Source organism: Mycobacterium sp. 852002-30065_SCH5024008 (genome assembly GCF_001665645.1).
Lineage (GTDB): Bacteria > Actinomycetota > Actinomycetes > Mycobacteriales > Mycobacteriaceae > Mycobacterium > Mycobacterium paraffinicum.
Genome location: NZ_LZSZ01000034.1, coordinates 1 through 47,782, shown reverse-complemented (window position 1 = coordinate 47,782; position 47,782 = coordinate 1). Strand labels below are relative to the sequence as shown.

The following is a 47,782-nucleotide window of genomic DNA, read 5'->3' as shown; positions in this document are numbered from 1 at the left end:
CCGAGATCTACACTTATGCGATCGTCGGCAGCGTCAGATGTGTATAAGAGACAGCGGTGGCACAGGATCCGCCACGGCGAGACCGGCGCCCAACCCGAGCGCGACCGCGCCGAGGGACGCAAGAAGAGCCGATCCGGCGATCACCTTACGGAGTTCCATCACCCGCGGACGTTCCCCTCCCCCTTTGCGGCTGGATTCGCACCACCAGATCGTCGCAGTCGACACCCTGCGCAGCCAACTGGCGCTTGAGCACCTTGAAGGTCACCGTGCGCGGAAGTTCGGCGCTGACCCGGACGTAGGACGGCCACTGCTTGGGCCCCAGGTCGGGCTGCTCGGCCAGGAAGGCGCGAAACTTCTCGGCATCGAACTCGGCCCCGGATGCCAGCACCAAAGCGGCCATCACCTGGTCACCGACCACCGGATCCGGCACAGCGTAGACGGCCACCTCCGTCACGTCCGGGTGGCGTAGCAGCACCCGTTCGATCGGGGCGGCGCCGAGGTTTTCACCGTCGACGCGCATCCAATCGCCCAGCCGTCCCGCAAAGTACGCGTAGCCGGCGTCGTCGCGGTAGGCGAGGTCGCCGGTGTGGTAGACCCCGCCCGCCATCCGCTCGGCCTCGGCGGCCTCGTCGTTGTAGTAACCCTCGAACCGGCCCGCTCCGGCGGTGTTCACCAGCTCGCCGACCACGCCCGCCGGGCAGGGTGCACCGGTGTCGGGGTCGACGATGTCGACGCCCTCGGGCAGCGGGCCCAAGGCACCATCCGGGGTGTCCGGGGTGCGCGCGATCGCCACCCCGCCTTCGGTGGAACCGAACCCGTCCTGGACCACGCAGCCGAATCGACGCGCGAAGCGTTCGACATCGCGGGGCACGCCCTCGTTGCCGTACACCGCCCGCAGGGGATTGTCCGCGTCGTCGGGCTGCTCGGGCGTTGCCAGCACGTACGACAGGGGCTTGCCGACGTAGTTGGCGTAGGTGGCGCCGAAGCGGCGGACATCGACCAGGAAGTTGGACGCGGAGAACTTGCGCCGCAACGCCAGTGAGCCCTGGCAGGCCACCGCCACCGCCCAGCCGACCAGCACCGCGTTGGAATGGAACAGCGGCATCGACACGTAGCAGACGTCGTCGTGGCCGAGGCCGAATCGCTGTGTCATCGTCACGCCAGCGATCGCGACCTTGCCGTGGCTGCACTTGACCGCCTTCGGCTCGCCGCTGGTACCCGAGGTGAAGATCAGCATGAAAAGGTCCGCGGCCGTCGCCGATTGGAAGTGCGGCTCGGCATCGCGATGTGTGGCCACTTCGTCGGCCCACTCGGCGGAGTCGACGTTGACGTAGTCGATGCCGGCAAGCGACTCAGCCGAATTCGAGTCGGCCAGCACCACCTGACAGTCGGCATGGGCGATGTCGCGCGCCAGCGCGTCGCCGCGGCGCACCGGGTTGAGGCCCACCGGCACGATCCCGGACATGCCGGCCGCCGTCAGCATCGCCGAGAAGAACGGGGTGTTCTCCAGCAGCAGGCCGACGTGCGGCGGCCGCGAAGGGTCGAGGCGGTCACGCAGGGCCGCCGCGATCGCGGCGCCGTGGCGCAGGTGATCGCGCCAGCAGACGTACGAGTCTTCGAAATAGACGCCGCGGTCCTCGATCTCGGCCAGCGGTACCAGCAGCCTGGTGACCGTGGGGTCGGGAGGAAGCACGAAATTAGGCAGGGGTTTCCGCCAGCTCGCGGCCGATCCGGCGCAGCTGGCCGGTGGCCCCGCCCAACGCGAACTCGGCCTCCTTGGCGGCCAAGAAGTAGCGGTGTACCGGGTGGTCGGTATCGACGCCGACGCCGCCGTGCACGTGCACGATGGTGTGCGCCACGCGGTGCCCGGCGTCGGCGGCCCAGAACGCGGCGCTGGCCACGTCGATGTCGGCGGGAACGTCCTCGGAGACCTTCCACGCCGCCTGAGTGAGCGTGAGCCGCAAGCCTTTGACGTCGATGTAGCCGTCGGCCAGCCGTTGTGACACCGCCTGGAAACTACCGATCGGACGATCGAATTGCTCCCGCTCACGGGCGTATTCGGCGGTGAGCTGCAGTCCGCGTTCCAGCACTCCGAGTTGGAAGGCGCTGCGCCCCAGGGCCGCAAGTGTGTCGAGCCAGACGACGACCTCGGCGCCGCCGACCATTCTGGCACCGTCCACCTCGGTCCCGTCCAGCGCCAGGTGCCCGACGCTGCCCAGGCCGGTGGTCTCCAACGCGGTCACCGAAACGCCGGGATCGCCGGTGGCAACCACGAAAACGGCCGTGCCGGAGTCGGTCTCGGCCGGGACGAGGAGGGCGTCGGCCGCCGGCCCGAAGCCGACCTGTGTGCGGGTACCGGTGAGGCGATAGCCGTCGCCGGCGCGGGTGGCCTGCACCGGACCCTCACCCATCTCGCCCAGCAGCGCGACGGCGAGGATCTTCTCGCCGCTGACCGCCGGGGCGCCCCAATCCTGTTGCAGCTCCTCGGTTCCGAAGCGGGCCAATGCACCGGCGCCGAGCATCACCGACTCCAGGTAAGGCACGGCCGCCAACTGGTGACCCAACGCCACCAGGATGGCGACCTGCTCGAGCACCCCGAATCCATCGCCGCCTACCGAGGTGGCCGAAGCGCTGGTGAGGATTCCGGCGTCGACGAGCTTGCCCCACAGCTCACGGTCGAACCGTTGGTCTAGCTTGTCGAGCTCACGCTGGTGCTCCGGTGTGCATACCGAGTTCACGATCGTGTCGACCAAGCCGCCGAGATCGTTCGCCGCTTCGGTTGTCGAAAAATCCATCGATGTTCGTCCTTAGGAAGAGGGGGCTCAGCGGTTTCGGGGCAGGCCCAGCGCGACCATGCCGATGATGTCGCGCTGCACCTCGTTGGTGCCGCCGCCGAAGGTCAGGATCAAGCACGCGCGGTGCATCCGCTCGACCCGGCCGCGCAGCAGCGCACCCGGCGAATCCTGGCGCACCGTCGCCGCGGTCCCCAGCACCTCCATCAGCAGCCGGTAGGCCTCGGTGGCCAGTTCGGTGCCGTACACCTTGGCCGCCGATGCGTCGGCCGGCGACAACGACTCGCTGTTCGACGACGCCAGTTCCCAGTTGATCAGCTTGAGCACCTCGGCCTTGGCATGCACCCGGGCCAGGTTGATCTGCACCCACTCCGAGTCGATCAGCCGGGCCCCGCCGGCGTCCTTGGTGTTCTGCGCCCACTCGCGAACCTCGCGGAGGGCCAGGAAGATCGGTTGCGGCGACACCAGAGCGACGCGTTCGTGGTTGAGCTGGTTGGTCACCAGCTTCCAGCCGCCGTTCTCCTCGCCGACCAGGTTGGTCACCGGGACTCGCACGTCGGAGTAATAGGTGGCGCTGGTGTCCACACCGGCCATGGTGTGCACGGGCGTCCAGGAGAACCCCTCCGCGGTCGTCGGCACGACCAGCATCGAAATGCCGCGGTGCTTCTTGGCTTCCGGGTTGGTGCGGACAGCCAGCCAGACCCAGTCGGCGTAGGCGATCAGGCTGGTCCACATCTTCTGGCCGTTGATGACGTAGTCATCGCCGTCGCGGACGGCGGTGGTACGCAGGTTCGCCAGGTCCGTGCCGGCGCCCGGCTCGGAGTAGCCGATGGAGAAGTGCAACTCCCCGGCCGCGATCTTGGGTAGGAAGAACTTCTTGTGTTCCTCGGTTCCGAAAGCCATGATGGTCGGCGCCACACTGTTGATCGTCAGGAAAGGCACCGGCACCCCGGCGATCGCGGCCTCATCGGTGAAGATGAGCGAGTCCATCGGGGAGCGGTCCTGGCCGCCATACTCCTTGGGCCAGTTCAGGGTCAGCCACCCGTCCTTGCCCATCTGCGCGACGGTGTCGCGGTAGGCGGTGCCGGTTCCCACCTCGCCCTGCGTCGAGTGCAGCGCCTCCCGACGCTCGGGGGTCATAAGCGTGGTGAAGTACGACCGCAGCTCGCGACGCAGCTCCTCCTGTTCGGGGGTGTAACTGATGCGCATTCCAGCCGTCCTTTGTTAACGTGACACGCCTCGACTAGCCGACGTTACTCGGCCGACGACTACCCGTTCGTCTTCCCGGTTGTAACACGTTCTAGTCTGAGATTCCAGCGGCCGTTTCCCCAGCGGTATCGGGGCCCTATGGTGGTCCTACATACTGATGGGGCGCGTCCTCGGGTGAAGGCCAGGTGCAAGGAGGTTGCTGTGCGGGTGATCGTCGACCGTGACCGGTGTGAAGGTAACGCTGTGTGCTTGGGAATCGCGCCGGATATCTTCGACCTGGACGACGACGACTACGCCGTCGTGAAGCTCGACCCGATTCCCGCCGACCAGGAGCAGTTGGCCGAGCAGGCGATCGCCGAGTGTCCGCGAGCCGCGCTGTTGCGCGAAGACTGAAGTGCGCCCCCAGAAACTAGAGGTATTCATAAATTGACTAGCAGCACGAACGCGACCGATCTCTCCGGAAAGGTTGCGGTGGTGACCGGTGCGGCCGCGGGACTGGGCCGGGCCGAAGCTCTTGGCCTGGCCCGAGCGGGCGCCACCGTCGTCGTCAACGACATCGCCGCCGCCCTCGATGCCTCCGACGTCATCGACGAGATCAACACCGCCGGCTCCAAGGCGGTCGCTGTGGCCGGCGACATCAGCGAGCGGGCAACCGCCGACGAACTGGTCGTCCAGGCCGATGGTCTGGGTGGACTGGACATTGTGGTCAATAACGCGGGGATCACCCGCGACCGGATGCTGTTCAACATGTCCGACGAGGAATGGGACCTGGTGATCGCGGTACACCTGCGCGGCCACTTCCTGCTCACCCGCAACGCGGCCACTTACTGGCGCTCCAAGGCAAAGGACGCCGGGGGAACCGTCTTCGGTCGGCTGGTCAACACGGCGTCGGAGGCGGGGCTGGTCGGCCCGGTGGGTCAGGCCAACTACGGCGCCGCCAAGGCCGGCATCATCTCGCTCACCCTGACGGCCGCGCGGGCGCTGGGTCGCTACGGGGTGTGCGCCAACGCGATTTGTCCGCGCGCCCGCACCGCCATGACGGCCGACGTCTTCGGTGCCGCACCGGAAGTCGAGGCGGGCGGGATCGACCCGCTATCACCTGAGCATGTGGTCAGCCTGGTCAAGTTCTTGTCATCGCCGGCGGCCGCGGAAGTCAACGGTCAGGTGTTCATCGTCTACGGGCCTCGGGTGACACTGGTTGCGGCGCCGACCGCTGAGCATCAATTCAGCGCCGCGGGTGAGGCTTGGGAGCCTGCGCAATTGAGCGCGACGCTGCAAGAGTACTTTGCTGGGCGGGATCCGGAGCGGAACTTTTCCGCGGTCGGGCTGATGGAGCAATAGCTGTGTGACGTTACTTCGTGGGGGGGAATCAGCAGTAAGAACGTGTGTCAGTTTGGAATGACGTAAGCGCATCTGACCTGGCAAGTTAACGTTTCGGACAAGGAAATGCTGTTCATTGACACCGTTAACTTGTTCTGAGTTAATATGATCCGGCTCACACCGAGCCGCATGCGACGAGAGACACCGCTAAGGCGACGCATAGACTTCGCCGCGAGCAGCTGAGGGGGGTAGGCAAGTTGATGCAGCAGCTTGCGGTTCCCGCCCGTGCCGTCGGCGGGTTCTTCGAAATGATGATCGACACCGGCCGGCAGTCATTCCGCCGGCCGTTCCAATTGGGCGAGTTCTTGGAACAGACGTGGATGATCGCGCGCGTCTCGCTTGTCCCGACGCTGCTGGTATCGATCCCATTCACTGTACTGGTGGCATTCACGCTCAATATCCTGCTGCGTGAAATCGGCGCCGCCGACTTGTCCGGCGCCGGAACGGCCTTCGGCACCATCACCCAGCTGGGTCCGGTGGTGACCGTGCTCGTCGTCGCGGGTGCCGGCGCCACCGCGATCTGCGCCGACCTCGGTGCGCGCACCATCCGCGAGGAGATCGACGCGATGCGGGTTCTCGGCATCGACCCGATCCATCGACTCGTGGTACCCCGCGTGCTGGCCTCCACTGTCGTTGCGCTCCTGCTCAACGGCTTGGTGTGCGCCATCGGGTTGTCCGGTGGTTATGTGTTCTCAGTCTTCCTGCAGGGCGTCAACCCGGGCGCCTTCATCAACGGACTGACCGTGCTGACCGGCCTGCGCGAGCTGGTTCTCGCCGAGGTCAAGGCGCTGCTGTTCGGTGTGATGGCGGGCCTGGTCGGCTGCTATCGCGGCCTGACCGTCAAGGGCGGCCCCAAGGGTGTCGGCAACGCGGTCAACGAAACCGTGGTCTACGCGTTCATCTGTCTGTTCGTCATCAACGTGGTGATGACTGCCATCGGCGTGCGAATCTCGGCGAAGTGAGTACTCGATGAGCTACGACGTCACCTACCGGCTGCGCAACCTCGCCTTCCGGCTGCAGGAGCCGATCGACGACTTCGGTGAGCAGGCGTTGTTCTACGGCCAAACCGTTCGATACGTCCCGAATGCTCTCACCCGCTACCGCAAAGAGACGGTCCGGCTGATCGCCGAGATGACAATGGGCGCAGGGGCGCTCGTCATGATCGGCGGCACGGTGGGCGTCGCGGCCTTCCTGACCCTGGCCTCCGGCGGGGTCATCGCCGTGCAGGGGTATTCGTCGTTGGGCAACATCGGCATCGAGGCGCTGACCGGCTTCCTGTCGGCTTTTCTCAACGTCCGCGTCGTCGCGCCGGTGATCGCCGGCATCGCGCTGGCGGCCACCATTGGCGCCGGTGCCACCGCGCAATTGGGCGCCATGCGGGTGTCCGAGGAGATTGACGCGGTCGAATGCATGGCGGTGCACTCGGTGTCCTACTTGGTGTCCACCCGGCTGATCGCCGGACTCATCGCGATCATCCCGCTGTATTCGCTGTCGGTACTGGCGGCGTTCTTCGCCGCCCGCTTCACCACGGTGTACATCAACGGACAGTCCAAGGGTCTCTACGACCACTACTTCAATACGTTCCTCATCCCGTCGGACCTGCTGTGGTCGTTCCTCCAGGCGATCGTGATGTCCATCGCGGTGATGCTCGTCCATACCTATTACGGCTACAACGCCAGCGGCGGCCCGGTCGGCGTCGGCATCGCGGTCGGCCAGGCCGTGCGCACCTCGCTGATCGTCGTCGTCGTCATCACACTGTTCATCTCACTCGCTGTTTACGGCGCGTCCGGTAACTTCAACCTCTCCGGGTAAGAGGACCGCTTAAAGGAACATGGCAAACACAGGAATGCGACGTAGCTCCGTCCGGTTGGCAGCAGCGGTGCTGGCCAGCCTGATATTGGCGTTCGCCCTCGTGACTTACCTTTCCTACACAGCGGCTTTCGCCTCGATCGATAAGGTCACGGTCTCGGCTCCGCGTGCCGGGCTGGTATTGGAGAAGGGCGCCAAGGTCAAATACCGGGGCATCCAGATCGGCAAGGTCGAGGCCATCGACTACGCCGATGACCAGGCTCGGCTGACGCTGGGCATCAACAGCGACGACATGCACTTCATTCCCTCCAATTCGCCGGTGCATATCGCGGGCAACACCATATTCGGCGCCAAGTCGGTCGAATTCCTTCCGCCGCAGAACCCTTCGCCGACCTCGCTACGTCCGAACGCGCACGTTGCGGCCTCTGCGGTGCAGCTGGAAGTCAACACCCTGTTCCAGTCGCTGATGGACCTGCTGCACAAGATCGACCCCGTCGAGCTCAACGGGACGCTGAGCGCGTTGTCCGAAGGTCTGCGTGGGCACGGCGACGACTTCGGCGGCATCTTGTCGGGCCTGAACACATTGACGCGCCAGGCAAACCCGAAGCTGCCTGCGCTGCAGGAGGATTTCCGTAAGGCCGCGGTCGTCACCAACATCTACGCCGACGCCGCTCCGGACCTGAACACCATCTTCGACAACCTGCCGACGATCAACAAAACCGTTGTCGACCAGCAGAACAACCTCAACGACACCTTGCTGGCCACGATCGGCCTGGCCAACAACGCCTATGAGACGTTGGCTCCGGCCGAACAGGACTTTATCGACGCCATCAACCGGCTGCGGGCTCCCCTGAAGGTGGCCGCCGATTACTCACCCGAATTCGGCTGCCTGTTCGCCGGCATCGAGCGCGGTATCAAGGAATTCGCTCCGCTGCTCGGTGTCCGCAAGGCGGGCCTGTTCACGTCGTCGAGCTTCGTGCTCGGCGCGCCGTCGTACACGTTCCCCGAATCCCTGCCGATCGTCAACGCCTCCGGTGGACCGAACTGCCGCGGGCTGCCGGACATTCCGACGAAACAGACCGGCGGGTCGTTCTTCCGGTCGCCGTTCCTGGTCACCGACAACGCGAACATTCCGTACGAGCCGTTCACCGAACTGCAGTTCGACGCGCCCTCGACGCTGCAGTTCTTGTTCCACGGCGCCTTCGCGGAACGGGACGACTTCTGATGGCCGCGGGGGAGATGCCGACACACCGCTCGATGATGATCAAGGTCAGCATCTTCGCGGTGGCCATGCTGCTCGTATCCGCGGGACTGGTGGTGGTCTTCGGCGACTTCCGGTTCGGTCCCGAAAGCACTTACCACGCAACGTTTACCAACGTGTCACGGTTGAAGGCGGGCCAGAAGGTGCGCATCGCCGGTGTGCCGGTCGGTGCGGTGTCCGGCGTGAAGCTCAACCCGGACAACACCATCGACGTGTCGTTCGGACTCGACAAGCGCTACACGCTCTACTCCTCGACACGCGCGGTGATCCGCTACGAAAACCTGGTCGGTGACCGGTATTTGGAGATCACCTCGGGACCGGGGGAGCTGCGGAAGCTGCCGCCGGGCGGGACGATCAACGCCCAGCACACCCAGCCCGCACTGGACCTCGATGCGCTGCTGGGTGGGCTTCGTCCGGTGCTCAAAGGCCTGGACGCGGACAAGGTCAACACGATCAGCAGCGCTGTTATCGAGTTGTTGCAGGGCCAGGGCGGTGCGTTGTCCAACGTGCTGGCCGACACCAGCGCGTTCTCGTCGGCGTTGGGCCAACGCGACCAACTCATCGGTGACGTGATCAACAACCTCAACACCGTGCTCAAGACCGTCGATCAGCGCAGCACCCAGTTCTCGACCAGCGTCGACCAGTTGCAGCAATTGATCAGCGGGCTGGCCAAGAACAAGGACGACATCGCGGGCGCCATCCCGCCGCTGGCCTCGACGACGACGGATCTGACCGAGCTGCTGCAGAATTCGCGCCGGCCGCTGCAGGGCATTCTGGAGAACACCCGGCCGCTGGCGACCGAACTGGACGACCGCAAGGCCGAGGTCAACAACGACGTCGAGCAGCTCGGCGAGGATTATCTGCGGCTGGCTGCGCTGGGCGCCTACGGCTCGTTCTTCAACATTTATTTCTGCTCGGTGACGATCAAGATCAATGGACCGGCGGGCAGCGACATCCTGCTGCCCCTCGGTGGCCAGGTGGATCCAAGCAAGGGGAGGTGCTCTTTTGCCAAGTAACGCAAAGCGTGAGCGCGATCCGCTGCGCACCGGCATCTTCGGGGTGGTGCTGGTGGTGTGCGTTGTGCTCATCGCATTCGGCTACGCGGCATTGCCGTTCTGGCCGCAGGGAAAGATCTACGACGCCTATTTCTCTGACGCCGGCGGCATCAATCCCGGTAACGCGGTGTACGTCTCGGGCTTCAAGGTCGGCAAGGTGACGTCGGTCGGCCTGGCTGGAGACAGCGCCAAGATCAGCTTCAGCGTGGATCGCCATGTCGCCGTGGGGGATCAGTCACTTGCCGCGATCCGCACCGACACCATTCTCGGTGAGCGGTCCATCGCGGTGAGCCCGGCCGGCAGCGGCAGGTCGACCACGATCCCGCTCAGCCGCACGACCACGCCGTACACCCTCGCCGGCGCACTGGAGGACCTGGGTCAAAACGCCAACAACCTGAACAAGCCTCAGTTCGAGCAGGCATTGAATGTGTTGACCGACACGCTGCACGACGCCACCCCCGAGCTGCGCGGTGCGCTCGACGGTGTGACGACGCTGTCGCGAACGCTGAACCGGCGCGACGAGGCTTTGCAAAGCCTTCTGGCGCATGCGAAGTCGGTCACCGGCGTGCTGTCCCAGCGCGCCGACCAGGTCAACAAACTCGTCGACGACGGTAACGAGTTGTTCGCTGCGCTCGACGAGCGGCGAGCCGCCCTGGGGCGGCTGATCTCGGGGATCCAGGGCCTCTCGGCGCAGATCTCCGGGTTCGTCGCCGACAACCGCAAGGAGTTCGGGCCGGCGCTGAGCAAGCTCAACGACGTGCTGAGCAATCTCAACGAGCGCCGCGACTACATCACCGAGGCCCTCAAGCGGCTGCCGACCTACGCGACCGAGCTGGGCGAGGTCGTGGGGTCCGGACCGGGATTCAACGTCAACGTCTACGGTGTGATCCCCGCGCCGCTGCTCGCGACGATGTTCGACTTCTTCTACCAGCCCGGCAAGATGCCGGCTAGCTTGGCCGACTACCTCCGAGGGCTGATCCAGGAGCGCTGGATCATTAGGCCGAAGTCGCCATGATGCGGCGGATCGCCGGCAGCCGGGGGCTGCGCTACACCACCGCCATCGCGCTCATCGCGGTGTTGGTGGGTGGCGTATATGTGCTGTCGTCGACCGGCAATACGCGCAGCATCGTCGGTTACTTCGCGTCCGCAGTCGGGCTCTACCCCGGCGACCAGGTGCGCGTCCTCGGCGTTCCGGTGGGTCAGATCGACACCATCGAGCCGCGCCCCTCCGACGTCAAGATCACCATGTCGGTGTCCAAGGACGTGAAGATCCCGAAAGACGCCAAGGCCATCATCATGTCGCCGAACCTGGTGGCAGCGCGGTTCATTCAGCTGACGCCGGCGTACACCGGTGGCGCGGTGCTGCCCGCCGGTGGGAGCATCGCCCTGGAACGTACCGGGGTTCCGGTGGAGTGGGACGAGGTCAAAGAGTCGCTGACGCAACTGGCCGTGCAGCTCGGTCCCACCACGGGGTCGATGCAGGGGCCTTTGGGGCGGGCGATCAATCAGGCCGCGGACACGTTCAACGGCAACGGTGAGTCGTTCCACAACGCGTTGCGCGAACTCTCCCAAGCCGCCGGGCGGCTGGGGGATTCACGCAGTGACATCTTCGGCACGGTCAAGAACCTTCAAGTTCTGGTCAACGCGCTGTCGGCCAGCAACGAACAGATCGTGCAGTTCGCCGGGAACGTCGCCTCGGTCTCCCAGGTGCTCGCCGACAGCTCGCGTCACCTCGACAACACCCTGGGCACGCTCAACAAGGCGCTCTCCGACATCCGGGGATTCCTGCACGAGAACAACTCGACCATCATCGATACGGTCAACAACCTCAACGACTTCGCCAAGACGCTGAGCGACCAGAGCGAGAACATCGAGCAGGTGCTGCACGTGGCGGGACCCGGCATCGCAAACTTCTACAACATTTACGACCCGGCGCAGGGCACGCTCAACGGCCTGTTGTCGATTCCGGAATTCGCCAACCCCGTGCAGTTCATCTGCGGTGGGTCCTTCGAAACGGCGGCCGGGCCACGCGCGCCCGACTACTTCCGGCGCGCCGAGCTGTGCCGTGAGCGGCTGGGACCGGTGCTGCGCCGGCTCACGGTGAACTATCCGCCGATCATGTTCCACCCGCTCAACACGATCACGGCCTACAAGGGTCAGATCATCTACGACACCCCGGAAACCCAGGCCAAGTCGGCGACCCCGGTTCCCGATCTCACCTGGATCCCGGCCAACGGTGCCAAAACGCCGCCCGCCGCCCAAAACCCGGCGGACCTGCAGGCATTGCTGGTCCCGCCGGCCCCGCAGACCGGCCCCGCCCCCGGCCCGGCGCCGGCCTTGGGTAATGCCGGTCCGGCCCCCGGCCCCAACCCGGGGAGCGCTTTCGGGCCGCTCCCGGGCCCCGCGCCGGGCCAGGCGCCGGCGCCGCCGGCCGACCAAGGGGGCGGCTAAGTGAACCGAATGTGGTTGCGCGGTGGCGCTTTAGCGGTGGGCAGCGCGCTGCTGGCCGGCTGCCAATTCAACGGTCTGAACTCGCTGGCGATGCCCGGCACGGCGGGCCATGGCGGCGGCGCCTACTCGATCACCGTCGACCTGCCCGACGTGGCGACCCTTCCGCAGAACTCTCCGGTCATGGTTGACGACGTCACCGTCGGCAGCGTCTCCGGCATCCAAGCCATGCAGCGGTCCGACGGATCGTTCTACGCGGCAGTGAAATTGTCGTTGGAAAAGCATGTCGCGCTGCCCGCCAACGCGACAGCGACCGTCGCCCAGACGTCGCTGCTGGGTTCGATGCACATCGACCTGGCCCGCCCCAAGGGCAAGCCGGCCGTGGGCAAACTGACCGACGGGTCCAAAATCTCCGAGTCCAACACCGGCCGCTATCCCACCACCGAGGAGGTGCTGTCGGCCCTCGGCGTCGTGGTGAACAAGGGCAACGTCGGTGCCCTCGAAGAGATCACCGACGAGACCTATCAGGCCGTCGCCGGCCGGCAGGACCAGTTCGTCGACCTGGTACCCCGGCTGGCGGAACTGACCGCCGGACTCAACCGGCAGGTCAACGACATCATCGATGCGGTCGACGGCTTGAACCGATTTTCGGCGAGCCTGGCCCGCGACAAGGACAACCTGGGCCGGGCGCTGGACACACTGCCCGACGCAATCCGGGTGCTCAACAAGAACCGCGACCATATCGTCGAGGCGTTCTCCGCGCTCAAGAAGCTGGCTACGGTGACCTCGCATGTACTGGCAAAAACCAAGGTGGACTTCGCCGCCGACCTCAAGGATCTGTACGCCGCCTCCAAGGCGCTCGCCGACAACCGGAAGAATTTCGTCACGTCGTTGCAGCTCTTGCTGACGTTCCCCTTCCCCAACTTCGGTATCAAGAATGCGGTGCGCGGTGACTACCTCAACGTGTTCACCACCTTCGATCTCACGCTGCGCCGGCTCGGTGAAACCTTCTTCACCACGGCGTATTTCGACCCGAACATGGCCCATATGAACGAGATCCTCAATCCGCCTGACTTTTTGGTCGGCGAAATGGCCAACCTGTCCGGACAGGCGGCCGATCCGTTCAAGATTCCGCCCGGCACGGCTTCGGGACAATAGGGGGCGGGCGCAGATGCACGACAGACTGACCAGGATCCAGTTGTGGATATTCGCGGTGATCACCGCCGTCACATTGACCGTGATGGCGATCTTCTACCTGCGGCTGCCCTCGACGTTCGGGCTCGGAACCTACGCCGGGACGGCCGATTTCGTGGCCGGCGGCGGCTTGTACAAGAACGCCAACGTCACCTACCGCGGCGTCGCCGTCGGCCGGGTGGAATCGGTGGGGCTCAATCCCAATGGCGTCACCGCCGGGATGCGGCTGAACAGCGGCACCGCCATCCCGTCGAACGTCACCGCCACCGTCAAGAGCGTGTCGGCCGTCGGTGAGCAATACATCGACCTGGTGCCACCGAGCGCACCGGCGGGGACCAAGCTGCGCAACGGGTTTCGGATCGAGCAGCAGAACACCCGGATCGGTCAGGACGTCGCCGACCTGTTGAAACGCGCGGAGGCGCTGACCAACAGCCTGGGCGACACCCGCTTGCGCGAGGTGTTGCATGAGACGTTCATCGCGGCCAACGGGTCGGGACCCGAGCTGGCCCGGCTGTTCGAGTCCGCCCGCCTGCTGGTGGACGAGGCCAACGCCAACTATCCGGAAGTCTCCCAGTTGATCGACCAGGCGGGCCCGTTCCTGCAGTCGCAGATTCGCGCCGGCGCCGACATCAAGTCGCTGTCCGACGGGCTGGCGCGATTCACCTCCGAGGTGCGCCAGGCCGACCCGCAGCTGCGCTCTACGCTGGCCACCGCGCCGGGCGCGACCGACGAGGCCAGCACCGCGTTCTCCGGCATCCGCCCGTCCTTCCCGACGCTGGCCGCCAGCCTGGCCAACCTGGGTCGGGTGGGCGTGATCTACCACAAGTCGATAGAGCAGCTGCTGGTCGTGCTGCCGGCGCTGTTCGCCGCGATCACCACGGCGGCCGGCGGTGCACCGCAGGACGAAGGCGCCAAGCTGGACTTCAAGCTGGACCTGAACGACCCGCCGCCGTGCGCCGTCGGCTTCCTGCCCCCGCCGTTGATGCGCACGCCGGCCGACGAGACGGTGCGCGAGCTGCCGAGGGACATGTACTGCAAGGTGGCCCAGAACGATCCGAGCACCGTGCGGGGCGCGCGCAACTATCCGTGCCAGGAATTCCCCGGCAAACGGGCGCCGACGGTTCAGCTCTGCCGTGACCCGAAGGGCTACGTTCCCATTGGCCGCAACCCGTGGCGGGGTCCGCCCGTGCCGTACGACACCCCGGTGACCAACGGGCTGAACGTGTTGCCGCCCAACAAGTTCCCCTACATCCCGCCTGGTGCGGAACCCGATCCGGGCACCCCGATCGTCGGACCACCCCCGCCCGGGGTGGTGCCGGGGCCGGGCCCGCTGCCGAACAAGCAGCCGGCATACGATCCGCCACCGCCCAACGACAACGGGCCGCCACCGCCGTTCACGTCGTGGCAGCCGCCCGGGGTTCCGCCCGTGCCGCCGCAGCTGCCGTATCCCAAGTGGCTGCCGCCGCCGGCGCCGCCGGAAGGGATCAATCCCCCACCCGCGGGCCCGGGACCGGAGAAGCCGTGGGGTCCGCCACCTGGCCCGCAGCCGCAGGCCAGCGGCCCCGCGTACGCCACCTATGACGAGAAGACCGGCGCATTTAGGGACCCGGCCGGTGGCACTGGTATTTTCGCGGCCGGTGCTAGCGGCGTGTCCAGCGCCGAGAATTGGGTGGACCTGATGCTCGATCCGAGGCCGATGTAGTGGCAGAGGAGCCAACGAACAATCCGCGCGCCCGTCGTCGGGCCTCCCGCGCGGCCGGCCCCGCGAACGGCGAAGCGAACGAAGCCGCCACGGTGCAGGTCGAAGCCGCGCCGACGCAGCCGGCCAAGCCCGTCAAGGCGCTCAAGTCCCTCAAGCCGCCACCGCGGCGGCGACCGCACCGTGCCCTGGTGGCATGGATTTCCTTCGCGGCCGCGGTGTTGGCCATCGGCGCGCTGGCCGGTTGCCTGGCCGTTCTCGTCGTCCAGCAGCGGCACGCCAACGCCCAGCAAGCGCGCGACCAGCGTTTCGTCGACACCGCCACGCAGACGGTGGTCAACATGTTCAGCTACAAGCAGGACAACATCGACGAGAGCGTGAACCGCTTCTTCAACGGCACCAGCGGACCGCTGCGCGGCATGCTCGGCGCCAACAACAACATCGAGAACCTCAAGGGCATCTTCCGTTCCACCAACGCCACGTCGGAAGCGGTCATCAACGGCGCCGCGCTCGAGGGCATCGACACGGTCACCGACAACGCGTCCGTGCTTGTTTCGGTGCGGGTCACGGTCGCCGACATCGACGGCGTGAACAAACCCTCCATGCCCTATCGTCTGCGAGTGATCGTGCACGAGGACGAGCAGGGGCGGATGACGGGCTACGACCTGAAGTATCCCAACGGGGGTAATTGATGCGGTGGCGGCGCCGGCTGCTCGTCGTCGCGGGCTACCTCCTGATTCTGGTGTTCGTCGGGTTGTCCGCGGCGGCCGGCTGGTTCTACTGGGGGCGGGTGCAGACGCGTGGCGAGGAAGCGGCGCGGGCGGTGCTACCTGCGTTGGCTACCAAGGAGATTCCCCAGGTCTTCGCCTATGACTATCAGACGGTGGAACGCAGCCTCAGCGACGCGTACCCGCTGTTGACCCCCGACTATCGCCAGGAATTCCGGAAAAGCGCCAACACGCAGATCATTCCGGAGGCCAAGAAGCGCGAGGTTGTCGTCCAGGCCAGCGTCGTGGGCGTGGGAGTCATGTCCGCCAAGCGTGATTCGGCATCGCTGATGGTCTATATGAACCGCACCGTGACCGACAAAACACGCCAGCCGCTCTATGACGGCAGCCGGTTGCGGGTCGACTTCAAAAAGATCGGCAAGCAATGGCTGATCGCCTACATCACGCCGATCTAGGCGCAGGTCTTAATAGCACATCGCAATGCCGTTGCAGTACAACGGATAACGTTCGATCGGGCTGGGCGGCGGCCCGGTCATCTGCAGCGAGAACGGTTGCTTCTTCATTTCCGGCTGCATCCCGCAGACGGCGCCGTGCAGACTGGTGTGGGTGCCGCTCATGTTCTCGTCGCTGAACGCGTAGGTCTCGGTGGACGGTGCGGTGCCGCCGCCCGGACACGAGACGCCGTCCGGTTTCTCGACTTTGAACGTCCACAGCATGCTGGACATTCGGGCCCTGCCGCTGAAGTTCTGCAATTTGTCCGCGGGGGTGATCCGTTCGGCCGTCGAACTCACGATGTTCAGGGCGCAGTTCATCGCGAAGACGATCGGGTCGGAGTAGTCATTCATGTTCCGGGTTCCGGACGGCTGGTCGCACAACGCCGAGATCGTCCAGGTCACCCCGGAGACCCCCGCCTCGTTGAAGTTGTAGTTGCCATCCGGTGGCGGTCCGATCGCGTGCGCGGGATCACCGGAGTCCAGCGCGATTCCGATGGCGACCGCCGAGAAGATGCCTGCGCCAGCGGCCAACCCGCGACGGAGCTTCACAGTGCCCTCCCTTCCGGAGCTTCCCCTGCACCGATCCACCGAGTATCACAGCGTTTGCGCGGCAGCACCATGGGTTCGGGCGGCCTACTTGGCGTCCTGCGCCTGCGGTTCCGCCAACGCGTCCAGGAATGACCGCGCCCAGCGGTCGACGTCGTGGGCGAGGACCTGGCGCCGCATCGACCGCATCCGGCGCCGGCCCTCCTCGACGGGTTGGCTCAGCGCCGCTTCGATCGCGTCCTTGACGCCCTCGAGATCGTGCGGGTTGACCAGATAGGCCTGCCGGAGTTCGGCGGCAGCGCCGGTGAATTCGGACAGCACCAGCGCACCGCCGAGGTCGCTGCGGCAGGCGACGTACTCCTTGGCGACCAGGTTCATGCCGTCACGCAGGGGGGTGACCAGCATGACGTCGGCGGCCACGAAGAACGCGATCAATTCGTTGCGGGGGACCGGACGGTGCAAGTAGTGCACCACCGGATGGCCGACCTCCGCGTATTCGCCGTTGATGTGTCCCACCTCGCGCTCGATGTCATTGCGCAGAATCTGGTAGCTCTCCACACGTTCGCGGCTCGGCGTCGCGAGCTGCACCAAAACGGTGTCGTCGCGTTTTGCGCGTCCCTCCGCGAGCAGTTCCGAGAAGGCCTTCAGCCGCACATCGATGCCCTTGGTGTAGTCCAGCCGGTCGACGCCGAGCAGCACCTTGCGGGGGTTGCCCAGCTCGGTCCGGATCTCCCGGGCGCGCCGCCTGATGTCGCGGTCGCGGGCGGCCTGGTCGAGTGAGCCCGAATCGATGGAGATGGGGAAGGCGCCGACCCGGACGACGCGCGACCCGAGATCGACCTCGCCGTACCGCGCGCGCACCCCGACCGACCCGCGGGACGTGTTCACGCCGATCAATCGCCGTGCCAGGAACAGGAAGTTCTGGGCGCCCCCGGTCAGGTGGAAGCCAACCAGGTCGGCGCCGAGCAGGCCCTCGATGATCTCGGTGCGCCACGGCAGCTGCATGAACAGTTCCACCGGCGGGAAGGGGATGTGCAGAAAAAAGCCGATGGTCAGGTCGGGCCGCAGTTCCCGCAGCATCGCCGGCACGAGTTGCAGCTGGTAGTCCTGCACCCACACGGTCGCGCCCTGGGCGGCGGCGCGGGAGGTGGCCACGGCGAAGCGCCGGTTGACCTCGACGTAGCGGTCCCACCATTGGCGGTGGTAGATCGGCTTGACGATGACGTCGTGGTAGAGCGGCCACAGCGTGGCGTTCGAGAATCCCTCGTAGTACTGGGCGATGTCGTCGGCGCTCAGCCGCACCGGGCGCAGCTCCAAGTCCTCCTGGACGATGGGCTCGTCATCGAAATCGGTCTCTTCCTCGGCGACGCCCGCCCAGCCGACCCATGCGCCCCGCCGGCGGCGCAGCAGCGGCTCCAGGGCCGTCACCAGGCCGCCGGGGCTGCGCTTCCACGCCGTGGTGCCGTCGGGAAGCCGTTCCTGGTCTACCGGCAGCCGGTTGGCGACCACCACAAAGTCGGAATTCCCGAAGGTCGGTGTCTTCGAGTCGTGCCCGTCCCCGGGTGTCATTTACGCGTCGAGTTTTGCGGGCCCAATACCGAGCATGGACAGGAAGACGCGGCACTCGTCGGCGTCGTTCGCATAGGCCGCGACGACTCGCCTGGCCTGGCTCGCGGTGCTGTCGGCAACCGGTTCGACGTCGTCGATCTCGCCAGGGTCAGATTTCGTAGCCATGACATAACTGTAGGTGATGCAGGATGAGCAGGTGGGTGAGGACTTGATGTTCGAGTTCCTCGACGTGGTGGTAGAGCGGCAAGGCGTGCGGGCGCTGGACGGCCTGACGGCAGCCATCCCGGGTCGGGGTGTGACGGCGGTGTTCGGCCCGTCGGGCTCGGGCAAATCCACCCTGCTTCGGCTGTGCAACCGGCTCGAGGTGCCGACGAGCGGCACGGTGTCGTTCTGCGGCGAGGACGTCGCCGGCATCGATCCCCTGTGGTTGCGGCGCCGGGTCGGCATGTGTTTCCAGCGTCCGTCGCCGTTTCCGGGGACGGTCGCCGACAACCTGCGGGCAGCCGCCCCAGAAGCATCCGACGAACGGATGCGGGACACGCTGTCCCGGGTCGGTTTGACCGGATCCTGGCTGGACCGCGACGCCACGGCCTTGTCCGGCGGGGAGGCGCAGCGGATGTGCCTGGCCCGCACGCTGATGGCCCAACCGCAGGTCTTGCTCCTCGACGAACCCACATCCGCCGTCGACGCCGAAGCCGCCAGGGTGATCGAGCGTGCCGTGCGAGACCTGGCGGCCGACGGGATTCCCGCTCTGTGGGTCACCCACGATTCGGCGCAGGTGGAACGCGCCGCGGACCGGGTCCTGCACATCGAGCGGGGTCGAAGCCTGGGGCTCGGCCCGGTCGGGTCGGTGGCGTGATGAACGGCCAGGTTGGCTGGATGGGCCTGGCGGCGTCGCTGATTCTGGTGGCGTTCGCGGCGGTGATTTCGCTGTGGCAGCGGTTGGGACTGCAGGGGCAGCTCGCCTGGGCGGCGGCGCGCGCCTTGGCGCAGTTGCTGCTCGTCGGTGGCGCGCTGACGTTGCTGTTCGAGCCCGGCCGTTCCCTGTGGTGGTCATGGGCGTGGGTGGCGGGCATGGTGGCCTACGCCGGGGATCTCGCCCGGCGTCGGGCGCCTGAGGTGCCGCGACTCGCGCCGCTGACGATCGCGGCGTTCGCCGCCGCGGCCGTCATCACCCTCGGGGTGATTTTCGGGCTGCGGGTGTTCCCCCTGCAGGCGCGGACTTTGGTGCCGGTCGCCGGGATGATGATCGGCAACTCGATGACGGCCACGGTGTTGGTGGCGCGGCGGTTGGTCGACGAGCTCCGCGACAAGCGCGACGAGGTCGAAGCCAGGCTCGCCCTCGGGCAACCCTCCCGCCAGGCCGCCTCCCCGTACCTGCGGACCGCGTTGCGGTCGGCGATATCGCCGCAGATCGAAACCACCAAAGCCACCGGGCTGGTGTTCCTCCCGGGTGCCATGACGGGACTCATCCTCGCCGGCGTGCATCCGGTGCAGGCCGTGCTGGTCCAGGCTGTCGTAATGTTCTTGATCCTGGGCTCGGTGGCGGCCACCACCGTCGTCGTCGCACTCGGACTGGTCCGCCTGGCGTTCACCCGTGACCACCGCCTGCTGCCGCTCGGCGTGCGGCCGGACGGCTCACCCACCCACCGGTGACCCACTTACACACTGGCCGTAATGTGTAAAGACGTCGGACCTGACAACAAGTGAGGTGGGCCGCATGACACTCTCCGAGCAAACCGGTGCTCAGACGGGCGACGCCAACGCCGAAGAGTTGGTGAGCTACGAAACCCTCGACGAGGGCCGCATCGCGCGGATATGGCTCAACCGGCCGGACGCCCACAACGCGCAAAGCCGCGGCCTGCTGGTGCAACTCGACGAGGCGTTTCTGCGCGCCGAGGCCGACGACACCGTGCGCGTGGTGATCTTGGCGGCGCGCGGCCGAAACTTCTCCGCGGGCCACGACCTGGGCTCAGAGCTGGCGATCGCCGAGCGCAGCCAGCTTCCGAGCTTCCGCATCAACGGCGGGACCCGCGATCCGATCGCGGAGAAGATCTACCTGCAGGAGTGGCACTACTTCTTCCAAAACACCTGCCGCTGGCGGGATTTACGCAAAATCACCATTGCCCAGGTGCAGGGTAACGCGATCTCCGCTGGCCTGATGCTGATCTGGGCATGCGATCTCATCGTGGCCGCCGACAATGCCAAGTTCAGCGATGTCGTCGCGGTGCGCCTGGGGATGCCGGGCGTCGAATATTACGCCCACCCTTGGGAATTCGGTCCCCGCAAGGCCAAAGAGCTGCTACTGACCGGAGATTCGCTCGACGCCGACGAGGCCTATCGGCTTGGCATGGTGTCCAAGGTGTTCCCCGTCGACGAGCTGGCCGAGAAGACACTGGAATTCGCCCGGCGCATCGCCGACCGGCCCACGATGGCGGCGCTGCTCGTCAAGGACTCGGTCAACGCCGCTTCCGACGCGATGGGATTCACCGAGGCCCTGCGGCACGCGTTCCACATCCACGAGTTGGGGCATGCGCACTGGGCGGCCCACAACGAGAACAGGTACGCGGTCGGACTGCCGCCCGACGTCGAGGACTGGCGCAACGCGAAGCCGACGCAGGTGGCCCGCCGCGATACGCCGTAGCGCTCGCCGGCCGCACGCGGCCACCCGTTGCCGCGGCGAGTTCTCCGCGTGGTTCGATATCTGGAACCTGTTTCAGTTTGAGAGGGCGTCGCGTGCAGCTTTCTTTTGAGAACCGGACATATCTGGTCACCGGTGGTGGCAGCGGGATCGGCAAGGGCGTGGCCGCCGGGCTGGTCGCGGCGGGCGCCTCGGTCATGATCGTCGGCCGCAACCCCGACCGGCTGGCGGGGGCCGTCAGCGAGATCGAAGCACTTCCAGGTGACGGCTCCATTCGCTACGAGCCGACCGACGTCACCAACGAAGAGGAGGCCGCCCGCGCGGTGGACGCCGCGACGGCCTGGCACGGTCAACTCCACGGGGTGGTGCATTGCGCGGGTGGCTCTGAGACCATCGGGCCGATCACCCAGATCGACTCGGACGGCTGGCGGCGCACCGTCGATCTCAACGTCAACGGCACCATGTACGTGCTCAAGCACGCCGCGCGGGAACTGGTCCGCGGTGGCGGCGGCTCGTTCGTGGGCATCTCATCGATCGCGGCCAGCAACACCCACCGATGGTTCGGCGCCTATGGCGTCAGCAAGTCGGCCGTCGACCACATGATGCAGCTGGCCGCCGACGAGCTCGGCCCATCCTGGGTGCGCGTCAACAGCATCCGGCCGGGCCTGATCCGCACGGATCTGGTCGCCCCGGTCTTCGCGTTGCCGGAGGTGAGCGACGACTACCGCGAGTGCACGCCGCTGCCAAGGCCCGGCGAGGTCGAGGACGTCGCCAACCTGGCGATGTTCTTGCTCAGCGACGCCGCTTGCTACATCACCGGGCAGATCATCAACGTCGACGGTGGGCTCATGCTGCGACGCGGCCCGGACTACTCCGCGATGCTGGAACCCGCGTTCGGTGCCGACGGGCTACGCGGAGTCGTCTGATCCCAGGCCGGCGTCTCGATCGGCGAGCGTGGCGAGCGCCGACCAGTCCAGGTGCCCGCCGCCCGTGGCCACCAAGGTGAGGAAGCGGTCACGCAGCAGGCTTGCCAGCGGCAGTGGCACCTGCAACTGCTCCGCGGCGGCGAGCGCCAGGCGAACATCTTTGAGGCCCAGCTGGGCGGCGAAGCCGGCCGGCTCGAATTCCCGCCGGGCGATGAGCCCGCCGTACGTTTGATAGACGGGGGCCGCGAACAACGTCGAAGTGAGGATGTCGACGTACTGCTGCCTGTCGACCCCCGCCTTGGCGACGAGCGCGACGGCCTCACTGACGCTCTCGATCACCGAAGCGATCAGGAAGTTGCCGCTCAGCTTCACCAGGTTGGCGCTGTGCGGCTGCTCGGACACCACAAAGGTCCGCTGGCCGATCGCGTCGAACAGCGGTGACAGCGGTTGCAACACCTGCGGCTCGCCCGCCGCGACGACGAAAAGCTTTGCGGCGGCTGCCGCTTCGGGCCGACCGAATACCGGCGCCGCGGCGTACCGCTGACCCGCTTCGGCATGCGCGGTGGCCAGGCGCTCCGAGAGGGCAACGCTGATGGTGCTCGACGAGACGTGCGTGGCGCCCGCGGCCAGTGCCGCCAGAATCCCGTGTTCGCCGAACGCAACGGCCTCGACGGCGTGGTCGTCGGCCAGCATGGTGAACACAACGTCGCCGGTGCACGCCTCGGCGACCGTTGAGGCGGCGGTGGCGCCCCGCTCGACCAGGCCCTCCGCCTTGCCGGGGGAGCGGTTGTAGACGGTGACCTGGTGGCCCGCCCCGATCAGGTTGGCGGCCATGCCCCGGCCCATGTTGCCCAAGCCGATAAATCCGATGTCCATGCATCCACTCTGCCTTGTCGGGGGCCGTCCTTTGCGATGATGAGCGCCTAGTGACGCGACGAGCACGGGAGCAGCAATGAATCGACTCGAGGGCAAGCGAATTCTGGTGACGGGCGCCGCGTCGGGGATCGGGCAGGCGACCGCGCTGCGGCTCCTCGACGAAGGCGCCACCGTGGTCGCCTCCGACGTCGCCGAGGCCGGCCTGGACGCCACCCGGGGCCGCGCGGACGAGGCCGCGACCGCCGGCCGCCTCACCACCGTGCCGATGGACGTGGGCAACGAGGACTCGGTGATCGACGGTGTGCGCCGGGCCGTCGAAAAGCTCGGCGGCCTGGACTCATTGGTCAATGCCGCCGGCATCCTGCGCGCTGCGCACACCCACCAGACCAGCCTGGAACTGTGGAACCAGATCGTCGGCGTCAACCTGACCGGGACGTTCCTCGTTGTGCGCGAAGCGCTTCCGATGCTATTGGCGAATCCGCGCAGCGCGATCGTCAACTTCAGTTCAACCTCGGCGTCGTTCGCCCACCCGTATATGGCGGCATACGCGGCAAGCAAAGGCGGAATCCAGGCCTTCACCCATTCACTGGCGCTCGAATACGCGCGTGACGGCCTGCGCGCGGTCTGCGTGGCACCCGGCAGCATCAAGTCCGGAATCACCGACGCGACCGGGGGATATATCCCGAAAGACGCTGACTGGTCGTTGTTTTCGAGGTTGATGCCGATCCTGCCGACCACGGTGGAGTCCAGCGGCACCGGGATGGCGGACCCGTCGGCGGTCGCCGGGGTGATCGCCATGCTGGTCTCCGATGACGGTGCGTTCATCACCGGGACCGAGATCCGCATCGACGGCGGGACGCACGCTTAGCGCGCTTGCGATCGCCGCTAGTTAACGCAGGGCACGCCGCCGCCGCCGATCGGTTTCCCCTGATCCGGCGTCGGATAGGTCGTGGTGGTGCCGTTGTAGGAATACGTCTTGGCCTTGGTCGACGTTGTGGTGCTCGCGGTTTCGTCCGAAGTGCCGTCGTCAACCATCGACACCGAGAAATTGGTATCAACGGTCACCCTGATGTGTCCTGGCTGGACGCTGGGATCGGGCTGGCTGGGCGCGTCGAGGCCGAGCAGTTTGGCCACGTTACGCGCGTCGGTTTCCGCCCCGGCGCCATACGCGACGGTGCTCGCCGAGGGCTCACCCGAATTGCGGTCCCGGGTCTGCCCCGTGGTGTAGCCGTGGTTCTGCAGGGCGTGGGACACCTCGGTCGCGAGTCCGCTCATGCTGCCGGCATTGATGACGTCGACGATGGTCGACGGACTCGGTTTGGCGGCCGTGGTGGCGGGCGTCGTGGTCGGGGGCGAGGCGCCGATCGCCGTGGCCACCTCCGCCTTGATCGCGGCCGGGTCGATGATGTTGACGTCCTGGCCGTCGATGTTGTCGTAGCGCACCACCGGCAGCGTCCGGAACTCGACGTGGCCGCCGGATGCCAGCGAACCCAGCCGCTGGATCATCTCCTCGTCCCAACCGGAAGACAACACCACATCCTTGCGCGCCACCGCCATGAGGCCTTTGAGCTTGTCCAGGTTGGTGAAGGTTCCCGCGGCCTGCAACTCCTGCATGACCGACGAAATGAACGCCTGCTGCCGGTGGGTCCGGTCCAGGTCACCGTTTTCCAGCCCGTGGCGCTGCCGGACGAAGGACAACGCCTGGGAGGCGTCCAGCGTCTGTCGCCCTGCCGGGAAGTCGGCGCCGGAATACGAGTCGTAGACGGGATGGTTGAGGCAGACCTCCACCCCGCCCAGGGTCTGTGCCAGGTCGAAGAACCCGGCCAGATTGACCTCGGCGAAATAGTCGATCGGAACGCCGGTCAGGCTGCGCACCGCGCGCAGGGTCGCCGCCCGGCCGGCTTCGCGACCCTTGGTCTCGAGTTCTTTCTGGCTGCTGGTGCCCTGGTTGGCAAGCTTGTTCGCGACGTACTGCTTGGTGAGGCCGTACGCCTCCTTGATCTTGATGTGGTTGTATCCGGGGACCCCGGTGAAGGGCACCCAGTCGTCGCGCGGGATTGAGAAGGCGACAACTTTGTTGTCGGCGCTGACGTGCACCAGGATCAGCGTGTTGGTGTTGTAGCCGCCGTCGTCGGAATCGCCGGCGTGCAGATGCTTCAGGATCGACCAGGGCAGGTCGTTGCCGTCCTGGTCTTTGCGCGAGTCCAGCCCGATCAGCAGGATGTTCATGTCGTCGCCGCTGGACCGCGGATCGTCGGGCTGCAGGGCGTTCGAGACGGTGATGCCGCCCAGCGCGCCATGAGCCACGTAGTATCCCGCCCCGGTCAGCCCCACCGCCGCCACCGAGATCAGCGCGCCCAAGGTGCGCGTCAGCCCTCTACGGAAACGTGAGGGTTGGCGGACGGCTCGATGGCGGCGATGAGCACCGCCCGAGCGGGCCATCACAAACCTCTGCCCACACCCAGCGCATCACCAGGCACCGCAACGGCGGTCTGCGGCGATGTCGCTTCAAGCATGGTGTCAAGTATGCGTTAGCTTGCTGTGAAGCCCCCAATCGAGAACGCTTCCCAGGTCGGCCCCCTGCGGCGGCCCGCGCGAGCGTTAGCGGCGGCAATCCGGGTCTGACCAGCGCGTTCCGGCTCGAGCGTCGCACCGTGATTTCGACAAGGTCACACTGCCGACGGGACCGACTCGAACTTGTTATCGAGCCGAGACGGCGGCTACCGGGCTGGGACGAGGTCCTCGCCCGACTCGTAGAAAACGGTGATGTTCGAGCCGGTCACGATCTCGGCGAGGTAGACACCGAGCGGCTCGACCTCGTAGTAGTAATGAACATTGCCCTGGGGGTCCACCGCCGTCGCGCAGGACAAGCCCGGCGCCCCGCATCGTTGCTTGACGGGGATGGCGAGAATGGCGAGCGCCACCACCACGGCAATCCCGACCATGAGCGGGACCCTGGTGATTGCCTGCCTTGTCGTGGGCGCCGGATGCATCACCGTTGGAGTGTAAGCGGGATGCCCGCCCGGTTCGGCGCGGCGCAGTAGGGTTTTTCAGCTATGACCACCATCAACCCGGACGGCGCGCCGTCGCCGCAGACCCGGGTCGAGGTACTGGGCAACATCGGACCCAACTGGTTCGCCTCGGTGATGGGCACCGGGATCGTGGCCATCGCCGGCGCCACCCTGCCCGTGCACGTGGCGGGATTGCGCGCGTTCGCCCAAGTGGTCTGGGTGATGGCCGCCGTCCTGCTTGTGGTGCTGATCGTCCTGGTGGGGGGGCACTGGTTGCGCCACCCCACCGTCGCGCGCACGCACGCGCGCAATCCACAGATGGCCCACTTCTACGGCGCCGCCCCGATGGCGTTGATGACGGTCGGCGGCGGAGCGGTGTTGGTCGGCAGGGATCTGCTGGGCGAACGCATCGCCGTCGACCTGGACTGGGTGCTGTGGACCGCGGGCACGCTGGGCGGGCTGTTCACCGCGGTGAGCATTCCGTTCTTGATGTTCACCCAGCACAACGTCGAGCCCGACGCGGCATTCGGTGGCTGGCTCATGCCCGTGGTTCCGCCCATGGTGACCGCGGCAACCGGTGCGCTGCTGCTGCCGCACATATCGGCGGGCACCGGGCGCGAAACCATGCTGTACGGCTGCTACGCGATGTTCGGGCTGTCGTTGCTGGCTTCCCTGAACATCATCGCCATGATCTGGGCGCGCCTGACCCTCTATGGCACCTCGGGTTCCGCGCGGGTGCCAACGCTGTGGATCGTCCTGGGTCCCCTCGGCCAATCCATCACCGCCGCAGGACTTTTGGGTGCCAGCGCCGGGCTGGCCGTTGGCCCCGAAGTGGCCGAGGACATGAATGCCTTCGCTATCCTGTACGGAGTTCCGGTGTGGGGCTTCGCGGTGTTGTGGATCGCGCTGGCCACCGCGCTTACCGTGCGCACCCTGCGGCGCGGCATGCCGTTCGCCCTGACGTGGTGGAGTCTGACCTTCCCGGTCGGAACCTTTGTCACGGGTACCTCCCAGCTCGCCGGCCACACGCACCTGCCCGCGTTCCGGGTGGCCGCGGTCATCGCGTACGCCGGCCTGTTGTTCACCTGGCTGCTGGTTGCCGCGCGCACCGCGCGGGGCAGCCTCCACGGCAACCTGCTCAAGCTGCCGCCGAGCACCACGCCGGTGAAGGCCAGCAAGGAACCGGTGTCCTGACCGGGCGTCGGTGTGGGAGAGGCCGTAGGCGTTTCGATCCCCGGGGTTGGCGGGTAGGCAACTCTGAGCCGATCGGAGGGCTGAATGACGGACTCAAGCGAGCCGCCGGAGCGGGGTACTCCGAGCGAGACACCCGAGCGGCCGGCGCCGACGGAAACACCTGAACGGCTCGCACCGGCAGATCCGCCGGAGCGTTTGACGCCGTCGGAACCGTCCGAGCGTTAGGCGCGGACACAAGCAGCTTGATGAGGACCGGAGGTTGAGGATGCGCGCTGAAGAAGGCGACGAAACGGTCGAGGACTACGCCGCGGAGGGCAAACAGGCCCTCGGCAGGATCAACGCTTCGCAACGAGCCGGGTATCGGCTTGGCGACGTGGCCCGGCGGTTCGCCAGGTTGTGGCGGGGCGATCACGCGCCGGGGGACCAGCCCGGGTCCCCGAGTTAGTCACGCGGGCGCCGGATACCGGTGCGCCCAGGGGCCGGCTTCTTCGAGCTGGGCTGCCAGCTGGAGTAGATCACCGTCGGCGCCCAGGCGCCCCACCAACTGCACACCGAGCGGAAGCCCGGCCGCTGTCCAATGCAGGGGCACGCTGATCGCGGGGCGCCCGGTGATGTTGGCGAGTTGCGTGTAGGGCACCCAGCCCAGGCTTTCCTGGATCAGTTGGTCGAGAATTCCGCTGTGTGCCATCACTTTTCCCGCCCGGAGCTTACTGGCGAGGCGTGCCACCTGTTGCAGTGGGCGCGGCGTCGCCGTGGCCCCGACGCGAAGGGGCGGCGTCGCCAGGGTCGGCGTCAACAAGCAATCGAAGGTCTCGTGGAACGTCGACAGGGATCGGATGTGATTGTTTCTGTTCTCCAACGCAAGAATGGGCGCCAGAACGCCGGTGGCGCGGGCGAGTTCACTCACGGCCAAGGTGTCGGCCTCGAAATCGCGGTCGCGGGCGCCGTTGCGTTGTCTGGCGTCGGCAACGTGCTGATAGAGCTGCGCGAACCAGATGGTGAGAAAGTCCCGCGCCAGGGCGGCGTCGTCGTAGGGGGGTGGAACCTCCTCGACCCGGTGCCCCAGGTCGCTGAGGAGCGCCACCGCCCGTTCCACCGCGGCGACGGCTTCCCGGTCGGGATGGGGGTTGATCGCCGAGGACCACGAGTATCCGATGCGCAGCTCGCCTGGCCGGCGCTTGATGTGGTCGGCGAAAGTGCCTCGCGGAAGGGCAACTTCGTAGGCGGCGTGCGGATCGCGGCCGACGATTGCGTCACACAGTGCGGCGCTGTCGCGCACGGTGCGTGATACGACCCCCTGGGTCACCATCCCAAACATCGGCTCGCCGGTCTGCGGGCCGTAGGGCGACAGCCCCCGGCTGAACTTGAGTCCGACCAGCCCGTTGCAGGCGGCGGGAATGCGGATCGATCCACCGCCGTCGTTGGCCCCGGCCGCCGGGACGATCCCGGCCGCGACCGCTGCGCCGGATCCACCCGACGAACCGCCGGGAGTGTGCTCGGTGTTCCACGGGTTGCGGGCCGGGCCCCAGTAATCCGATTCCGTCACGCCCTTGGCCCCGAACTCCGGGGTGTTGGTCATTGCGAAGATCACCAATCCCGCGTCCAGGAACCGCTGAGTCACCAGGGCGTGTTGGTCGGCCACGTCGTTGGCCAGCGAACGCGAACCGCTCGAGGTCGGAAAGCCGCGGTACTCCTGAGCAAGGTCTTTGATCACGAAGGGCACACCGGCAAACGGTCCGCGCAGGCCCGGGTCGGCGGCCTGCCGGTCCGCCACATCGCCGAGGCGGCGGACGATCGCGTTCAACCGCGGATTCACTGCGTCCGCTCGCTGACGCGCCAACGCGAGGAGTTCGGCCGGCGTGACCTGCTTGCGGTCGACCAGTTCGGCCAACGCGGTCGCGTCCAAGGACATGTACTCGGCAAGCTGCATCGGTTTCTCCTCTGGACGCCCCGCTGCATCGTATTGGAGCCGCTTCGACACCGGGTCGGCGCCGAAGCGGCTTAGTATCACCTGATGCCCATGGCAGTGGAACCGTTTTCGATCCAGGGACCCGGCGGCGTACGCATCGTCGCCGACCGCCTGGGCGATCCTCGAGCGCGCGCCGTGGTGTTCCTGCACGGCGGCGGGCAGACCCGTCGCTCCTGGGGCAAGGCTGCCGCAGCCGTCGCACAGCGTGGCTGGCAATCCGTCACCGTCGACCTGCGCGGCCACGGCGAATCCGACTGGTCCGACGAAGGCGACTACCGCGTCGTCAGCTTCGCCGGCGACGTCCAGGAGGTGCTGGGCACGCTGCCACCGCAGCCGGTACTGGTCGGTGCCTCTCTGGGCGGGTTCACCTCGATGCTGCTCGCGGGTGAGATTTCCCCGGGCATCGCCAGCGCGGTTGTGTTGGTCGACATCGTGCCGAACATGGACCAGTCCGGAGCCAATCGGATACACGCCTTCATGTCCGATCGGGTGGAATCGGGCTTCGCCTCACTTGACGAAGTCGCTGACGCGATCGCCCAATACAACCCACACCGCCCGCGCCCAACCGACTTAGACGGACTGACCACGAATCTGCGCCGCCGTGGCGATCGCTGGTACTGGCACTGGGATCCCCAGTTCATCAGCGGCACCGCCGCGTATCCCCCATTCGAGGTCACCGACCCCGACCGCATGCATGCGGCCGTCGACACCATCTTGGGCAGCGGCGTGCCGATGCTATTGATTCGGGGTCAGATGAGCGACCTCGTCAGCCAGGAACGCGCGGACGAATTCCTGGCGCGCTTTCCGCAGGTCGAATTCACCGACGTACGCGGTGCCGGACACATGGTCGCCGGCGATCGCAACGACATCTTCGCCGACGCCGTCCTGGGGTTCCTCGCCCGGCATCTGGGCGACTGATCAGTCCGTCGGCCTAGGGTTAAAGTCGTTGTCCGACAGGGTATTCGCTAAAAGTTTTGTCGCTCATGTCAATTCGGTCTAGGTCAGGTGTGCGCCCGCACTTGGCGCCCAGGCAGCCGAAACCCGCTCGCGCTGTTAGCATGCTGCCGACACATCAAGAGAGGCGGCGTGGCATTGCGGTGGTTGCGAGGTTTGGGCTTGGTCGGTGCTGTGCTCGTCGCCGCGACGGCGCTGGCGAACCCGGCGCAGGCCGATGCGCACGTCACGCCGGGCATCAAGGTCGAAGACGAAAACAGCTCGTGCACATCGGGTTTCGCGGCGCAGGGCAATGACGGCAGCTACTATCTGATGACCAGCGGCCACTGCGACGCCCACGACGGCTCGCAGTGGACATACGGCAATGACGTACCGCTCGGAAAAATCACCGCCAGCGAGAAAGAGGGCGACACGAGGGACGCCGCCATCATCCTCCTCGGCCCGAGCGTGGGAGCGCCCCTCGGAGATGTCGGCGGACGGTACACTGTCCGGGATGTGTTGAGCGCTAACCAAATTCGCGAAGGCATGCCTTTCTGCAAATTTGGCGCGGTCACCGGTGAGACCTGTGGTTCCGTCACACACGTAGACGGTGACGTTGTCGAAGCCAGCGTGTTCAGCCTCAATGGCGACAGCGGCAGTCCGGGTTTCGTGAAGAACCCGGACGGCACCGTGAGTGCCGTGGGTCTGTTGATGTCCTCACCCGACGGCGACGACTACACGACCTACTTCACGCTCATCGACCCGCTGCTGGGCAGGTGGGGGTTACGCGTTCTCCCTTGACAGTCAACCGCGTCTGCCCTCCTTTAACACAGCGTTTGTAACTTGCGGCTAACGGGTATCCGCGCGCCGCGGCACTGGCCGGGGCTCGCTAGGTTGACGAGGCCAATGAGTTCGTTAGTGCGACACCAGCGACACGAGGGAGAGCAGTAGTGAAGCGTGGGATCGTCGTCGGCGTGGCGGGCGTGGCCGTAGTGGTCGCGGCGTGCGCCGGCTGTTCGAGTAACAAGTCAAGCACTGGATCGTCGGGTTCCTCGTCGCCGTCAGCGGCCGGCCCGCAGGTCATCGTCGACGGTCAGACTCAGAACGTCAGCGGCCAGGTCACGTGCACGCCGGCGGGCGACAACACCAACATCGGCATCGGTGACCCGACGGCGGGGGTCGGCGCCGTGGTCAGCAACGCCAACCCGCCCATCGTGCACTCGGTCGGACTCGGCAGTGTCAACGGCATCACGCTCGGCTTTTCTGACGCGGCCCCCAATCAAGGGGGCAACGCGGGAGCCGCGGTCAACGGGAAGACCTACGCAATCAAGGGCACCGCGACCGGGCTCGACATGAGCAACCCGCAGCAACCGCAGCAGGTAACCAAGTCTTTCGAGTTGGACGTGACCTGCCCGTAGTGCAGGCGACCGAGACCCAAGAGGGGACGCAGCTATGTCTATGAAACGTGTCGTCAGCGCGGCGGCCGTCGCGGCGGGCCTGAGCATGTCCGCGGTTACTTTGAACGCGGGTTCGGCCTTCGCGGCTCCGCTCGACCCACCGCCGCCGTGCCCTGGCTGCCATGGCGGCGGCGGTGGCGGTGGCGGCGGGGGCAACCCCGGCGGACCCGGCGGGCAGCCGGGCGGGCCCGGCGGGCAGCCGGGCGGGCCCGGTGGGCAGCAGGGCGGGCCCGGCGGCGCGCAGGGTGGCCAAGACAATCCTCCCCAGGGTGGGCACGGGCAGAACCCACCGCAGGGCGGACAGAACAACAACCCGCAGCAGGGTGGGCAGAACTCGCCGGCGCCCAACCAGTACCCGCAGCAGGGCGGGCAGAACAACCCCCAGCAGGGCGGGCAGAACTCGCCGGCGCCCAACGACCACGGGCAGTACCCGCAGCAGGGCGGGCCGGGCAACCAGCCGGGTGATCACGATCAGAACGGGCCGGGTGGACAACCCAACGCGCCGGCGAGCGAGCAAAACCCGCCGCCGCCGCAGGGCAGGCAGGCCCTCAACCCGCCGAGCACCCAGCCTCCGCATCAGCCTTACGTTCCGCGCGGGACGTACGTCAGCGGTAACGCCCAGGTAGGCGGGCCCGGCGATGCGCGAGCGGGCTTCAGCATCGTCGACCACGGGGCACCGCCGCCACCCCCGCCGCGGGGTCACGGCTGGAACGACGGTCCGGCCCCCGGCCACCAGCCGCCGCACTGGGTCGGCGCGCCGCCTCCAGGGGGTTGGGACGGTCCGCCGCCTCCCGGCGGCTGGAACCGACCATGGTCCGGGCCGCAGCGTGATGTCGCCGTCGCGCAGGTCGATTTCGGGCCGTTCCAGTACGACTCCTACACCGCCATCCCGGTCTTCAACTGGCAGTTCGGCGGTTGGGGGTTCTGGTACATGGGCGTCTGGGTTCCGCTCTACTGACGGTCCGCCGGCTTAGCCGGCGCGCCGTTGGCGGGCGGCAATCGGGGGGGCGTGGCAGGCTCCGGGAATGGATGTGCGAGAGAACGTCCGCCGAGCCATCGACGTGATGACGGCTTGGACGTCCGACAGCGGCAACGAATTCGCCTGGAACCGGCTCGTCGAGAACGTGATCGATGAGCCCGACGGAGAAATCCTGCTGCTGATGGGCTTCGTCAACCTCGCGGGCGAGCTGGGGATCAAGCTGGAGAAGGCGACCGGCCAAAAGATGCGCGCTCACCTCCAAGACATCGCCCTGAAGTACCTATGAGGGGTGCGTGAACGCGATGGAGAAGCGGTTCGTCCGGGTCGGTGGTGACGGCGGCCTACTCACCATCGAGCTGACCAATTCGAAACGGCTCAACATCGTCGGCACGCGCGCCGTGGAGGAGTTGACACAGGCATTCCGCGCCGTCGACGGCGATGGTGACGTCCGGGTGGTCGTGCTGCGCGGGGCGGGGGACGCGGCGTTCATCGGGGGCGCCGACATCAACGAGATGGTCAACCTGGACCGGTCAAGCGCCGAGGCGTTCATCCGTCGGCTCGCAACCCTGTGCGAGTCGATCCGCGAATGTCCCGTCCCCGTCATCGCCCGGCTGGCCGGGTACTGCCTCGGCGGTGGGCTCGAGGTCGCGATGTGCTGCGATCTGCGGGTCGCCGAATCCGGGGCGACATTCGGCATGCCGGAAGTGGCGGTCGGCATCCCCTCGGTGATCCACTCGGCCTTGATGCCCGCGCTGATCGGGGCGTCGCACGCGGCGTGGCTCCTGCTGACCGGTGAGACAATCGACGCGGACACGGCCGTCACGTGGGGTTTGGTGCATGAGGTGGTTGCCGCCGACGCGCTCGACTCTCGCATCGCCGAACTCACTGCGAAACTCGCCGGATTCGGCCCGCACGCGGTCCGGCAGCAAAAGCGCCTGCTCAACAAGTGGTTCGACATGACGGTCCACGGGGCGATCGAGGACAGCATCGAGCAGTTCGGTCTGGCGTTCTTGACCGGAGAGCCCCAACAACACATGCGAGCGTTTCTGGCCCGCAAGAAGGACCGAGCGTAGCGGCGGCCGTACACGGCAGGTTGTGCACGAAATCCCTTGCGGCGCTTCACGAATCACTCGTGCGCACGAGGCCTTACTGCGGGTGGGTCGCCAGGTATTCCCCGACCGGGATCGGTGACGGCGCCGCGTAACCGACCGGGAGCAACACGTCGCCGGCGGTGGTGACGTAATAGACGTCCCACCGGTAGTAGGTGGGGAACGCGGCCGGGTCGGCTGCGATCAGCGCGGCGTATTGATCGACCGCCTGGACGTATTCGTGTGCGTGGTTGTAGCCGTAAATGGCGCGGTCGGGGTCGCTGGCGAAGCCGTTGGCGGCCAGGAAGCGGCCCGCCGCCATGATGCTGTCGCGAGGCGAATTGATATCGCCGCCCTGGCCGTAGGTGGCGAACGTCGACGGCAAGAACTGCATGGGGCCCTGCGCGCCGGCCGTGCTCGCGCCGTTGATGCTGCCGAAGCGGGTCTCGACCAAGTTGATCGCGGCCAGGTAGTTCCAGCCGACGCCGGTCTCCGCTTCCGCCGCGTGGTAGTCATTCGTCAGCTCGTCAGCGGGCACGGGAGGTTCGATCCGCCACGCGGGCAGTGTGTCTTTCGCGGGCGTCATCGCCTGAAGCTGGCGACGGGCATCGAGGTTACGGTCGTAGACGCCGCTTAGCTCCGGCGGGATGCGCGGCCGGGTGATCGAGTCCCATTCAGGGTGCCGCCCAATGGCGCGGTACGCGGCCTGCTCGCGGTGCGCCGCCGCCGTCAGTGCCGGCTCCGCCGTCGACGGGTCACGCAGCGCGCGCTCGTCCGCGACGAGGTCGTCCGCCAACTGGGCCGGGTCCGATGCCAGTTGGGGCTGCGCTCCTTGGGGCGGATTAGGTGCTGCGGCAACGGTTCTCGACGCGAGCGGCGCGGCGCCCGCCGTCGCTGCGGTTGAAGCGGTCACCGCCGTCGCGTTGGGCTTCGCCCCGGGGGCCGAACAGCCGATGACTGCGAACATGATGGCGCCGAGAAACACCGGCGCGATCGGAGCGACTGTAGAGTTGCGGCTCACTGGTGGTCACTTCCGTCGATTGCCCTGAATAGTCTTTCGCATCTGACCGCCTGACAGCAATGCCGTGGCCCGTATCGGCGGAGGTAGATCGCCTTAGGTAGTGGCCTCAAGGCATCCCTGAAGTGCGAAATCTCGTTGAGGGTAACCAGCTTCACGCCGAGTGGAAACTGGCGAAATCTCGGGGGGACCGGGAAATCCCCACGAGTTGCGGGTGGCCGCGGCTTATTCCAGACTTGAGAATTACCTTCCCAGCAGAGTGGACAAGCTACATGTGTGACGCCGCGGCTGAACCGACCGAGAGACGGAACGGGATTCGCCGAGCGGCCCCGGCAACGACCAAGTTCATGTCCCGTCTCATTCGTCCGGCGCTGCTTACCGCGACGGTGACGGTGCTGATCGCTGCGCCCGGTACCCGCCCTCTGCTGCCGCCGGGATGCGCGATCGGTTGGACGATGGTCGGGGGCGTGCTGATTTTCGTGCCGGACTGCACGCACCGGTCACCGGCTCCACCGCCCCCGCCGGACGGACCGCCGCCGGGTCCCGTTCCACCTCCGGCTCAGTAGGCGACGGAGCGCGGTGGGGCGGCGATCGGAAAACCCGAGGTCGGCGGTCGTCGCGTTCACGCCGCGGGTGGCCGGCCGTCAGCCGGGATCGCGCTCAGACACTCAGGGTTTCGGAGCGGCGGAATCGCTATTGGGTCGGTCGGAGAAAGTCGGAAGTTGCACCGGTTCTGCATCGCGACTGGGAGCTGACACGACCTCGGGCTCGTAGCGATGTGAAAACAAATCGGACGATGTCATGGAGCGGGTCCTCACGTTAGTTTGGCTTCAGCCCAAACGTGGTTGGCTTGGGGCGAAGAGCGATCGATTCGTGGATCTGCTCATCTCCACAAGAATTTGGCTAATCAGCAGCGCGGACACGGACTGCTGCCACCAATCTACACGCCAGAGTACGCAAAGACGGTGCGTCGAGCGCCTGGCATTCATCGACCCCAAAAACCGCGGCCTTGTAGGCCCTGGCGGAAGCAGGCCGGGGACCCCTTAACGTGCTGTGGGCTGGTGGGGAACCCCCCACCAGCCCACACGGAGTAGAACTCGCACTAGACGGCGGTCACTCCGACTGCCTGCGGACCCTTGGCCCCCTGCTCGACGCTGAACTCAACTCGCTGGTTTTCCTCCAGCGACTTGTAGCCGTTGCCCTGGATTTCCGAGTAGTGGACGAACACGTCTGCCGCGCCGCCGTCCGGAGCGATAAAACCGAAGCCTTTTTCGCTGTTAAACCACTTCACAGTTCCCTGTGTCATACCTTCAACTTCTCTCATTTTGAACGGATGCCGACGGGCATCCCGGGCAAGCGTACCACGTGCGGTGGCTATAAACTGTAATCGACTGCGCCAGAGGGTTTTTCATGCCTCCAAGGCTGGTGAGCGACCAAAGGACTCTCGACTGCCTCCGCTGACCAGCACGATTACGGAATCCGGGCCTGGGCGTTGCGCCAGCTCGACGGGGCATCCAAGAGGTCCAAATTGCCGGTGCGGCGGCCGGCTCCCAGCGGGTCTCCCCGTGCTCGGCGGCGCTCGCGGCGGCGTCAAGAACGCTGCGTGGTGGCCGTGCGGGTGCGCCGTCATCGGCCCGTATTGACCGGGGCTTGTGACGTCGTCCTGACGCGCTCAAACTGGTTATATGCGCGACCGCGAGACCATCGATTCAGAATTGCGGCGCATCGCGCTCGGGCGACGAGCGGTCCGAGAGCACGGCGGCGAGCCGTCGTCCCGAGAGGTGGACGAACTGCTCGACGAGCTCCTGGCCCACAGCACCGGGGCGCCTCTTCCCGCTGCGGCGAAAGCCTACGAAACCGATGCTGCCGCCAACACCGGGTCGGCCGGCGGCAGAATCGGCACCACGCTTCGCCGGCGTAAGGGCGTGCCGTGGCACCTGGGCCTGCTCGCGGCGTTGCCGCTATCTCTGGTGGCCGTCGCCGCCGCAGTGGTGGTGATGTTTTCGGTCCACCGCCAGGATTCACCGGCGCAGCAGGCGGAAACGCCGCCGTCGGCCGCGCCCGCACCCAAACCCGTTGCGCCGCAAGCACCTACTTCGCGCATCGAGATAGCCGACGCGGCGTTCATCGCCGCGTTGAAGCACGAAGGCGTACCGGTCCCCAGCCGCGAATACGTGATAACCCAGGGTCATGCGGTCTGCGACTTCCTGGCGCGCCAACCCAATTTCGCCGACGCGGTCGAATTCGTGCAGCGATCGTCGATTTGGGACGCCAACCAAAGCACCGAAGTCACCGCGGGCGCCATCGTCGCGTACTGCCCTCAGTCTCAACCTGCCACCCCGGCTGACTTGTCGCCGGCCTACCAGAGCGCTCTCTCCGATCTGCAGGCAATCGAGGGAAAGCTGCAAGGCATCCAAGGGGACCTGCAAGGTATCCACCGAGATCTGGAAGGCGTCCCCGGCCCGCCATAATCGGGGTGGTGGTCGCCTTCGCCCGGCCAGGAAAATTGGCGTGCGGAGCCCCCGAACTCGCCGACTGGTTTTGGGTTGAGTTCGCGTCAATAAGGCTACTTCGGCCTCTTCCGTAGCAACAGGGTCAGGGCTACGATCTCCCTGCACGGAGACATGTGATGCTCAGCATAGCTAACCGTTTGGCACTCATCGGCCCAGCCGTATTCACGCTGGCGGTCACCATGACGTCCCTATCGCCGGCGATAGGGAGGGCCGCTGAATGTGGCGAAGGCACGGTCTACGACGCACCATCCGATACCTGTGTGGTTCTCGCGCAGGCGGCCCAACCAGTAGCGCCGCCACCGGCGGCTCCACCGCCACCTCCGCCGCCCGCCTGGGGTGGCTACTACGGCCCCAGGCCATACGTCTCGGCCAGCATCTGCGCGCCGATTCCATTCATCCATATCTGCGCCGGAATCTGACAGCGCCGACCGGCGGTGATGCCTACCGGCCCAGGTAGACGTCGCACGTTCAGCTAGGGAGCCCCCTGTCAGGATTGAACTGACGACCGCTCGCTTACAAGGCGAGTGCTCTACCACTGAGCTAAGGAGGCGGGATCAAGCCGGTCCAAGCCTAATCGGTCACTCGCCGCCGTCGATGACGCGCGTTGAGCGCACCGCCCGGGACGAAGGGCGCCGCCGGCCCGGCAGCGGGATGCGGTCGGCGATGTTGCTCAGCGGGTTGACCACCATGGTGAGCGCGACGACGGCGTCCTGCAGCGTGCCGATCGCGGGCTCCAGCGCTTCCATCCCGGGCGTCAGTCGCGCCAGAGTGTCGGCGACGTCGGCGAGCTGGTCCAGCGGCCCGTTCCTCGCCGTCAGCTTGTCGACCAGGCCACCCTCGCTGAGCAGCCGGTCGGCCAGCCCATCCTCGGCCAGCAGTCGCTCGATCAACCCGTCCTCGGAGACAAGCTGATCGGCCAGGCCGCCGGGCTGCAGCGTGCGGTGTAGGCCTCCGCCCTCCTCGGTCAGGCGGTCCAGGAGACCGCCGTCCGACGTCAGCATGTCGACCAACCCGCCCGGGCGCAGCAGCCGGTCGATCGGTCCCTCCGGCGCCACGGCCCGTCCCAGAGGCGCGTCGTCGTCCAGTAGCCGGGCGAGCCGGTTGGCGCGAACGATCGCGTCGTCGATTCCCAGCATGGAAGTCATGGCGTTCGTTCCGCCGGTCCCACTATCACCCAGCGCCCGTTTCGCCAGACCCACCGCCGCGGTGGCGACGGTCAGGCCGGCGTCCGCGGCGGCGAGCCCGACGCGGGCCGGGGCGGTCGCGGCCAAGACGATCCGTGCGGCGAGGTTCATCCCACGAGTTTATTCGCGACGCGACCCCGTTGACCCGCGCAGGTCCAAGCCGATGTGATGATTCCTGGCAGACTACACTCAGAGGGTTGGCACTGAGCTTTCAGCAACCACACAAGATTCACATAGGAAACGTTCAACAAGAGGCAGAACCTGATGACCGCGGCAACCCCAAGTGAAACGAAACCGGAGGCTCGCGTCCTCGTCGTCGACGACGAGGCCAACATCGTCGAGCTGCTCTCGGTGAGCCTCAAGTTCCAGGGGTTCGAGGTCTACACCGCGACCAACGGCGCCCAAGCCCTGGATCGGGCCCGGGAAGCCCGCCCCGACGCGGTGATCCTGGACGTGATGATGCCCGGCATGGACGGATTCGGGGTGCTGCGGCGTCTGCGTGCCGACGGCATCGACGCCCCGGCGCTGTTCCTGACGGCCCGCGATTCACTGCAGGACAAGATCGCCGGCCTGACCCTGGGCGGCGACGACTACGTGACCAAGCCCTTCAGCCTGGAGGAAGTCGTCGCCCGGCTGCGGGTCATCCTCCGGCGCGCCGGCAAGGGCGGAGCGGAGCCCCGCAGCGCCCGGCTGACCTTCGCCGACATCGAACTCGACGAGGAGACCCACGAGGTGTGGAAGGCCGGCGAACCGGTCTCCCTCTCGCCGACCGAGTTCACGCTGCTGCGTTACTTTGTGATCAACGCGGGCACGGTCTTGAGCAAGCCCAAGATCCTCGACCACGTGTGGCGATATGACTTCGGAGGTGACGTCAATGTCGTCGAGTCCTACGTGTCGTATCTGCGTCGCAAGATCGATACCGGCGAGAAGCGGCTGCTGCATACCCTGCGTGGAGTGGGCTATGTGTTGCGGGAACCACGCTGAGCCCGCGCTCGGTCATCAGCGTTAGCGAAGAATCATTCACATGGCCAAACAGCATCGACGTGGATTGCCGCTCCGGGTAGGGCTGGTCGCCGCCACCCTAGTGCTGGTGGCGTGCGGGCTGGCAGTCTCGGGCATCGCGGTCACGTCGATCCTGCGGCACAGCCTGGTCGCCCGGATCGACCAGACGCTGCTAGACGCGTCGCGCGGTTGGGCGCAGAACCCGCGGCGACAGTCAGCGCCGCCCTACGAGGGCCCCGACCCCGGCCGGCCACCGTCGAAGTTCTACGTGCGTGGCGTCGGTATCGACGGCACCCCGTTCACCGCCATCAACGACCGCAACTCCGAACCGGCATTGCCGCCCAACAACGACGTCGGCCCCAATCCGACGACGCTGCCGTCGGTCAACGGGTCCGACATCCAGTGGCGCGCGGTGTCGGTGCGCGGCCCGCACGGCCTGACGACCGTGGCGATCGACCTGTCCGATGTCCAGCACACCGTCAGCTCGCTGGTCTGGTTGCAGATCGGCATCGGGGTGGCGGTGCTGGTCGTGGTCGGCATCGCCGGCTTCGCGGTCGTGCAGCGCAGCCTGCGGCCGCTGTCCGAGGTCGAACAAACTGCCGCGGCGATAGCCGCCGGCCAGCTGGATCGCCGTGTCCCGGAACGTGATCCCCGCACCGAGGTCGGCCGGCTGTCCCTCGCCCTCAACGGAATGCTTGCGCAGATCCAGGAAGCGCTCGCGTCCTCGGAGTCGTCGGCCGAGAAGGCCCGCGGTTCCGAGGAGCGGATGCGGCGGTTCATCACCGACGCCAGCCACGAGCTGCGCACCCCGCTGACGACCATCCGGGGCTTCGCGGAGTTGTATCGGCAGGGCGCCGCGCGCGACGTCGCCATGCTGTTGTCGCGCATCGAAAGCGAAGCCAGCCGGATGGGGCTGCTGGTCGACGACCTGCTGCTGTTGGCCCGCCTGGATGTGCAGCGACCGCTTGAGCACAACCGGGTCGACCTGCTGGCGCTGGCCAGCGACGCCGTGCACGACGCGCAGGCGATGGACCCCAAACGCACCATTGCCATGGAAGTGCTCGACGGCCCTGGCACCCCGGAGGTGCTCGGAGACGAACCGCGGATCCGACAGGTGCTGAGCAACCTGGTCGCGAATGCCTTGCAGCACACCCCCGAGCGCGCCGACGTCACCGTCCGGGTCGGCACCGAGGGGGACGACGCCGTGCTCGAAGTGGCCGACAAGGGTCCCGGCATGACCGAGCAGGACGCGTCGCGCGTGTTCGAACGCTTCTATCGCACCGACTCGTCGCGGGCACGTGCCAGCGGCGGTACCGGACTGGGGCTATCGATCGTCGACTCGCTGGTGCGTGCGCATGGCGGCGCCGTCACGGTGACGACCGCGCCCGGGGAGGGCTGCTGTTTCCGCGTCACGCTGCCGCGCGTCAGCGAAGTGCCGGCGCAGGAACCGGTTCACGCCAATTGAGCCAGGGCGGCCTTGATTTTGGCCTGCGCCTCGTCCAGGGACTCCGGTGACGGGTTGCGGTCGACGTTGGCGAAACCGAAGTCGCTCAGGCGGCGGGTGGGGAACACGTGCACATGTAGATGAGGCACCTCCAGCCCGGCGATGATCACCCCCGCCCGCTCAGTCTTGAAGGCCTTGCACACGGCCTTGCCGATGAGCTGACTCACGCTCATGATCCGGGCGAACGTCGCGCCGTCGACGTCCTGCCACTGATCGATTTCGGCCCGCGGCACCACCAACGTGTGCCCTTGGGTCATGGGCTCGATCGTCAAGAACGCGACGACGTCGTCGTCCTCGTAGACGAAGCGGCCGGGAAGTTCACGGTTGATGATCTTGGTGAAGATCGACGCCATGGCCCCAGCATAGGGGCGACAAGGTTTTCGCCTCGGGCCGCGCCCGCGTCAGTCCTCCTGGCCGAACTCCATGACGTCGAGGTTCCAGTAGCCCCGCATGTTGGTGATCAGTCCCGCTTCGTTGACCTTGTAGGTGAACACGCCACGCACCTTACTGGTCATGCCGCCCTCAAACTTGCTCTGCAGCACCAGAATATGAGCGATTTCGTCGGGTGAGCTCGACGGGAAAGTCTCCTCGCAAGTGATAGTCAGCTGGTTCTTGGCGATGTTGTTGTCGAAAAACTCGCCGACGGCTGCCTTGCCGCGCACGCCGGTGCCGTCGGGGTTGGTGACGGACTTGCCGATCGGGTCCTCGATGACCACATCGTCGGTCATCAGCGCCAGCCAGCCGTCCCGATCTTTGGCTTGTGCGCAGCGCCATGAGGACTGCGACGCGGTCAGTGCCGGGGATTGGGCGGTTTGCGTCATGGTTATCTCTCCTGTCACTAGATTGCGCACGCGGCGCGCGCGCCTTCCTCGGTGGCTTTGCGGATCAGCCCGAGCCCGGTGCAGTCGCCGGCGGCGTGCACCTGGACGCCGGGCAGGGCGGCGACCAGCGCGTCGAACATCGTGGCGTCGGGTTCGACCGTGCCGGCCAGCACGACGCTGTCGGCCTCCAGCTGCCGGGCGGTGCCACCGGCCGGGGTGAACACCACCGCTTCGGGGGTGATCCGATCCACGGTGGCCCGCACATGCACGGTGACGCCCAGCCGGTCGAGGCGATCCATGTGTTCAGTCTTGCGTTTGTTGCCCACCTCCGGGGCGATGCTTTTTCCGGATTCGAGTATCGACACCAGCCGGCCCCGGCTCGCCAGGAATTCGGCCAGTTCAAGGGCGACCAGGTCACCGCCGATGATGGCGACCCGACGTCCGACCGGCATCCAGGCGCGGCTGACCATCCGGACCGCGGCAGGCCGCACCAGCCGCTGCCGCCACCCGCCCAGCGCGGAAGCCCCCAGCCGTTGCCAGGCCGGTGCACCGGATTCGGCTCGCCCACCCAGCAATTCGCGCAACCCGGGCCCCGTGTGTACGTGCGGTAGATCGGATCCGGGGATCGCCGGCACGGCGACCCTGCCGCCGGTCGCCACCACCACCGCATCCGGGCCGGCATCGACGACGTCTTGAGACGAAACCGATTGACCCAGGCGGACTTCCACGCTGCTGAGCTTGATCTCCTCGCGCAGGTAGCGCAGGAAAGGCTCATTCTCCGGATGCAGAACCGCCGCCCAGCGCAGCGCGCCGCCCAACGCGGCGCTGCGTTCGAAAAGCGTGACGCGGTGTCCCCGTTCGGCGGCCACCCGGGCGGCCTCCAGCCCGGCGGGCCCGCCGCCGATCACCACCACGCGCTTGGTGCGCGCGGCGGGAGTCGCCGCCATTTCGCGCTCCTTGCCGGTGCGTGGATTGACGGCGCAGTCGACAGAGAAGCGCAGTTCCATTGCATCGATGCAGTTTTCACAGGAGATGCACTTGCGAATCCGGTGTGCCTGCCCGTCGTGCAGTTTGCGCGGCAGCTCGGGGTCGGCCAGCAGCGGGCGGCCCATCGCGATGAAATCGGCGCGTCCGTCGGCCAGAATTCGTTCCGCCCGCGCCGGATCGTGGATGCGGCCGACGGCGATCACGGGCACGTCGACCACCTGCTTGACCGCGGCCGCGGCCCCGACGTTGAGCCCGTCGCCGTCGTCGGCACCGTTGACCATCCCGGTCACCAACCGGTCGATCACCCCGCCGCTGACGTGGAACGCGTTGACACCCGCGGCCACGAATTCCGGCGCCAGCTGCGCGGTCTCGAAGATCGGCCGGCCACCCGCGACCCGTTCGTAGCCCGAGATGCGCAGCGTGATCGGCAGGGCGTCACCGATCTCGGAACGGATCGCGGCCAGCGCATCGAGGACCACCCGCGCCCGGCCGCGCACCGAATCACCGCGATAGTCATCGGTGCGGCGATTGCGTTGCGGCGCAAGGAAGGAGCCCAGCAGCATGTAGCCGTGCGCGGCGTGCAGCTCGATGCCGTCATACCCGGCCTCGACGGCACGCCGCGCCGCGGCCTTGAACAAATCGAACACTCCGCACAGCTGCTGCTTGCTGATCTCGACCGACGGGTGCCCGGTGAGGTAGGAGGGAATCACCGACGGGCCCAATGACGTGACACCGAAGATCTCGGGCCCCAGGCCATCGGGACCGGCATGCACGATTTGTGGCTGGATCTTGGCCCCGTGCTCGTGCACCACCTCCACGAGCGCCCGATGCGCGTCGACCGATTCGTCGGTGGCCAGGTGCAACCCGCCGGGAGTCTCCGGGTGCTGGTGGTCGATCCCGGTGGCGCCCAGCGTGATCAGGCCGACGCCGCCCTTGGCGCGTGCGGCGAAGTAGTCGCGGGTGCGCTCGGACGGCAGCCCATCAGGCGTGCCGTACATGGTCTCCATCGGAGACATGACCACGCGGTTGCGCACCGTCATGGCGCCGATCCGTCCCGGCGCCAGCAGATGCCCGAACCCCGTCACTCGGGACCCAGTCGGTTGGGGCGGCAGTTACCTGTCGGCGTCCGTGTACCGGATGACGCCGCGAATATTCTTGCCGCTCAGCATGTCCTGGTAGCCCTCGTTGATCTGCTCCAGGCGGTACTGGGTGGTGACCATGTCGTCCAGGTTCAGCTTGCCGGCCTTGTACATCGACAGCAGCTGCGGGATGTCGTACTGCGGGTTGCCGCCGCCGAAGATGGTGCCCTGCAGGTTCTTCTGCATCAGGGTGAGCATCGCCAGGTTGAGGTTGACGTTGGTGTCCAGCAGGCTGCCGATGGCGGTCAGCACGCAGGTGCCGCCCTTTTGGGTGATGTTGAGGTAGTTGTCGACGTCGGCGCCGTGCAGCTCCCCGACCGTGACCACGACCTTGTGGGCCATCAGCCCGTAAGTGACCTCCATGATGCCCATCAGCGCCGCGTTGATGTCGGGATAGACGTGGGTCGCACCGAATTTCAGCGCCTGGTCGCGCTTCCATTCGACCGGGTCGATCGCGAAGATGTAGCGTGCGCCGGCGTTGACGGCGCCCTGCAGCGCTGCCATGCCAACCCCGCCGACACCGACGATGGCGACGTCCTGGCCCGGCCGGATGTCGGCGGTGCGGACCGCCGAGCCGTACCCGGTGGTGACGCCGCAGCCGACCAAGGCGGCAACCTCGAAGGGGACCGACGGGTCGATCTTCACCACGGAGCTGCGGTGGACCACCATGTACGGCGAGAACGTGCCCAGCAGCGTCATGGGGAAGACGTTCTGACCTTTTGCCTGGATGCGGAACGTGCCGTCGGAGACCGCGGCACCGCCGAGCAGTCCGGCCCCCAGGTCGCACAGGTTGCGCATGCCGGCCTGACACGTCGGGCACTGCCCGCAGGACGGGATGAAGGACAGCACCACGTGGTCGCCGGGGGCGATGTCTTCGACGCCCGGACCGACCTCGGTGACGATGCCGGCACCCTCATGCCCGCCGAGCACCGGGAAACCGGCCATCGGGATTCCGCCGGTGACGAGGTGATGATCGGAGTGGCACATGCCGGCCGCTTCCATCTGGATCTTGACCTCATGCGCTTGCGGGTCGCCGATCTCGATTTCCTCGATGGACCAGGGCTGGTTGAACTCCCAGATCAGTGCGCCTTTTGTCTTCACGATGGTCCTGACCCCATTTCGCCTTTGAATCGATCAGAGCTGGCCGGCCCCTTCATGCCGGACAACTTGGTGACGGGCGCCACAGGCACCCTTGTCGCGTCAGCATAGCGCGTGCAACAAATCAAATGCTTGGTTGGTCCGCCACTGGCTCCGGTCACCAGATCGGCACCGGTGCCTGGCCGAGCGGGTAGTAGCCCGGCAGCTTCTCGCCGGCGATGCTGCGCTCGATCCGCTTCTGCATGCCGGAGCTGAGGTCGCCGGATTCGATGAGTTTGCCGAACATGTACGCGACATGACCGAAGTCGAAGAAGTCCCGCTGCCACTCGATGAGGTTGTCGGCGTTGAGGCGGAACCAACTGCCGCCGATGCCGTAGATCTCGTCCTGGGTGCCGTCGGACTTGTTGACGATCTGCTTCCAGAAGCCGACGATCTCGCCCTGCTTCTCGTCGATGAGCACCTTCTGGTAGTCGTACACCCAGTTCTCCAGGCCCTCCATCTCCAGGCCGAGGGCGATGTCGCGGATCTCGTCGATGCCGACGCACATCACGTCTTCCTTGGGGCCGATGTTCCAGCCGTAGGTGGCGTCCTGGGTGTAGAAGTCCGCCAACGGCCGCCAGTCACCGGCCTTCTCGCAGTCCTTGTTGGCTTGCAGCCAGCGGTCGACCCATGCCTCGAGTTCCTCGCGTGACGCCATTATTGGTCTTCTTTCTCTCTGATGAACAGTGCATGCGTTGGGCACAAATCGACCGCGCGCTCGACTTCGTCGCGGGCGTCTTCGGGCGGTTCGGGGTCGACGATTTCGACCTTGCCCCGCTTGGGCACCCGGAAGTAGTCCGGCGCCTCCAGTTCGCACATGGCATGGCCCTGACACAAATCCAGATCGGCTTCGATCCTGAATCCCATGGGAGAACCTACTTCTGGCGCTTGCGATAGCGGACTTTTGCCGGCCGGGCGAGCTGGACGACCATCTTGGAGTGGTCGTTGTGGTAGCTGTCGGCCGGCTGCGCCATCTCGAATTCGTACTCGCGCAGCAAAACCGAGAAGATCGCCTTGATCTGCATCTGGGCGAAGGCGGCGCCGACGCACCGGTGTCGCCCCGCGCCGAACGGAATCCAGGTCCACCGGTTGACGATGTCGGCCTGCTCGGGCTTGTTGTAGCGGTCGGGCTTGAAGGCATCCGGATCGGGGAAGTCCTCGGGGATCCGGTTGCTGATCGCCGGGGACGCGGCGACGTAGTCGCCCTTGTGGATCGGGAAACCCTCGACCTCGAACTCGCCCTGGGCCACCCGCATCAAGATGATCAGCGGCGGGTGCAGCCGTAGGGTCTCCTTAACCACGTTATCCAGCTTCGGAATCGACCGCAGCGCATGGAAACTCACCTCTTGGCCGTCGGCGTAGAGCTCCTCGAGCTCGGCGAGCACCTCGGCGTACACATCGGGGTGGCGGATCAACTCGATCAACGTCCACGCCGAGGTCCCCGAGCTGGTGTGGTGCCCCGCGAACATCAGCGAGATGAACATGCCGGTGACCTCGTCGGCCGAGAACCGGGGATTGCCGCCTTCGTCCTTGATCGAGACCAGCACGTCGAGCATGTCGCGGTCGCCCTTGTCCTTCGGCGGATTCGCCAGCCGCTGGTCCATGATCTCCTGCACCAGCGCAACGAGTTTGACGCGCGCCTGGTCACGTCGTTTGAAGCTCTCGATTGGCAGGTAGGGATCGACGTAGCACAGCGGGTCGGTGCCGCGTTCCAGCTCGTGGTAGTACTCCGCGAACCGGTGGTCGAGCTGTTCACGGAACTTCAACCCGATCAGGCAGGCGGTCGAGGTGTAGATGGTCAGCTCCGCGAAGAAGTCGAGCAGCTCGATCTCGCCCTCGTCGCCCCAGTTGGCGATCATCTTCTTGACTTCGCCCTCAATGGTGCTGGCGTGGCCCTTCATCTGCTCGCCGCGCAACGCCGAGTTGTGCAACATCTCCTTGCGCCGCTCGGGGCTGGCGTCGAAAACCACACCCTTGCCGAAGATCGGCGTCATGAACGGGTAGGCCTCGGCCTGGTCCAGATCCTCGTCCGCGGAGCGGAAGAAGAATTCGTTTGCGCCCGCGCCGGACAGCAGGATGACGTGTTTGTCGACCAGCTGGAACCAGCCGACGTCGCCGCACTCGTCCCGGACGCGCTTCATCAGACCGATTGGGTCGGTACGGAATTCCTCGAGGTGACCGTGCTCTTCCTCGCCGCCGGAAACCCGCGGCACAATCGCGGTGGTTGTCATGACGGCATCCCCTCCTCGCCGAGTGCGAGCTTCTGTCGATCTTTTTTGTCGACCAACGGGGCTTCGGGCTGAAGCTCCATGTTCGCGATGAACCCACCGCGCGGTGTCTCGGCGACGAACGTGATGGCGCGCGCCAGGTCCGCCGCCCGCAGGAAGTAGTCATGGCGCGCCTGGCCCCACTTGGCCCAGTCCTCCAGTGCGGGGCCGATCTTCTCGGCCGGCAGGCTCCAGCCCATCGAGGTCTTCGTCGGGCCGGGGTGCACGATCGAGGCCCGCACGCCGGTGCCCTCGAGCTCCATCTGGAAGTTGGTGACCATCGCCACGAGAGCGGCCTTGGCCGCGCCGTAGGCGCCCATGTGCGGCCGCTGGCGCAGGGCCACGTCGGAGCCGACGAAGATCAAATCGCCACGCTGGCGCTCCAGCATTCCCGGCAGCACCGCAGCGGCCAGCCGGTTGGCACCGACGAGGTGGATCTGCAGTTGCGACTCGAACTCGTCGGTGGTGATCTCGGCGAGTTTGCCGAAGTACGTGTCACCGGCGCCGGCCACCAGCACCTCGATGTCGCCCAGTGCGTCGACCGACTGCGCGACAAAGGATTTCACCGAGTTCGGATCGGTGACGTCCAGGTGGAATCCGACCGCCTCGCCGCCTTCGGCGTTGATCTTGCCGACGATGTCGTTGAGCTTCTCGACGCGGCGCGCGCCCAGCGCGACCGGGAAGCCGTGCGCCGCGAGTTCGATGGCGGTGGCCTCTCCGATGCCGGACGAGGCGCCGGCCACGATGGCCGGCCGGCGTTCGGGCAGGGGGTCAAAGCGGGGCATTCAGCGGACCTCCACGGTCATTGGTAGGTGAGCGAATCCGCGGACATTGCTGGAGTGGACGCGGACGGCGTTGGCCTCGTCCACCTCATATCCGCGGATTCGCTTGAACAACTCGGTGAGCGCGACCCGGGCTTCCATCCGCGCCAGATGCGCGCCCAGGCAGAAAT

At 66.6% G+C, this 47,782-nt stretch carries 48 protein-coding genes, 1 tRNA gene and 3 pseudogenes; 29 read left to right on the top strand and 23 right to left on the bottom strand.

What is annotated here, in order from left to right; translation table 11 throughout:
- Positions 1-145 precede the first annotated feature (145 nt).
- The 3 genes from fadD17 to A5781_RS04230 are packed head-to-tail and all read right to left on the bottom strand — an operon-like array spanning position 146 to position 4,001.
- Positions 146-1,693 (bottom strand): long-chain-fatty-acid--CoA ligase FadD17, encoded by a 1,548-nt coding sequence (fadD17, locus tag A5781_RS04240; protein ID WP_067201675.1) that lies wholly within the window; start codon positions 1,691-1,693, stop codon positions 146-148.
- 4 nt (positions 1,694-1,697) lie between these two features.
- Positions 1,698-2,795 carry an acyl-CoA dehydrogenase family protein gene (locus A5781_RS04235; protein WP_067201672.1) on the bottom strand — a complete coding sequence of 366 codons (1,098 nt, stop codon included), beginning with the start codon at positions 2,793-2,795 and terminating at the stop codon, positions 1,698-1,700.
- A 27-nt stretch (positions 2,796-2,822) separates the two neighbouring features.
- Positions 2,823-4,001, bottom strand: a complete 1,179-nt coding sequence (locus tag A5781_RS04230) for an acyl-CoA dehydrogenase (RefSeq protein WP_067201669.1) — start codon at positions 3,999-4,001, stop codon at positions 2,823-2,825.
- 201 nt (positions 4,002-4,202) lie between these two features.
- On the opposite strand from A5781_RS04230, the gene A5781_RS04225 reads away from it, so the two are divergent.
- The 12 genes from A5781_RS04225 (at position 4,203) to A5781_RS04170 (ending at position 16,030) form a co-directional block, all read left to right on the top strand.
- Complete coding sequence (locus A5781_RS04225; RefSeq protein WP_067201665.1) at positions 4,203-4,394, top strand: ferredoxin; 192 nt, start codon at positions 4,203-4,205, stop codon at positions 4,392-4,394.
- A 33-nt stretch (positions 4,395-4,427) separates the two neighbouring features.
- A complete protein-coding gene (locus tag A5781_RS04220) occupies positions 4,428-5,342 on the top strand; it encodes a 3-oxoacyl-ACP reductase (protein ID WP_067201661.1) in 915 nt (304 codons plus the stop codon).
- Between the two features lie 236 nt (positions 5,343-5,578).
- On the top strand, positions 5,579-6,343 hold the full coding sequence (locus A5781_RS04215; protein ID WP_067201657.1) for an ABC transporter permease: 765 nt from the start codon (positions 5,579-5,581) through the stop codon (positions 6,341-6,343).
- Between the two features lie 7 nt (positions 6,344-6,350).
- The gene (locus A5781_RS04210) at positions 6,351-7,193 is read left to right on the top strand and encodes an ABC transporter permease (protein ID WP_066955180.1); all 843 of its coding nucleotides are present in this window, start codon (positions 6,351-6,353) and stop codon (positions 7,191-7,193) included.
- A gap of 19 nt (positions 7,194-7,212) precedes the next feature.
- Positions 7,213-8,415: a virulence factor Mce family protein gene (locus A5781_RS04205; RefSeq protein ID WP_067201653.1), complete on the top strand. Its 1,203-nt coding sequence runs from the start codon at positions 7,213-7,215 to the stop codon at positions 8,413-8,415.
- On the top strand, positions 8,415-9,467 hold the full coding sequence (locus A5781_RS04200; protein ID WP_067201651.1) for a virulence factor Mce family protein: 1,053 nt from the start codon (positions 8,415-8,417) through the stop codon (positions 9,465-9,467). The genes A5781_RS04205 and A5781_RS04200 overlap by 1 nt, the downstream gene beginning before the upstream one ends.
- Entirely contained in the window at positions 9,457-10,521 is a 1,065-nt protein-coding gene (locus tag A5781_RS04195) for a virulence factor Mce family protein (protein ID WP_067201647.1), read from the top strand. The genes A5781_RS04200 and A5781_RS04195 overlap by 11 nt, the downstream gene beginning before the upstream one ends.
- Positions 10,518-11,957 carry a virulence factor Mce family protein gene (locus tag A5781_RS04190; RefSeq protein WP_067201644.1) on the top strand — a complete coding sequence of 480 codons (1,440 nt, stop codon included), beginning with the start codon at positions 10,518-10,520 and terminating at the stop codon, positions 11,955-11,957. Before A5781_RS04195 ends, A5781_RS04190 begins: the two co-directional genes overlap by 4 nt.
- Complete coding sequence (locus A5781_RS04185) at positions 11,958-13,112, top strand: virulence factor Mce family protein (RefSeq protein WP_156622450.1); 1,155 nt, start codon at positions 11,958-11,960, stop codon at positions 13,110-13,112. It begins immediately after the preceding gene.
- 13 nt (positions 13,113-13,125) lie between these two features.
- A complete protein-coding gene (locus A5781_RS04180; protein ID WP_067201641.1) occupies positions 13,126-14,850 on the top strand; it encodes a virulence factor Mce family protein in 1,725 nt (574 codons plus the stop codon).
- Positions 14,850-15,539, top strand: a complete 690-nt coding sequence (locus tag A5781_RS04175) for a mammalian cell entry protein (protein WP_067201638.1) — start codon at positions 14,850-14,852, stop codon at positions 15,537-15,539. The genes A5781_RS04180 and A5781_RS04175 overlap by 1 nt, the downstream gene beginning before the upstream one ends.
- Positions 15,539-16,030, top strand: coding sequence for a mammalian cell entry protein (locus tag A5781_RS04170; protein ID WP_067201636.1), 492 nt, complete (start codon positions 15,539-15,541; stop codon positions 16,028-16,030). The genes A5781_RS04175 and A5781_RS04170 overlap by 1 nt, the downstream gene beginning before the upstream one ends.
- A 9-nt stretch (positions 16,031-16,039) precedes the next feature.
- Here A5781_RS04170 and A5781_RS04165 read toward each other — a convergent pair whose 3' ends face one another.
- From A5781_RS04165 to A5781_RS25455, 3 genes are all read right to left on the bottom strand, one after another.
- Positions 16,040-16,618 carry a hypothetical protein gene (locus A5781_RS04165; RefSeq protein WP_067201633.1) on the bottom strand — a complete coding sequence of 193 codons (579 nt, stop codon included), beginning with the start codon at positions 16,616-16,618 and terminating at the stop codon, positions 16,040-16,042.
- Positions 16,619-16,702: 84 nt separating this feature from the next.
- The gene (locus A5781_RS04160) at positions 16,703-18,184 is read right to left on the bottom strand and encodes a trehalose-6-phosphate synthase (RefSeq protein WP_067201629.1); all 1,482 of its coding nucleotides are present in this window, start codon (positions 18,182-18,184) and stop codon (positions 16,703-16,705) included.
- Entirely contained in the window at positions 18,185-18,349 is a 165-nt protein-coding gene (locus A5781_RS25455; RefSeq protein WP_156622451.1) for a hypothetical protein, read from the bottom strand.
- 16 nt (positions 18,350-18,365) lie between these two features.
- On the opposite strand from A5781_RS25455, the gene A5781_RS04155 reads away from it, so the two are divergent.
- From A5781_RS04155 to A5781_RS04140, 4 genes are all read left to right on the top strand, one after another.
- Complete coding sequence (locus tag A5781_RS04155) at positions 18,366-19,043, top strand: phosphate ABC transporter ATP-binding protein (protein ID WP_197503694.1); 678 nt, start codon at positions 18,366-18,368, stop codon at positions 19,041-19,043.
- Positions 19,043-19,840 carry an iron export ABC transporter permease subunit FetB gene (gene fetB, locus A5781_RS04150; protein ID WP_067201626.1) on the top strand — a complete coding sequence of 266 codons (798 nt, stop codon included), beginning with the start codon at positions 19,043-19,045 and terminating at the stop codon, positions 19,838-19,840. Before A5781_RS04155 ends, fetB begins: the two co-directional genes overlap by 1 nt.
- A 64-nt stretch (positions 19,841-19,904) precedes the next feature.
- Positions 19,905-20,828 carry an enoyl-CoA hydratase gene (locus tag A5781_RS04145; RefSeq protein WP_067201623.1) on the top strand — a complete coding sequence of 308 codons (924 nt, stop codon included), beginning with the start codon at positions 19,905-19,907 and terminating at the stop codon, positions 20,826-20,828.
- 92 nt (positions 20,829-20,920) lie between these two features.
- Positions 20,921-21,751 (top strand): SDR family oxidoreductase, encoded by an 831-nt coding sequence (locus A5781_RS04140; protein WP_067201619.1) that lies wholly within the window; start codon positions 20,921-20,923, stop codon positions 21,749-21,751.
- Here the strand turns inward: A5781_RS04140 and A5781_RS04135 are convergent.
- Positions 21,734-22,627 carry an NAD(P)-dependent oxidoreductase gene (locus A5781_RS04135; RefSeq protein ID WP_067201616.1) on the bottom strand — a complete coding sequence of 298 codons (894 nt, stop codon included), beginning with the start codon at positions 22,625-22,627 and terminating at the stop codon, positions 21,734-21,736. The genes A5781_RS04140 and A5781_RS04135 overlap by 18 nt on opposite strands.
- A 76-nt stretch (positions 22,628-22,703) precedes the next feature.
- On the opposite strand from A5781_RS04135, the gene A5781_RS04130 reads away from it, so the two are divergent.
- Positions 22,704-23,495: an SDR family NAD(P)-dependent oxidoreductase gene (locus A5781_RS04130; protein ID WP_067201611.1), complete on the top strand. Its 792-nt coding sequence runs from the start codon at positions 22,704-22,706 to the stop codon at positions 23,493-23,495.
- Positions 23,496-23,512: 17 nt separating this feature from the next.
- Here A5781_RS04130 and A5781_RS04125 read toward each other — a convergent pair whose 3' ends face one another.
- Both A5781_RS04125 and A5781_RS04120 read right to left on the bottom strand, forming a co-directional pair.
- Positions 23,513-25,069: an LCP family protein gene (locus A5781_RS04125; protein WP_156624369.1), complete on the bottom strand. Its 1,557-nt coding sequence runs from the start codon at positions 25,067-25,069 to the stop codon at positions 23,513-23,515.
- 278 nt (positions 25,070-25,347) lie between these two features.
- Positions 25,348-25,620: a hypothetical protein gene (locus tag A5781_RS04120; RefSeq protein ID WP_197503698.1), complete on the bottom strand. Its 273-nt coding sequence runs from the start codon at positions 25,618-25,620 to the stop codon at positions 25,348-25,350.
- Positions 25,621-25,683: 63 nt separating this feature from the next.
- Between A5781_RS04120 and A5781_RS04115 the strand changes: the two genes are divergently transcribed.
- Together A5781_RS04115 and A5781_RS04110 are read left to right on the top strand one after the other, a co-directional pair.
- Positions 25,684-26,832, top strand: coding sequence for a TDT family transporter (locus A5781_RS04115; RefSeq protein WP_067201605.1), 1,149 nt, complete (start codon positions 25,684-25,686; stop codon positions 26,830-26,832).
- Between the two features lie 265 nt (positions 26,833-27,097).
- Entirely contained in the window at positions 27,098-27,277 is a 180-nt protein-coding gene (locus tag A5781_RS04110) for a hypothetical protein (protein WP_067201602.1), read from the top strand.
- On the opposite strand, the gene A5781_RS04105 is transcribed toward A5781_RS04110, so the two are convergent.
- Entirely contained in the window at positions 27,278-28,762 is a 1,485-nt protein-coding gene (locus A5781_RS04105; RefSeq protein WP_067201599.1) for an amidase, read from the bottom strand.
- A 90-nt stretch (positions 28,763-28,852) separates the two neighbouring features.
- Here A5781_RS04105 and A5781_RS04100 point away from each other — a divergent pair, with 90 nt between their 5' ends.
- The 6 genes from A5781_RS04100 to A5781_RS04075 all read left to right on the top strand — a co-directional run bounded on the left by A5781_RS04100 (position 28,853) and on the right by A5781_RS04075 (position 33,243).
- Positions 28,853-29,719 carry an alpha/beta fold hydrolase gene (locus A5781_RS04100; RefSeq protein ID WP_197503696.1) on the top strand — a complete coding sequence of 289 codons (867 nt, stop codon included), beginning with the start codon at positions 28,853-28,855 and terminating at the stop codon, positions 29,717-29,719.
- A 168-nt stretch (positions 29,720-29,887) separates the two neighbouring features.
- Positions 29,888-30,535 carry a S1 family peptidase gene (locus tag A5781_RS04095; protein WP_067201596.1) on the top strand — a complete coding sequence of 216 codons (648 nt, stop codon included), beginning with the start codon at positions 29,888-29,890 and terminating at the stop codon, positions 30,533-30,535.
- 149 nt (positions 30,536-30,684) lie between these two features.
- The gene (locus tag A5781_RS04090; RefSeq protein WP_067201591.1) at positions 30,685-31,152 is read left to right on the top strand and encodes a lipoprotein LpqH; all 468 of its coding nucleotides are present in this window, start codon (positions 30,685-30,687) and stop codon (positions 31,150-31,152) included.
- 40 nt (positions 31,153-31,192) lie between these two features.
- Positions 31,193-32,149 carry an MAP_0585 family protein gene (locus A5781_RS04085; protein WP_067201588.1) on the top strand — a complete coding sequence of 319 codons (957 nt, stop codon included), beginning with the start codon at positions 31,193-31,195 and terminating at the stop codon, positions 32,147-32,149.
- Positions 32,150-32,216: 67 nt separating this feature from the next.
- On the top strand, positions 32,217-32,456 hold the full coding sequence (locus A5781_RS04080; RefSeq protein WP_066955110.1) for a hypothetical protein: 240 nt from the start codon (positions 32,217-32,219) through the stop codon (positions 32,454-32,456).
- A 16-nt stretch (positions 32,457-32,472) separates the two neighbouring features.
- Entirely contained in the window at positions 32,473-33,243 is a 771-nt protein-coding gene (locus A5781_RS04075) for an enoyl-CoA hydratase (protein ID WP_067201680.1), read from the top strand.
- A gap of 73 nt (positions 33,244-33,316) precedes the next feature.
- Here the strand turns inward: A5781_RS04075 and A5781_RS04070 are convergent, their stop codons facing one another.
- Positions 33,317-34,279 (bottom strand): lytic transglycosylase domain-containing protein, encoded by a 963-nt coding sequence (locus A5781_RS04070; protein ID WP_067201585.1) that lies wholly within the window; start codon positions 34,277-34,279, stop codon positions 33,317-33,319.
- A gap of 344 nt (positions 34,280-34,623) precedes the next feature.
- Between A5781_RS04070 and A5781_RS25795 the strand changes: the two genes are divergently transcribed.
- Positions 34,624-34,842, top strand: a complete 219-nt coding sequence (locus tag A5781_RS25795; RefSeq protein WP_197503692.1) for a hypothetical protein — start codon at positions 34,624-34,626, stop codon at positions 34,840-34,842.
- 536 nt (positions 34,843-35,378) lie between these two features.
- Here the strand turns inward: A5781_RS25795 and A5781_RS04065 are convergent.
- On the bottom strand, positions 35,379-35,582 hold the full coding sequence (locus A5781_RS04065; protein WP_067201582.1) for a cold-shock protein: 204 nt from the start codon (positions 35,580-35,582) through the stop codon (positions 35,379-35,381).
- 379 nt (positions 35,583-35,961) lie between these two features.
- On the opposite strand from A5781_RS04065, the gene A5781_RS04060 reads away from it, so the two are divergent.
- A complete protein-coding gene (locus A5781_RS04060; RefSeq protein WP_067201579.1) occupies positions 35,962-36,747 on the top strand; it encodes a DUF732 domain-containing protein in 786 nt (261 codons plus the stop codon).
- Positions 36,748-37,267: 520 nt separating this feature from the next.
- On the opposite strand, the gene A5781_RS04055 is transcribed toward A5781_RS04060, so the two are convergent.
- A tRNA-Thr gene (locus A5781_RS04055) sits at positions 37,268-37,339 on the bottom strand.
- 28 nt (positions 37,340-37,367) lie between these two features.
- The gene (locus tag A5781_RS04050; RefSeq protein ID WP_067201576.1) at positions 37,368-38,084 is read right to left on the bottom strand and encodes a hypothetical protein; all 717 of its coding nucleotides are present in this window, start codon (positions 38,082-38,084) and stop codon (positions 37,368-37,370) included.
- Between the two features lie 153 nt (positions 38,085-38,237).
- Here A5781_RS04050 and phoP point away from each other — a divergent pair, with 153 nt between their 5' ends.
- Both phoP and A5781_RS04040 read left to right on the top strand, forming a co-directional pair.
- On the top strand, positions 38,238-38,957 hold the full coding sequence (gene phoP, locus A5781_RS04045; protein WP_067201572.1) for a two-component system response regulator PhoP: 720 nt from the start codon (positions 38,238-38,240) through the stop codon (positions 38,955-38,957).
- Positions 38,958-38,997: 40 nt separating this feature from the next.
- Positions 38,998-40,456 (top strand): annotated as a pseudogene (locus tag A5781_RS04040) (sensor histidine kinase).
- Between the two features lie 85 nt (positions 40,457-40,541).
- Here the strand turns inward: A5781_RS04040 and A5781_RS04035 are convergent.
- From A5781_RS04035 to A5781_RS25450, 9 genes and pseudogenes are all read right to left on the bottom strand, one after another.
- Positions 40,542-40,832 (bottom strand): annotated as a pseudogene (locus tag A5781_RS04035) (HIT family protein); the annotation flags it as partial.
- A gap of 48 nt (positions 40,833-40,880) precedes the next feature.
- The gene (locus tag A5781_RS04030; RefSeq protein ID WP_067201563.1) at positions 40,881-41,300 is read right to left on the bottom strand and encodes a ketosteroid isomerase family protein; all 420 of its coding nucleotides are present in this window, start codon (positions 41,298-41,300) and stop codon (positions 40,881-40,883) included.
- A gap of 17 nt (positions 41,301-41,317) precedes the next feature.
- Entirely contained in the window at positions 41,318-43,372 is a 2,055-nt protein-coding gene (locus A5781_RS04025; RefSeq protein WP_067201560.1) for an FAD-dependent oxidoreductase, read from the bottom strand.
- 27 nt (positions 43,373-43,399) lie between these two features.
- Positions 43,400-44,527 (bottom strand): NDMA-dependent alcohol dehydrogenase, encoded by a 1,128-nt coding sequence (locus A5781_RS04020; RefSeq protein WP_067201556.1) that lies wholly within the window; start codon positions 44,525-44,527, stop codon positions 43,400-43,402.
- 154 nt (positions 44,528-44,681) lie between these two features.
- A complete protein-coding gene (locus A5781_RS04015) occupies positions 44,682-45,221 on the bottom strand; it encodes a hypothetical protein (protein ID WP_067201552.1) in 540 nt (179 codons plus the stop codon).
- Entirely contained in the window at positions 45,221-45,430 is a 210-nt protein-coding gene (locus A5781_RS04010) for a ferredoxin (protein WP_067201549.1), read from the bottom strand. Before A5781_RS04010 ends, A5781_RS04015 begins: the two co-directional genes overlap by 1 nt.
- Before the next feature lie 8 nt (positions 45,431-45,438).
- Positions 45,439-46,794 carry a cytochrome P450 gene (locus A5781_RS04005; RefSeq protein WP_067201546.1) on the bottom strand — a complete coding sequence of 452 codons (1,356 nt, stop codon included), beginning with the start codon at positions 46,792-46,794 and terminating at the stop codon, positions 45,439-45,441.
- Positions 46,791-47,615 (bottom strand): SDR family oxidoreductase, encoded by an 825-nt coding sequence (locus A5781_RS04000; protein ID WP_067201542.1) that lies wholly within the window; start codon positions 47,613-47,615, stop codon positions 46,791-46,793. The genes A5781_RS04005 and A5781_RS04000 overlap by 4 nt, the downstream gene beginning before the upstream one ends.
- Positions 47,616-47,782 (bottom strand): annotated as a pseudogene (locus A5781_RS25450) (cytochrome P450); the annotation flags it as partial.

Coding starts and splice junctions, on each gene's coding strand:
- A5781_RS04235 (WP_067201672.1), bottom strand. CDS start 2,795: ATGGATTTTTCGACAACCGAAGCGGCGAACGATCTCGGCGGCTTGGTC.
- A5781_RS04230 (WP_067201669.1), bottom strand. CDS start 4,001: ATGCGCATCAGTTACACCCCCGAACAGGAGGAGCTGCGTCGCGAGCTG.
- A5781_RS04210 (WP_066955180.1), top strand. CDS start 6,351: ATGAGCTACGACGTCACCTACCGGCTGCGCAACCTCGCCTTCCGGCTG.
- A5781_RS04205 (WP_067201653.1), top strand. CDS start 7,213: ATGGCAAACACAGGAATGCGACGTAGCTCCGTCCGGTTGGCAGCAGCG.
- A5781_RS04200 (WP_067201651.1), top strand. CDS start 8,415: ATGGCCGCGGGGGAGATGCCGACACACCGCTCGATGATGATCAAGGTC.
- A5781_RS04190 (WP_067201644.1), top strand. CDS start 10,518: ATGATGCGGCGGATCGCCGGCAGCCGGGGGCTGCGCTACACCACCGCC.
- A5781_RS04180 (WP_067201641.1), top strand. CDS start 13,126: ATGCACGACAGACTGACCAGGATCCAGTTGTGGATATTCGCGGTGATC.
- A5781_RS04170 (WP_067201636.1), top strand. CDS start 15,539: ATGCGGTGGCGGCGCCGGCTGCTCGTCGTCGCGGGCTACCTCCTGATT.
- A5781_RS04160 (WP_067201629.1), bottom strand. CDS start 18,184: ATGACACCCGGGGACGGGCACGACTCGAAGACACCGACCTTCGGGAAT.
- A5781_RS25455 (WP_156622451.1), bottom strand. CDS start 18,349: ATGGCTACGAAATCTGACCCTGGCGAGATCGACGACGTCGAACCGGTT.
- A5781_RS04155 (WP_197503694.1), top strand. CDS start 18,366: ATGCAGGATGAGCAGGTGGGTGAGGACTTGATGTTCGAGTTCCTCGAC.
- fetB (WP_067201626.1), top strand. CDS start 19,043: ATGAACGGCCAGGTTGGCTGGATGGGCCTGGCGGCGTCGCTGATTCTG.
- A5781_RS04145 (WP_067201623.1), top strand. CDS start 19,905: ATGACACTCTCCGAGCAAACCGGTGCTCAGACGGGCGACGCCAACGCC.
- A5781_RS04135 (WP_067201616.1), bottom strand. CDS start 22,627: ATGGACATCGGATTTATCGGCTTGGGCAACATGGGCCGGGGCATGGCC.
- A5781_RS04130 (WP_067201611.1), top strand. CDS start 22,704: ATGAATCGACTCGAGGGCAAGCGAATTCTGGTGACGGGCGCCGCGTCG.
- A5781_RS04125 (WP_156624369.1), bottom strand. CDS start 25,069: ATGGCCCGCTCGGGCGGTGCTCATCGCCGCCATCGAGCCGTCCGCCAA.
- A5781_RS04120 (WP_197503698.1), bottom strand. CDS start 25,620: ATGCATCCGGCGCCCACGACAAGGCAGGCAATCACCAGGGTCCCGCTC.
- A5781_RS04115 (WP_067201605.1), top strand. CDS start 25,684: ATGACCACCATCAACCCGGACGGCGCGCCGTCGCCGCAGACCCGGGTC.
- A5781_RS04110 (WP_067201602.1), top strand. CDS start 27,098: ATGCGCGCTGAAGAAGGCGACGAAACGGTCGAGGACTACGCCGCGGAG.
- A5781_RS04105 (WP_067201599.1), bottom strand. CDS start 28,762: ATGCAGCTTGCCGAGTACATGTCCTTGGACGCGACCGCGTTGGCCGAA.
- A5781_RS04100 (WP_197503696.1), top strand. CDS start 28,853: ATGGCAGTGGAACCGTTTTCGATCCAGGGACCCGGCGGCGTACGCATC.
- A5781_RS04085 (WP_067201588.1), top strand. CDS start 31,193: ATGAAACGTGTCGTCAGCGCGGCGGCCGTCGCGGCGGGCCTGAGCATG.
- A5781_RS04080 (WP_066955110.1), top strand. CDS start 32,217: ATGGATGTGCGAGAGAACGTCCGCCGAGCCATCGACGTGATGACGGCT.
- A5781_RS04075 (WP_067201680.1), top strand. CDS start 32,473: ATGGAGAAGCGGTTCGTCCGGGTCGGTGGTGACGGCGGCCTACTCACC.
- A5781_RS25795 (WP_197503692.1), top strand. CDS start 34,624: ATGTCCCGTCTCATTCGTCCGGCGCTGCTTACCGCGACGGTGACGGTG.
- A5781_RS04065 (WP_067201582.1), bottom strand. CDS start 35,582: ATGACACAGGGAACTGTGAAGTGGTTTAACAGCGAAAAAGGCTTCGGT.
- A5781_RS04060 (WP_067201579.1), top strand. CDS start 35,962: ATGCGCGACCGCGAGACCATCGATTCAGAATTGCGGCGCATCGCGCTC.
- A5781_RS04050 (WP_067201576.1), bottom strand. CDS start 38,084: ATGAACCTCGCCGCACGGATCGTCTTGGCCGCGACCGCCCCGGCCCGC.
- phoP (WP_067201572.1), top strand. CDS start 38,238: ATGACCGCGGCAACCCCAAGTGAAACGAAACCGGAGGCTCGCGTCCTC.
- A5781_RS04030 (WP_067201563.1), bottom strand. CDS start 41,300: ATGACGCAAACCGCCCAATCCCCGGCACTGACCGCGTCGCAGTCCTCA.
- A5781_RS04015 (WP_067201552.1), bottom strand. CDS start 45,221: ATGGCGTCACGCGAGGAACTCGAGGCATGGGTCGACCGCTGGCTGCAA.
- A5781_RS04010 (WP_067201549.1), bottom strand. CDS start 45,430: ATGGGATTCAGGATCGAAGCCGATCTGGATTTGTGTCAGGGCCATGCC.
- A5781_RS04005 (WP_067201546.1), bottom strand. CDS start 46,794: ATGACAACCACCGCGATTGTGCCGCGGGTTTCCGGCGGCGAGGAAGAG.
- A5781_RS04000 (WP_067201542.1), bottom strand. CDS start 47,615: ATGCCCCGCTTTGACCCCCTGCCCGAACGCCGGCCGGCCATCGTGGCC.